Genomic DNA, 48,299 nt, shown 5'->3' with positions numbered 1-48,299 from the left:
ACCCCCGCCGCGGGCCCCCCCCCCGGGGGGGCGCCCCTTCTCACGCTCAACCGAGCGCAGCGCTTACGCGGCGACGACCTCGATGTTGACCTTGGCGGCCACCTCGGGGTGCAGACGCACGGACGCCTCGTGGGCGCCCAGCGACTTGATCGGCGCGCCCAGCTCGATGCGGCGCTTGTCGACCTCGGGGCCACCGGCAACCTTGATCGCGGAAGCGATGTCGGCAGCGGTCACGGCACCGAAGAGGCGGCCGGCGTCGCCGGAGCGGGTCGCCAGACGCACCTTGACGGCCTCGAGCTGGCCCTTGATCTGGTTGGCCTGCTCGATCGTCTGGATCTCGTGGATCTTGCGAGCACGACGGATCTGCTCGACGTCCTTCTCGCCACCCTTGGTCCAGCGGATCGCGAAACCACGCGGGACCAGGTAGTTGCGAGCGTAGCCGTCCTTGACGTCAACGACGTCGCCAGCGGCACCGAGGCCGGAGACCTCGTGGGTGAGGATGATCTTCATGATTCGGTCACCCTTCCCTTATCGCGCGGTGGACGTGTAGGGCAGCAGCGCCATCTCACGGCTGTTCTTGACGGCCGTGGCGACGTCACGCTGGTGCTGCGTGCAGTTGCCGGTCACGCGGCGGGCACGGATCTTGCCGCGGTCGGAAATGAACTTCCGCAGCATGTTCGTGTCCTTGTAGTCCACGTAGACGGTCTTGTCCTTGCAGAATGCGCAGACCTTCTTCTTCGGCTTGCGCACAGGCGGCTTCGCCATGGTGTATCTCCTGTGTGATCAAGAAGTGTGGGTGCGAGCCCGCCCTTAGAAGGGGGGCTCGTCCGAGTAGCCGCCGCCGGAGCCGCCGGAGCTTCCGCCCCAGCCGCCACCGCCGCCGCCCTGCTGGCCGCCGCCAGCCGCCGGCGCACCGGTCGCCCAGGGGTCACCGGCGGGAGCGCCGCCGCCCTGCTGCTGACCGCCACCGGAGCTTCCGCCCCAGTTGCCGCCGCCCTGCTGGCCGCCACCGCCGCCGTAACCACCCTGGCCACCGCGACCGGTGGTCTTGGTGACCTTGGCCGTGGCGTTCTTCAGGCTGGCGCCGACTTCCTCGACGTCCAGTTCGTAGACCGTGCGCTTGACGCCCTCACGGTCCTCGTAGGACCGCTGCTTCAGTCGGCCCTGCACGATGACGCGCATGCCTCGCTGGAGCGACTCCGCGACGTTCTCCGCCGCCTGTCGCCAGACCGAGCAGGTGAGGAAGAGGCTTTCGCCGTCCTTCCACTCATTGGTCTGACGGTCAAAGGTGCGGGGAGTGGACGCGACACGGAACTTCGCGACCGCCGCACCGGAGGGGGTGAAGCGCAGCTCGGGGTCATCGACAAGGTTGCCGACGACCGTGATGACGGTCTCGCCTGCCATGGGGGAACCTCTCGGCGGGTTGCTGCTGGCTGCTTGCTGCTACTCGATTCCCGAACTCCGCTGAGCTGGGAAAGCTCAGTGGGTCTCGGGACGGAGGACCTTGGTCCGGAGGACCGACTCGTTCAGGTTCATCTGGCGGTCGAGCTCCTTGACGACTGCAGGCTCGGCCTGCAGGTCGATGACCGAGTAGATGCCCTCGGGCTTCTTCTTGATCTCGTACGAGAGACGACGACGGCCCCAGGTGTCGACCTTCTCGACCTTTCCGTTGCCCTCACGGACGACGGAGAGGAAGTTCTCGATCAGGGGAGAGACAGCACGCTCTTCCAGATCGGGGTCGAGGATGACCATCACCTCGTAGTGACGCATGTGGAACCCACCTCCTTTGGACTCAGCGGCCACGGTCGTTCCGTGGCAGGAGGGTTGTTATGCGTACGCAACGGTATCGGCCACCACTGACAGTCGACCCTCGCGAGCGAGAGCTGATGCTGTGGCCTGGGCAGACACCGGTGCAGACGGTACAGACTACCCGCATGGCGGCTTCCGGTTGAAATCCGGTGGTCAGAGGACGCAATCTGGACACATCGGGTGTCGATGGCGCTACGATGCGCCTCTTCCGCCAGGAGGTGCCACTGATGGCACACGCAATGCGACCCAACACCGCCTCCCATCTTCTCGCCACAGACGGCAAGCCCCATCCGCTGCAGGACGCGCTGCTCGCCGTGACGCTGGTGCTCGGCGCGACAGCACTGGTCTCGGCGATGTTTCACAGCCTCCACCTGCTCAGCTCCTGGGCGGGCCTCATCGGCATCCTCACGGGCGGCTACGGCCAGTTCATCTCCGCGACGACCCGCGAGCGCTTCGGGCTGATCCTCGGCCTTGGTGCGTCCGCCGTCGGCTTCTATCTCGGCATGGCCCACGGCGGCCTCTTCGGCGGCTTGATCGGCTTCTAGGTTCAGAGGCAGGTCAGGGCCAACCTTGCGGGGGCCCGTCAGGGTGTTCCCCAGGCGCAGTAGGCTTCGGCGCGAGAGCCGGAGCCCCTGCCCCATGGGGACACACCTGCCGAGGAGCCCCCCGCATGAGCCTGACCCTGAGGACCATCAGTCAAGAGCAGCATCTGGCGTACATCCAGAGTCTGCCCTCGGCTAGCCATTGCCAGGTCCCAGCGTGGGCGAACGTCAAGAACGAATGGCGTTCCGAGAGCCTCGGCTGGTTCGACAAGAACGGTGAGTTGGTCGGCGCCGGCCTGGTGCTCTACCGCCAGCTGCCCAAGATCAAGCGCTATCTCGCCTATCTTCCCGAGGGCCCGGTCATCAACTGGCACGCGCCGAACCTCGACGACTGGCTGCAGCCGATGCTGGCGCATCTGAAGCAGCAGGGCGCCTTCTCCGTGAAGATGGGCCCGCCGGTGGTCATCCGCCGCTGGAAGGCCCCGACGATCAAGAAGGGCATCCAGGACCCGGACGTCAAGCGGCTGCGGGACATCGAGGCGGATGTCATCGAGCCGCGCGCCTTCGAGGTGGCCGACCGGCTCCGCAAGATGGGCTGGCAGCAGGGCGAGGACGGCGGGGCCGGCTTCGGCGACGTACAGCCGCGCTATGTGTTCCAGGTACCGCTCGCGGGCCGCGCGCTCGACGACGTCCAAAAGGGCTTCAACCAGCTGTGGCGCCGCAACATCAAGAAGGCCGAGAAGTCCGGCGTAGAGGTCGTCCAGGGCGGCTACGACGACCTTCCGGTCTGGCAGGAGCTGTACGAGGTCACCGCCGAGCGCGACCGGTTCCGGCCGCGTCCCCTCAGCTACTTCCAGCGGCAGTGGACGGCGCTCAACGCCGAGGACCCCAACCGGATGCGGCTGTACATCGCCAAGCACGAGGGCGAGCCACTGGCCGCCGCCACGATGATCACCGTCGGTAGCCATGTCTGGTACTCCTACGGCGCATCGGTCAACCACAAGCGCGAGGTGCGGCCCTCCAACGCCATGCAGTGGCGCATGCTCCGCGATGCCTACGCACTCGGCGCGAGCGTCTACGACCTGCGGGGCATCTCCGACTCGCTGGACGAGACCGACCACCTCTTCGGCCTGATCCAGTTCAAGGTCGGCACCGGCGGCGAGGCCGTCGAGTACGTCGGCGAGTGGGACTTCCCGCTCAACAAGGTGCTGCACAAGGCGCTCGACATCTACATGTCGCGCCGCTGACCCGCCCAGATTCCCTTCCTACCTTCGATACACCGCAGAGACGAGAAAGGTTCCGGGACCGGCCATGGCGCTCACGCTTTACGTCGACACCGCGCGCTGGCGAGCACATCACAAGCATGTGTTCGAACAGTTCCCGGGGATCATCCCCGTCTGCAAGGGCAACGGGTACGGCTTCGGCCACGAGCGGCTGGCCGATGAGGCGACCCGGCTCGGTGCCGACACGCTCGCCGTCGGCACCACGTACGAAGCCGCCCGCATCAAGGACTGGTTCGGCGGCGATCTGCTGGTGCTGACCCCGTTCCGGCGGGGTGAGGAGCCGGTGCCGCTGCCCGACCGCGTGATCCGCTCGGTGTCCTCCGTGGACGGCGTGCACGGTCTGGTCGGCGCGCGGGTGGTCATCGAGGTCATGAGCTCGATGAAGCGGCACGGCGTCAGTGAGCAGGACCTGCCCGAACTGCTGTCGGCCATCGAGGACGTACGCCTGGAGGGCTTCGGCATCCATCTGCCGCTGGACCGGGCCGACGGCTCGGACGCCGTCGAGGAGGTCATCGGCTGGATGGACCGGCTGCGCGCGGCCCGGCTGCCGCTGCACACCATGTTCGTCAGCCACCTCTCCGCCGAGGAACTCGGCCGTCTCCAGCAGCAGTTCCCGCAGACCCGGTTCCGGGTGCGGATCGGTACCCGGCTATGGCTGGGCGACCACGACGCGACCCAGTACCGCGGCTCGGTCCTCGACGTCACCCGTGTCACCAAGGGCGAGCGCTTCGGCTACCGCCAGCAGAAGGTCGCATCCGACGGCTATCTGGTGGTGGTCGCGGGCGGTACGTCGCACGGCGTCGGCCTGGAGGCCCCCAAGGCGCTGCACGGGGTGATGCCGCGGGCCAAGGGCGTGGCCCGGGCGGGCCTGGCGACCGTCAACCGCAATCTGGCGCCGTTCGTCTGGGCCGACAAGCAGCGCTGGTTCGCGGAACCACCGCATATGCAGGTGTCGATCCTCTTCGTACCCTCGGACGCTCCGGAACCGAAGGTCGGCGACGAGCTGGTGGCCCATCTGCGGCACACCACCACCCAGTTCGACCGCCTCGTCGACCACTGAGCCGAGCGGCGCCCGCCGCTCTCTCAGCGTGAGCCGTCGTCCGACGTCCCCCGCTGGACCTCCCCCGTGCCCCACACGACAGGGGGCGCGAGGGAGGTCTGCGCCTCGGCGTAGTCCGGCTGCGGGGTGTGCCTGAGGGTGAAGACATCCTCCGCCCCGTCCAGTGCGCCGCCCGACGGGTCATCGGAGCCGTCCCGTCGCACCGCGTCCCGCTCCGGCATCAGGATGTCGCGCACGACGACGGCGCACAGGTAGAGCGTGCCCAGCAGATGCACCATGATCACCAGGTGGTAGCCCTCCTGCGGCAGGCCCTGGTGCTTGTCCCCGCTCGTCGTGTACCCGAGGTACATCCAGATGCCCAGGAAGTACATGACCTCGCAGGCCTGCCAGATCAGGAAGTCCCGCCAGCGCGGCCTGGCGAGCGCCGCGAGCGGGATCAGCCACAGTACGTACTGCGGTGAGTAGACCTTGTTGGTGAGGATGAAGGCCGCCACAACCAGCAGGGCCAACTGAGCGAAACGCGGCCTGCGCGGGGCGGCCAGCGCGAGCGCTCCGATGCCGAGGCAGGCCAGCAGCATCAGCGCGGTGGCGAGATTGTTCACCGTGTCCGTGGTGAGGGGGGTGTCCATGCGCTGCTGGAGGATGAGCCAGAAGGAGCCGAAGTCGGCCCCGCGTTCCTGGCTGTACACGTAGAACCGCTTCCACCCGTCCGGAGCGAGCGCCATCACCGGCAGGTTCACCACCAGCCAGGCGCCGACCGCGCCGCCCGCGGCGAGCCCGAACTCCCGCCACTTCCCCGCCCTCCAGCACAGCACCAGGAGAGGGCCGAGCAGGAGGACGGGATAGAGCTTGGCCGCGGTCGCCAGTCCGAGCAGCACGCCAAAGGCGAGGGCACGCCCACGCGACCACATCAGCATCGCGGCGGACGTGAGCGCGAGGGCCAGCAGATCCCAGTTGATGGTGGCGGTGAGCGCGAGGGCGGGCGCGAGAGCGACCAGCAGGCCGTCCCAGGGGCGACGACGGTGGGTACGTACGACAGAGACCGCGATGACCACCGCGCAGACCATCAGCATGCCGGAGTTCACCAGCCAGTAGATCTGCTCGCGGTGCTGGATGGTTCCGCCGTCCGGGATGAACCAGGAGGCGACCTCCATGAAGACACCGGTCAGCACCGGGTACTCGAGGTACTGGTGATCGCCGGCCAACTCGTCGAAGTACGGCACCAGGCCATCGGCGAAGCCGCGGCCCGCGAAGAGATGCGGGATGTCGGAGTAGCAGGCGTGCGTGTACTGCGAACCGGCGCCGAAGAACCACGCCCCGTTGTAGCAGGGCAGCTTCTGCACCATGCCAAGGGCGAACATGCCGATGGCTACCAGAGCGATGACGCGTACGGGGGTCCACCAGCTCCTGCCGAGCAGCGCCCGCTTCCCGACCGGTCCACCGATCAGCTCGCTGCCCGCCGCGGCGACCTCGTCCTGCCGCGTCGGCGGCACCGGGTCTGTGTGCGGTGCGCCCGGGCTCGTCCTGCTCGTCGTCATGGGCTCATCCTGCCGCATCCGTCTGAGGACACGGCGAGGGCCGCCGCACCGTGTGGTGCGGCGGCCCTTGTTTCACGTGAAACGCGCAATCGGAGCGCGGCTAGCCCTCTCTGCCTGCGATCCAGCCGCCGCCGTTGCCATTGCCGTTGCCACCGCTGTCCGTGGTCCCACCGTCGTCGGTCCCGCCGTCGGTGGTCCCACCGTCGGTTGTCCCGCCATCGGTGGTCCCACCGTCCGTCGTGCCACCGTCGGTGAACCCGCCGTCGGTGGTCCCGTCCGTCGTCCCGCCGTCGTCAGTCCCGCCGTCCGTGGTCCCACCGTCCGTCGTCCCACCGTCGTTCTGGCACTTCCAGTCGTTCGGCTTGCAGGACTCATTCGGGTCCGGCTTGTCCGAGGGTTCCTCGGTGGGCTCGGTCTCCTCCGGCGTCGCGCTGGGCTCCTCGGTCTCCTCCGGCTCCTCGGTGATGGTCGGCGTCGGGCTGGGGCTCTCCGCGCCACCTCCGTAGACCTTCTTGCCGATCGGCTCAGGCGGCGAGAACCGGAGTACCTTCTCGCCCTTCAGCGCCGTCTCCATGTAGTCCTTCCAGATCTTGGACGGGAAGGAGGCACCGTGGATCTTCTTCTCACCACCAGTCCCGAACATCTCGAGGAACTGCCGGTTCTTGGCCTTCTCGTCGTCGTTGAGCCGGTACATGCTGACGGCCGTGGACAGCTGCGGTGTGTAGCCGACGAACCAGGCCGACTTGTTGCCGTCGGTGGTGCCGGTCTTGCCCGCCACGTCACGGCCCGGAAGCTTGGCGTTGGTACCGGTGCCCGCATCCACGACGTTCTTCAGCACGTCGGTGACGTTGTCCGCCACGGCCGAGTCAAAGGGGCTGCGCGTCTCGGCCTTGTGTGTGTAGACCGGCTTTCCCCCGTGCTTGACCTCTTTGACCGAGTAGGGGTCGTTCTGCTTGCCACTCGCCGCGAAGGTGCCATAGGCGCCGGCCATCCGGATCGCGCTGGGGGAGTCGATACCGAGCGCCACCGACGGCACCTCGCCCTTGGTCAGGCTGTCCTCGTGGAGCCCCGCGTCGGCCGCTGCCTTACGCACCTTGGAGATGCCGACGTCCATGCCGAGCTGCACATACGGCGAGTTCACGGAGTGCTGCATGGCTTCGCGCAGGCTGACGCTCCACGTCGGGGCCTCGCCATACGACTGCTTGCCGTCGTTCTCCTGGCGCCACTGCTCGCCGTTCTCGTCCTGCCAGACCGAGCCGTCGTAGTTCTTGATCTTCAGGTCGTTCTTGCCGCTGTACAGGCTCTTCGGTGAGACCGGGGTCCGCTCGGACTCGGGCTGATCCGCCGCGCCCTCAGGGTCCCGCACGCCGTCCCGCATCGCGGCCGCCAGCACGAAGGGCTTGAAGGTCGAACCGACCTGGGCACCTGTGACGTCGGCGTTGTTGGTGAAGTGCTTGCCGTAGTCCTCGCCACCGTAGGTGGCCACGATCGCACCGGTCCTCGGGTCCACCGAAGCACCGCCGAACTGGACATGGGTGTCCAGATCCGGACGGGCCTTCTCGTCGATGTTCTTCTTGATGACCTTCGACACGGCCTTCTCGAGCTCGTCGACCTTCTTCTTTTCGAAGGTCGTGTGAATCTCGTAGCCGCCCTGCCTCAGTTCGGCTTCAGTAATGCCCGTGTTGTTGATGACGTAGGACTTGGCGAGGTTTACGAGATAGCCGATCTGGCCGCTCAGCTGGGTGTTGCTCCGGCCGTTCTCCACCTTCGGGAACTTCTTGTACTTGTCCCTGTCGGAGGGCGAGAGGTGGCCGTCCTTGACCTGCTCGTCAAGGATCCACTTCCAGCGCTTCTCTGCCCGGGCCTGGTTCTTCTCCCGAGTGGCCTCAGCCGGATCGATCTCCGGGTTGCCGGCGGGATCGAAGTAGGTGGCGCCCTTGAGGACCGCGGCGAGCAGGGCGCACTCGCTCGCGTTCAGCTCGACGGCGGGCTTGTCGAAGTAGGCACGGGAGGCCGCCTGGATACCGTAAGCACCGCGTCCGTAATACGCGGTGTTCAGATATCCGGCCATGATGTCCTTCTTCTCCATCTTCGCGCCGACCTTTATGGAGATGAAGAGCTCCTGGAACTTCCGCGTGAGCGTCTGGTCCTGGGAGAGCCTCGAGTTCTTGACGTACTGCTGGGTGATCGTGGAACCGCCCTGGGTGTTCCCACCCTTTGCCATGTTGTAGACGGCACGGCCGATCCCCATGGGGTCGATGCCCTTGTCCTGCTCGAACGTCTTGTTCTCGGCCGAGATGACGGCGTACCGCATCTCCTTGGGGATCTTGGAGTAGGGGATGATCTGGCGGTTGTATTCACCACCCGTGGCGACCATCTGCTTGCCGTCGGCCCAGTAGAAGACGTTGTTCTGCGCGGTGGCCGTCTCTTGCACCTTCGGAACTTCCACCATCGCGTACCCGATGCCCGCGGCGGCGACCAGCAAGCCGAGGAAGCCGATGACGGTGCCCGTCACCTGCTTCCACGACGGAACGAGCTTGCGCCAGCCGTACTTGCCCGCGCGCGGGTAGTCGATGAACCGCTTCTTCGGCGGTTCAGCGCCTCCGCGTCCTCTGCCGCGCCCGGGCCCGGGCGGCCCACCTCCGCGACGGCCTCCGCCGCCACCCTCGGGCGGACGGCGCCGACCGCCTCCGCCTGTGCTGCGCTGCGCGGCGCGGCGGGCCTCGGCCCGGCCGCCGTACGTGCGGTCATCGCCAGGCGAACCGTACGAGCCGGAGGGCTCATACGAACCGGACGGCGATCCTGTAGCGCTCCGCGGTGCGGCACGTCGGCCGGATGACGCCCCTGGGGCGCCGCGCCTGGCCGCGGCACGTCCGCCGCCCTGCGGCGGCGGCGGTTTGCGACGGTGCTCGCTCATCGAACGACTACTCCTCGGGCAGGCGCAGAAATGCGCGCCTGGAAGCGGCAGGTGGTTTCCGGTCCCCCCGATGTACGCGTGTGCCCTTCCCCTGGCTCACCCGTACGGCATCCCGTACGTCAGCGCACGGCCGCCCTCTGGCGTCACATGGCTCCCGATGGTCTGCATGGAGCACAGACTACGCACGGTCAAAACCCCCCTAGGGTCGAAGGTCACCCCAAAACAGGCAACTTGCCCGCTATGAATCCGTGATGTGACGCCGTTCACCGTGCCCCCTCTTGTCGCAACCGTGACTCGGCTCTATCGTGCTGATGTATCGAGTCGATACATCAGCACGGCATAACGGCCATCGGGACACCGACGCAGAGGGGTGGCGAAGGATGAGCAGACGCTCCGGCATCCTTGAGTTCGCTGTCCTCGGCCTGCTCCGCGAATCTCCGATGCACGGCTATGAGCTGCGGAAACGTCTCAATACATCACTGGGAGTGTTCCGCGCCTTCAGCTACGGGACGCTCTACCCCTGCCTCAAGACACTGGTCGCCAACGGCTGGTTGATCGAGGAACCGAGCAGCACACCAGACGAAGCCCTCGCCACGCCCCTCACCGGCCGCCGCGCCAAGATCGTCTACAGGTTGACGGCGGAAGGTAAGGAGCGTTTCGAGGAGCTGCTCTCGCAGACCGGCCCGGACGCGTACGAGGACGAGCACTTCGCCGCGCGCTTCGCCTTCTTCGGACAGACGTCGCGCGACGTACGGATGCGGGTGCTCGAGGGCCGAAGGAGCCGGCTCGAGGAGCGCCTTGAGAAGATGCGCGCCTCGTTGGCCAGGACCCGGGAGCGTCTGGACGACTACACGCTTGAGCTGCAGCGGCACGGTATGGAGTCCGTGGAGCGCGAAGTGCGCTGGCTGAACGAGCTCATCGAGAGCGAGCGCACCGGGCGGGATCAGCGACAATCCCCCGCCACGGACGCTGCTGAGCAGGACACATCTGCAGACGCGGGCGGCCTGCCCCGGCACCGGGACAACACCCGGCCGGATCCGTCCGACGACACCGCCAAGTGAGGTCCAGCGATCAATGCTGGACCTCGTCGAGAACAAACAGGGAGCAACCGGAATGGGTTCGGTTCGTGTAGCCATCGTCGGCGTGGGCAACTGCGCCGCCTCGCTGGTGCAGGGCGTCGAGTACTACAAGGACGCCGACCCGGACGGCAAGGTCCCGGGCCTCATGCACGTCCAGTTCGGCGACTACCACGTGCGCGACGTCGAGTTCGTCGCTGCCTTCGATGTCGACGCGAAGAAGGTCGGCCTCGACCTCGCGGACGCCATCGGCGCGAGCGAGAACAACACCATCAAGATCTGCGACGTCCCGAACACCGGCGTGCAGGTCCAGCGTGGTCACACTCACGACGGCCTGGGCAAGTACTACCGCCAGACCATCGAGGAGTCCGCCGAGACCCCGGTCGACATCGTCCAGGTCCTCAAGGACAAGCAGGTCGACGTTCTCGTCTGCTACCTGCCGGTCGGCTCCGAGGACGCCGCCAAGTTCTACGCGCAGTGCGCCATCGACGCCAAGGTCGCCTTCGTCAACGCCCTCCCGGTCTTCATCGCCGGCACCAAGGAGTGGGCGGACAAGTTCACCGAGGCGGGCGTCCCGATCGTCGGTGACGACATCAAGTCGCAGGTCGGCGCCACCATCACGCACCGCGTCATGGCGAAGCTGTTCGAGGACCGCGGTGTCCGTCTTGAGCGCACCATGCAGCTGAACGTCGGCGGCAACATGGACTTCAAGAACATGCTCGAGCGCGACCGCCTCGAGTCCAAGAAGATCTCGAAGACGCAGGCCGTCACCTCGCAGATCCCCGACCGCGACCTGGGCGAGAACAACGTCCACATCGGTCCGTCGGACTACGTGGCCTGGCTGGACGACCGCAAGTGGGCGTACGTCCGCCTTGAGGGCCGCGCCTTCGGTGATGTCCCGCTGAACCTGGAGTACAAGCTCGAGGTGTGGGACTCGCCGAACTCCGCGGGTGTCATCATCGACGCGCTGCGCGCCGCGAAGATCGCCAAGGACCGCGGCATCGGCGGCCCGATCCTCTCCGCGTCCTCGTACTTCATGAAGTCCCCGCCGGTCCAGTACTTCGACGACGAGGCCTACGAGAACGTCGAGAAGTTCATCAAGGGCGAGGTCGAGCGCTAAGCGCCGTCACTTCGTGAGCGCGGGCCCCTGGGTAAATGCACCCAGGGGCCCGTGCGTTGTGTGAGGCTTTGCCTCATGCCTGTCGTCCGTGATCTGCGCGTTCTGCTGCGGTTTCGCGACTTCCGGCGGCTGCTCGCGGTCCGGCTGCTGTCCCAGTCGGCGGACGGGGTCTACCAGGTCGCGCTCGCCACGTACGTCGTCTTCTCACCCGAGAAGCAGACCTCGCCCACGGCCATCGCCTCCGCCATGGCCGTACTGCTCCTCCCGTACTCCTTTATCGGCCCCTTCGCGGGCGTTCTCCTCGACCGCTGGCCGCGGCGGCAGGTCTTCCTGTACGGGAATCTGCTGCGGGCGCTGCTCGCGGGCGCGACCGCCCTGCTGATCCTGAGCAACGTGCCGGACTGGCTCTTCTACACCTCGGCCCTGTGTGTCACGGCCGTCAACCGCTTCGTCCTGGCCGGGCTCTCGGCCGCGCTGCCGCGGGTGGTCGACCCGGACCGGCTGGTCATGGCCAACTCCTTGTCGCCGACCGCCGGGACACTGGCCGCGACCGCGGGCGGCGGCCTCGCGTTCGCCGTGCAACTGGTGGCCTCGGGCTCCAACACCGCGGTGGTACTGCTCGGGGCGACGCTCTACCTCTGCTCGGCGCTCGCCTCGCTGCGCATCCCGCGCGGACTGCTCGGCCCGGACCCCGAGTTGATGCAACCCCGGCTGTGGACCGCGGTGGCCTCCACAGCGCAGGGCCTGGCAGCCGGGGTGCGGCACCTCACGGAGCGCCGCCGCGCGGCCCGGGCGCTCGCGGCCATGACGGCGATGCGGTTCTGCTACGGCGCGCTGACGGTCATGGTGCTGATGCTGTGTCGGTACGCCTGGTCATCCACCGAGTCCGAGGGTCTTGCGCTGCTCGGCCTCGCGGTCGGGGTCTCGGGGGCGGGGTTCTTCGCGGCGGCCGTGGTGACGCCCTGGGCGGTCGGGCGGTTCGGGCCCAGCGGGTGGATGGCCGTGTGCGCGGCCGCCGCGGCCGTCCTGGAACCGGCCCTCGGGCTGTCCTTCGCCCCGGCCCCGATGCTGATCGCCGCCTTCGTCCTCGGGCTCGTCACCCAGGGCGCGAAGATCGCCACGGACACGACGGTGCAGTCCGCGATCGACGACGGCTTCCGTGGCCGGATCTTCTCCCTCTACGACGTGCTCTTCAACGTCGCCTTCGTGAGCGCCGCCGCAGTGGCCGCACTGATACTGCCCGCTGACGGACGCTCGGCTCCGCTGGTGGTAGCAGTCGCGGTGCTCTACGCAGCAATTGCTGTCGGTATGGCCCGATCTGACCTGCAGTAAGTGTCACATCAGTGCCACAGAGCCTCTTCTGGCTTCAATGATGCCCCTGAGGGCCGGTAGCTTACGGGCGTCAATTACGCGCCATCGCACCTACGTTCCAGGGGGAACCCAGTGACTACTCCGCCGCCGCAGGGCCAGAACCCGTTCAACCAGCAGGCCCCGCAGGGCGACCCTCAGCAGCCCGGGGGCCCGCAGCAGTCCCCGTACTTCAACCAGGGTGCGCCGGTTCCGCCCCCGGCCGCTCCTGCTCGCGGTGGAGTGAAGAAGTACCTGCGATTCGTCGTTCCCGTCCTCGGCCTGGCCGTCGCTGCCGGCGCCTACTTCTTCGGTGGTGACGACGCCACCAAGCTCAAGGCCGGTGACTGCCTGCAGAACACGGGCTCGGACAGCAACGCCTCCATCGAGAAGCTCGACTGCGCCGACTCGAAGGCAACCCACAAGGTCCTGGAGAAGAAGGACGGCTCCAGCCTGGCGTCACTCGCCTGTCAGTCCGTCGAGGGCACCACCGCTGCCCTCACGTGGAAGGAAGGCTCCGACTCCTTCGTCCTCTGCCTGGCGGAGAACAAGTAGGGCCTGGCAAATAAGACCTGGCAAAGACGGAGGGTCCGGTGTGTTTCACGTGAAACACACCGGACCCTCCGTCTTTGCCAGGTCTTATTTGCCAGGCCCTACTTGTTCTCCGCCAGGCAGAGGACGAAGGAGTCGGAGCCTTCNCAACCCCCCCCCCCACCGCTGCACGGTCAGCTCTGTGCCGCCCACCACTCCTTGAGCGCGGCGACCGCCGCGTCGCGCTCCATCGGACCGTTCTCCAGGCGAAGCTCCAACAGGAACTTGTACGCCTGACCGATCACCGGGCCCGGGCCGACATTGAGCACCTTCATGATCTCGTTGCCGTCCAGGTCGGGGCGGATGGAGTCCAGCTCCTCCTGCTCCTGGAGCCGTTCGATGCGCTCTTCCAGGCCGTCGTAGGCACGTGACAGTGCACCGGCCTTCCGCTTGTTGCGCGTCGTGCAGTCGGAACGGGTGAGCTTGTGCAGCCGGGTCAGCAGCGGGCCCGCGTCACGGACGTAGCGGCGTACCGCGGAGTCCGTCCACTCGCCGGTCCCATAGCCGTGGAAGCGCAGATGGAGTTCGACGAGGCGTGAGACGTCCTTCACGAGCTCGTTGGAGTACTTGAGCGCGAGCATCCGCTTCTTGGTCATCTTGGCGCCCACCACTTCGTGGTGGTGGAAGGAGACCCGGCCGTCCTTCTCGAAGCGTCGTGTCTTCGGCTTGCCGATGTCGTGCAGCAGCGCGGCGAGCCGCAGCGTGAGATCCGGGCCGTCCTCCTCCAGATCGATCGCCTGCTCCAGAACCGTCAACGAGTGCTCGTAGACGTCCTTGTGCCGGTGATGCTCATCGCTCTCCAGGCGCAGCGCCGGAAGCTCCGGCAGCACCCGGTCGGCGAGACCGGTGTCGACGAGCAGAGCGAGGCCCTTACGCGGGTGGGCGGAGAGAACCAGCTTGTTCAGCTCGTCGCGGACCCGCTCGGCCGAGACGATCTCGATGCGCTCCGCCATCGCCTTCATCGCGGCGACAACACCCGGGTCCAGCTCGAAGTCGAGCTGCGCGGCGAACCGCGCGGCCCGCATCATCCGCAGCGGGTCGTCCGAGAAAGACTCCTCAGGAGTGCTGGGCGTCCGCAGCACGCCCGCTTCAAGATCCCCAAGGCCGCCGTGCGGGTCGATGAAGTGCTTCTCCGGAAGTGCCACAGCCATCGCGTTGACGGTGAAGTCCCGGCGGACGAGATCGTCCTCGATCGAGTCGCCATACGACACCTCGGGTTTGCGTGAGGTCCTGTCGTACGCCTCCGAGCGGTACGTCGTGACCTCAAGCAAGTAGCCGTCCTTCTGGCAACCAACCGTGCCGAAGGCAATCCCGACCTCCCACACCGCGTCCGCCCACGGCCGGACGATCTTCAGTACGTCCTCGGGGCGGGCGTCGGTCGTGAAGTCCAGATCGTTGCCGAGCCGGCCGAGCAGCGCGTCCCTGACGGAGCCGCCGACCAGGGCAAGAGTGAACCCGGCCTCCTGGAAGCGGCGGGCAAGATCGTCGGCGACAGGGGACACGCGTAGCAGTTCGCTCACCGCTCGGCGCTGCACCTGACTCAGGGCACTGGGGTTGACTTCGTTGGCGTTCGGCACAACAGAAAAGGGTACGTGCCCGCGACCGCCCGAGCTTCCTCGTTTCCTGGCGGTCATGTGGAGCAGTCCGCGGCACTTCGCCCGAGCGGGGGTCGTTACCATGCGGGGACGCGAAAACAGCGACCACTCACGACGACCACTGACGGCAAGGGACGGGCGAACGCGTGGCCGAGGCGCCAGACTTCCAGGGGATGGCTCCCTCAGCTGCCCGCCGACGGCTGCGGCGCACGGCGACACTGCTCGTCGGAGCACCCTTGCTGGCCGGTCTGATGCAGGCACCGACCGCCCCGTCGGCCCACGCGGCAGGCGCCGTCGCCGCGACCGCCCATGGCAGCGTCGACGTCTCCGTGGACTCGCTCAGCCCCAGCGTCCCCTCGGAGGGCGACACCCTCACCATCTCCGGCCGGATCACCAACGAGGGCAAGCAGGACGTCACCGGCGCCGAGGCCGCCCTGCGAGTGGGGCCGGTCATGACGGCCCCCAGCGACATCGACCAGGCTGCGAAGAACAGCGACTCCCCGCAGCAGGTCACCGGGACGAAGATCGGCGGCAAGTACGCCGAGAAGTTCGACAAGCTCGCCCCCGGCGTCTCGCACACGTTCTCCCTCTCGATCCCCGTCGATGAGCTGGACCTCGGCAGCGACGGCGTCTACCAGCTCGGCGTCGCACTCTCCGGAAAGCCGGCAAACCAGCAGTACGGCCAGGTGCTGGGGATCGAGCGGACCTTCCTGCCGTGGCAGCAGAAGGACGCGAGCGAGAAGACCAGCACCACCTACCTCTGGCCGCTCATCTCCCAGACCCACCTCACCGCGGAGAGCGGCCCCGGAGAACAGCAGGCCCCGGTCTTCGCGGACGACACCCTGCTCAAGGAGATCTCCCCCGGCGGACGGCTCGAGCAGCTGCTCAACCTGGGCCGTGATCTTCCCGTCACCTGGGTCATCGACCCGGACCTGATCGCCTCCGTCGACGCGATGCGGGAGAGCTACCAGGTCATGGGCCCGGACGACACCCCGGTCGCGGGGAAGGGTCAGGCTGTCGCCAAGCGGTGGCTGAACACCCTCGAAGAGGCCGTCCAGGACAAGCAGGTCGTGGCGCTGCCCTTCGCCGACCCCGATCTGGCCTCACTGGCCCACCAGGGCAAGCGGGTCTCGGGCTCACTCAGCCATCTCAAGGACGCCACCGACGCGGCCGAGATCACCATGGAGACGGTGCTGCACGTGAAGCCGAGCACCGACTTCGCCTGGCCGGTGGATGGTGCGGTCGACCCCTCGATCGTCGATGTCGCCACCTCGGCGGGCGCCCACACCGTCATCGCCCGCAGCGACAGCCTGCGCGAGAGAGGCGGCCTGCAGTACACGCCCACGGCCGCCCGGCCGATCGGCGGCGGCACGACGGCCGTGGTCGCCGACGCCCGGCTGTCGACTGCGTTCCAGGGCGATATGACCACGGCCGAGAACTCAGCGCTGGCCGTGCAGAAGTTCCTCGCCCAGAGCCAGATGATCAACCTGCAGGACCCGGAGAAGCAGCGCAGCATCGTCGTCGCCCCCCAGCGCATGCCTTCCGTCAGCCAGGCCCAGACGATGGCCAGGGCCCTGCGCGCACTCGACGACGGCAACTGGTCCGAAGCCGAGGACCTGGTCTCGGCGGCCAAGGCCAAGCCGGACCCCCGCGCCACGACCCGGGTACCGGGCACCCGCTCCTACCCGTCCGGCCTGCGCAAGCAGGAGCTGCCGGAGGACGCCTTCCTCGGCATCCAGCGCACCAAGAAGACCCTCGACAGGTTCAAGGTCATCCTCAGCAAGCCGGAACGTGTGGTCACCCCCTTCGGCCGGGCGATCGACCGCGAGATGTCCACGTCCTGGCGCGGGCGGGCCAAGGAGGCCGGACGGTACCGCTCGGGCGTACAGGACTATCTCGTCGGGCTCACCGAGCAGGTGAAGCTGATCGAGAAGTCGGAGGCGAAGCTCTCCGGCCGCAGCGCGACCATCCCGGTGACGGTGCAGAACAACCTGGTGCAGGGCGTCGAGAACCTGACGCTGCGCCTCACCTCGACCAAGCCGAACCGTCTCAAGATCAGTGGTGCCCCCTACTACGAGCAGCCGATCAAGGTCTCCGGGGAGCACAGCCAGTCGGTGAAGTTCACCACGACGGCCAACGCCAACGGCCCGGTGCCGGTGACCGCCCAGCTCTTCACCGCGGACGGCGAGCCCTACGGTCCCGAGATCCGCTTCGATGTGAATGTCACCGAGGTGACCCTGACGGTCATGCTGGTCATCGCGGGCGGTGTGCTGCTGCTTGTCCTCGCCGGATTCCGGATGTACACCCAGCGCAAGCGCGCGGCGGCCCGTGAGGCCGCTGACGAGGCGGATGGGGACAACGGAGACGAGGGGAACACGACGCCGGACACCACTCCGGAAAACACCGACCCGTCCGGCACGGGTGAGAGAGTGGACCGTTGAGCGACGACATGGCCGGTGGGCCGTGGGACCCGATGAGGTGGGGTAAGCATGAACGCGCCGTACGACGGTGACCGCGGCCAGGGCGCGACCGGTGGCGATCCGGCGGGACAGCAGGTCCCGCCGCAGCAGCCCGCCCCGGATATGTACGTCCAGGACGCCTACGACCAGGACCCGTACCGCGCCCAGGACCTCGCCGCCCAGGACCCGGTGGCCGAGGCCCTCTACGACCGCGCCTCGCACCCGCCTCCGCCCCCGGGCACCTATGCGGAGCCCCGGCCGACGTACGGCCAGCCACCCGCGCCACCGCACGCGCCCGACCCGCGCCTGTGGGCCCAGACCCCGCCGCCCGAGCCCGACGGCCCATCCCGCCACCTGCCGTACGGCGACGACGCCCGCACGACGCAGTTCGTCGGCGTGGACGACCTGGTCACCCAGGCCAGCGAGGAGCGCCACGAGCCGGACGCGTTCGCGCATCTCTTCCGGGACCAGCAGGGCAACGGCACCCGCCCGCCCAGTGAGCCCCCGGTGGTTCCCGCACCGTCCCCGCCACCGCCGCCGCCCGCCTCGAAGAGCTCGGGCGGCCGCGCCTCCAGCCTGCTGAAGTCCAGCGCGGTGATGGCGGCGGGCACGATGGTCTCCCGCCTCACCGGCTTCATCCGCTCCGCGCTGATCGTCGCGGCGCTGGGTCTCGGCCTCCTGGGTGACAGCTTCCAGGTCGCCTACCAGCTACCGACGATGATCTACATCCTGACCGTCGGCGGCGGTCTGAACTCGGTCTTCGTACCGCAGCTCGTACGCGCCATGAAGGAAGACGGCGACGGCGGTCAGGCCTATGCCAACCGGCTGCTGACGGTCGTCATGGTGGTGCTCGGCGCGCTCACAGTGGCGGCGATGTTCGCGGCGCCGCTGCTCGTCCGCATGCTGTCCGTGCCGGTGGCGAACGACGCCGCGGCCAATGAGGTCGCAGTCACCTTCGTCCGCTACTTCCTGCCCTCCATCTTCTTCATGGGCGTCCATGTGGTGATGGGGCAGATCCTCAACGCCCGCGGATCGTTCGGCCCGATGATGTGGACCCCGGTCCTCAACAACATCGTCATCATCTTCACCCTGGGCACGTTCATCTGGGTGTACGGCACCGTCGAGAGCTCGAACCTGACGGCCGGGACCCTGCCGCCGGAGGCCAAACAGCTGCTCGGCATCGGCATCCTGCTCGGCATCGTCGTGCAGGGCCTGGCGATGATCCCGTATCTGCGGGAGTCCGGGTTCAAGATCCGGCTGCGCTTCGACTGGAAGGGCCACGGCCTCGGCAAGGCCGCGAAGCTCGCCAAGTGGACCGTGCTGTTCGTCCTGGCCAACCAGGCGGGCGTCCTCTTCGTCACTCAGCTGTCCACCGCTGCGGGCATCAACTCCGACGTCAAGGGCACCGGCTTCGCCGCCTACGCCAACGCCCAGCTCATCTGGGGTCTGCCACAGGCCATCATCACCGTCTCGCTGATGGCCGCCCTGCTGCCCCGGCTGTCGCGCTCGGCCCACGATGGTGACACCGGCGCCGTCCGCGACGACATCTCGCAGGGACTGCGCAACACGGCCGTCGCCATCGTCCCGATCTCCTTCGGGTTCATCGCACTCGGTATCCCGATGTGCACCCTGATCTTCGGCGGCTCGGGGGCCGACAGCGCCACGAACATGGGCTTCATGCTGATGGCCTTCAGCCTCGGCCTGATCCCGTACTCCGTGCAGTACGTCGTGCTGCGTGCCTTCTACGCGTACGAAGACACCCGCACGCCCTTCTACAACACGGTCATCGTGGCCGCGGTGAACGCCGCGGCCGCCGTGCTCTGCTTCTACCTGCTCCCGGCCCGCTGGGCCGTGGCCGGTATGGCCGCGTCCTACGGTCTCGCCTACGCGATCGGCGTGGGGGTCGCCTGGCGGCGGCTGCGCAAGCGGCTGGACGGCAACCTGGACGGCGCTCATGTCCTGCGTACGTACGCCCGGCTGGGCATCGCCTCGGTCCCCGCAGCGCTCCTCGCCGGCGGTGTCGCGTACGCGATCACCCAGGGGCTCGGCCAGGGGGTCCTCGGCTCTCTCGCCGCGCTGATCGGTGGAGGAATCGTGCTGCTCGGTGTCTTCTTCGTCGCCGCGCGGCGGATGCGGATCGAGGAGATGAACGCCTTGGTCGGAATGGTCCGCGGACGTCTCGGCCGCTGAACAGAGCGGCAGTCCGGCTGAGCCAGTGCAACCATCACCGGCCTCCGCGTGTCGTGCAGACCGGCAGAGTGTGGGCACAATTGGCTTTGGCGTCGTACAGAGCGCAACGGATGGGGAGGCAGGAACGACGGTGGCGGAACGGAGCACGGCTGCCGTCGACGTGGCAGCAGGGAGCAATGGTGAGTCAATGACCGCCAAAGCGGACCAGCCCACGGCCGACGGGGCGCCCCAGAGCCGGGACACGGCAACGGGCCAAGGGGATCAGCAGGCCGATGGCGGCACGGAAACGGGCAGGCCACAGGTACAACCGCCCGAGCTGCACAGCGGGCACAAGCTCGCCAGACGCTATCGGCTCGAAGAGTGCGTCACCCGTCTGGACGGATTCAGCAGCTGGCGCGCGGTAGACGAGAAGCTCCGCCGCGCCGTCGGCGTCCATCTGCTGCCCGCCGACCACCCGCGCGCCCGCTCGGTGCTCTCCGCGGCCCGCTCGTCCGCCCTGCTCGGCGATCCCCGCTTTGTCCAGGTCCTCGACGCCGTCGAGGAGAACGACCTGGTCTACGTGGTGCACGAGTGGCTGCCGGACGCCACCGAACTGACTTCCGTGCTCGCCTCAGGACCGCTTGAGGCGCACGACGCGTATCAGCTCGTCAGCCAGGTCTCGCAGGCCATGGCGGCCGCGCACCGCGAAGGTCTGGCCCATCTGCGACTCACCCCAAGCGCCGTACTGCGCACCTCGTCGGGCCAGTACCGCATCCGTGGCCTGGCCGTGAACGCCGCCCTGCGCGGCATCAGCTCCGACACACCGCAGCGCACCGACACCGAGGCGATCGGCGCGCTGCTGTACGCCTCACTGACCCAGCGCTGGCCCTATCAGGACGATGCGTACGGCATGGCCGGGCTCCCCAAGGACATCGGCCTGATCGCCCCCGACCAGGTGCGTGCGGGGGTCCACCGAGGACTGTCCGAGCTTGCCATGCGCGCGCTGGCCAATGACGGCGCCACCGCCTCCCGGCAGGAGCCGCCGTGCACCACCCCCGAGGAGCTGGCCAGGGCCGTCGGGGAGATGCCCCGAATCCGCCGCCCGGAACCCGCCTTCACGGCCCCGCCCGAGTACCAGCGCACCACGTACCAGCAGGGCACCTACCGGCGGCAGCCGACCTCCGCGGAAATGACCCAGCCGGTGCCTCCCGCCCCGCTCCAGGGCCGTACGGGCAAGGCTCTGAAGTGGGCCGTGTCCGCCCTGCTCATCGCTGCCCTCGGCCTGGGCAGCTGGCAGCTGGCAGACGCCCTCATGGACCGCGACAAGCCCGGCGACGACCCCGGCACCAGCACGCAGCCGAACGAGGCCGAGAACGACAAGCCCGGTGACGGCGAGGGCAAGGGCGACGACAGCCCTCAGCCGCTCACCATCAAGGGCGCCCAGGAGTACGCCCCGGACGGCTCCGCGCAGAACCCCGGGAACGTCGACAAGACCTACGACTCCGACGGCAACACGTACTGGCGCACCAAGAGCTTCGTGGACGGCCCCAAGCTGGCGCCCTACAAGCAGGGGGTCGGTATCGTCTACGACCTCGGCTCCGAACAGGACGTCTCGGCCGCGTCGATAGCGCTCCGCTACGGCGGGGACCGCACCACCGTCTCGCTCTACGCCGTGGACTCGCTGTCGCCGGCAGCGGCGGTGACGTCGATGAAGGCGATCGGGACCGGCACGACCTCCGCGACCACCGTGAAGGTCAACGCCAAGGACGTGGTCGCCACCCGCTATGTGCTGGTCTGGCTCACTGAGGTGCCGCGTTCGCCCAAGGACCAGTACAGCGGTGCGGGATACAAGCAGGCCATCACGGACGTGAAGCTCAAGGGCTGATCGGCGCACTGGGGGAGGGGCGCGGCGGTGGACGACGCCAGAAACGGCGAGAGAAGCGACCAGGACCTCCTGGCCGACCACGTCGCCGGAGACCCGGACGCCTTCGGCGAGCTGGTACGGCGCCACCGCGACCGCCTGTGGGCGGTGGCGCTACGCACCCTGGGAGACCGGGAAGAGGCCGCGGACGCGGTGCAGGACGCGCTCGTCTCCGCGTACCGGGCCGCCCATACCTTCCGTGGGCAGTCCGCCGTCACCACCTGGCTGCACCGGATCACCGTCAACGCCTGTCTTGACCGGGCCCGTAAGGCCGCCTCACGGAAGACCTCGCCGGTCGACGACCCGGAGCGCCTGGAGCAGCTCCTGGAACCGCATGAGTCGGCCTCTGCCCCGGCTGAGCGTCACGATCTGCACCGTGAGCTGATCGAGGCGCTGAGCACCCTGCCCGCCGACCAGCGGGCCGCCCTCGTGCTGGTGGACATGCAGGGCTACCCCGTGGCCGAGGCCGCCCGTGTACTCGACGTGCCCACCGGCACGGTGAAAAGCCGCTGTGCTCGCGGCAGAGCCCGGCTGCTGCCCCTCCTCCGCCACCTGCGTCCGGACGGCGGGGAGAGCAACCGGGGCAGTACTGGCGTAAGCAGATCCGGCACGGGAAGGAACCGGACGCAGGGGACGTCCGTCCCACCCGCAGCAGGCCCACGCGATACCGGGCCACAGGACACCGGACCAAGCGATTCAACTGCCGTGAAGGGCGGAGGTGGGCGAGCGTGACATCCACGCCCGACGCGGCCGAGCACCCCGAGGTATCGGAACTCTCCGACCTCACCGAGGATCTGCTCTCCCCGTCCCGTGCCGTCGATGTACGTCACCATCTCGACGGCTGCGCACTGTGTGCTGATGTCCACAGTTCGCTGGAGGAGATCCGCGGCCTGCTCGGTACGCTTCCCGGCCCGCCCCGGATGCCCGCCGAGATCGCCGGCCGCATCGACGCCGCCCTGGCCGCGGAGGCGCTGCTGGATGCCACCGCGCCAGAGGCCACAGCGCCGGACAGCACACGGAGCACCCAGAAGACCGCGCTCCGTGTTTCACGTGAAACACCGACCGCTCCACCCCGTGCGGCATCGACTGACACTTCCTCGGACGGCCCGCCGAACCGGCCCACGGGACGCCCGCGAGCCGCCACCGGCCCCGGTCGGCAGAGCTCCGGGCCGCGCCGACGCCGCCGCACCGTGGCCACCGCCGTACTCGGCGCTGTCGCTACCGTGGCGGCCATCGGCCTGGGCGCGCTGCTGATCCAGCCCGGCGAGGGCAGTGACGCGCGGGACAGCGCCAGCGCCCGGGCGTCGAAACAGGCGGAGTCGGCATCAGGAGCAGATACCTTCTCCGGAAACGATCTGAGTGATCAGGTGTCGGCTCTGCTCGCCACGGAGATCAACCGGGAAGCAGACTCCGCTCCCTCCACCACATCCGGTCTCGCCACCGAGCCTGGTGCCCGCACCCCGAACTCGCCGATGCGGGAGTCCGGGCCCGAGGTGCCGGAGTGCGTCGAGCGCGGTATCGACAGTGCGGCCCCTCCGCTCGCGGCGAAGCGAGGCACCTACGAGGGCACCAAGGCCTACCTCGTCGTGCTGCCTCATGCGTCCGACGGCTCACGTGTCTCGGCCTATGTCGTCGACGCTTCCTGTGCCGAGCGGGACTCCTCCGTCAAGGGCGAAGTACTGCTGACTCGCTCCTACCCTCGCCGCTGACAGCTCCGGGAATGCACGCCCCGTAGTATCCGTTGGGTGGGGTGAGAGTCCTGAGAGGGGCTCTCCCGAGGCAGTAGGCAGTCCGCAGAGACGAGGAATCAACCCGTGAGCGACGTCCGTAACGTGATCATCATCGGCTCCGGGCCGGCCGGCTACACGGCGGCGCTGTACACCGCGCGCGCGTCGCTGAAGCCGCTGGTGTTCGAGGGTGCCGTGACCGCCGGCGGTGCGCTGATGAACACCACCGACGTGGAGAACTTCCCCGGTTTCCAGGACGGCGTGATGGGCCCCGAGCTCATGGACAACATGCGTGCCCAGGCGGAGCGGTTCGGCGCCGAGCTGATCCCCGACGATGTCGTCACGGTCGACCTGACCGGTGACATCAAGATCGTCACCGACACTGCGGGCACCGTCCACCGTGCCAAGTCCGTGATCGTCACCACCGGCTCGCAGCACCGCAAGCTCGGCCTGCCCAACGAGGACGCGCTCTCCGGACGCGGTGTCTCCTGGTGCGCGACCTGCGACGGGTTCTTCTTCAAGGACCAGGACATCGCTGTGGTCGGCGGCGGTGACACCGCTATGGAGGAGGCCACCTTCCTCTCCCGCTTCGCCAAGTCCGTGACGATCATTCACCGCCGCGACAGCCTGCGCGCGTCCAAAGCGATGCAGGACCGCGCCTTCGCCGACCCGAAGATCAAGTTCGCCTGGGACAGTGAGGTCGCTACGATCCACGGTGAGCAGAAGCTCACAGGGCTGACCCTCCGCAACACCAAGACGAGCGAGACCTCCGAGCTGGCGGTCACCGGTCTGTTCATCGCAGTCGGGCACGACCCGCGTACGGAGCTCTTCAAGGGCCAGCTCGAGCTGGACGACGAGGGCTACCTCCAGGTCGACGCTCCCTCGACCCGGACGAACCTGACAGGTGTCTTCGGCGCAGGCGACGTCGTCGACCACACCTACCGGCAGGCCGTCACCGCGGCCGGCACCGGCTGCTCCGCCGCCCTGGACGCCGAGCGATTCCTCGCTGCCCTGGCCGACAGCGAGACCGCTGCCGCAGCCACTGCCTGACCCCCCGCTCCCCCTGATCCCGTTAATTCATGAAGGAGAAAGCCATGGCCGGTGCCACGATCACCGTGACGGACGCCAACTTCGACGAGCTGGTCCTGAAGAGCGACAAGCCCGTGCTCGTCGACTTCTGGGCCGCCTGGTGCGGACCGTGCCGCCAGATCGCGCCCTCGCTGGAGGCCATCGCGGCCGAGCACGACGAGATCATCGTCGCCAAGCTCAACATCGATGAGAACCCCGGCATCGCCGCGAAGTACGGCGTCATGTCCATCCCGACCCTGAACGTCTACCAGGGTGGCGAGGTCGCCAAGACGATCGTCGGTGCCAAGCCGAAGGCCGCGATCGTCAAGGACCTCGACGGCTTCATCGGCGCCAAGTAAGCACCATGCTCCGCAGGGAGCGGATGCGTTGTTTCACGTGAAACGGGCCTGACCCCACTGAGGGTCAGGCCCGTTTCCCGTGCGTGCGTCCCTTGGCCGCCGCCCACTAGAGGGGCCGCGGCACCGGTTCCTTCTGCACCGCTCCCAGCAACCGGTCGATCGCCAGCTCGACGTCCTCCTTCCAGGAGAGCGCCGTACGCAGCTCAAGCCGCAGCCGCGGATAGACCGGATGCGGGCGGACCGTCTTAAAGCCCACCGCCAACAGATGGTCGGCGGGCAGCACACACGCCGGTTCCTTCCAGCGGGCGTCGCCGAAGGCCTCCATCGCCTTGAAGCCTCGACGCAGCAGATCCTTCGCGACGGTCTGCACCATCACGCGGCCCAGCCCCTGCCCCTGATACTCCGGGTCGATCCACGCCGTCATCAGCTGCACCGCGTCCGGAGCGACCGGGCTGGTGGGAAAGGCGAGGGAGCGCGGCACATACGCCGGAGGCGCGTACAGCACATAGCCGACCGGGACCTCATCGACATAGACGACCCGGCCGCACGACCCCCAGTCCAGCAGCACCGCGGAGATCCAGGCTTCCTTCTCCAGCTCCCGGGTACCCGCCTTTATCGCGGCCTCCCCGCTGACCGGGTCCAGTTCCCAGAAGACGCACGCACGGCAGCGCTGGGGAAGGTCCGGGAGGTTGTCCAGCGTGAGCGGTACGAGCCGACGCCCCATAAAGGCGATTCCTCACTTCCTTCGCCCGCCGCACCGCGGGCGGCGGCCAGCGCGCCCCGTTCCCTGATCAGGCTGCCGACGAATCCCCCGACCGCCCCCAGTCCCAGACCCGCAGTCACCAACCCGGTGCGGCTCACCGATCGCATGGCCCCCGCCTCCCTCTCCTGAGGTGCCGTCAGGTGGATGCGCCATACCCGAACGCATCGTATCCACCATGCGATTCCCTCGATACCGCCAGAAAGCAAAGAGCGGGCTGTTTTCCGGCACACACCGGACACAACCCGCTCTCCACGCCGTTCGCGGCTCAGCTCTCCTGGTCCGCGTCGTCCGCGGCGAGACCCTTGTCCAGGACCGGACCCTCACCGGGTGCCAGGCTGTCCAGAATGCGCTCCAGATCATCCATCGAGGCGAACTCGACGACGATCTTTCCCTTCTTCTGCCCCAGGTCCACCTTCACTCGGGTCTCGAAACGGTCCGAGAGACGAGAGGCCAGATCGGTCAGAGCCGGTGACACCCGCGTGCCAGCGCGGGGCCCCTTGCTCTTCGGGGGGCTCCCCGGACGCGACCCCATCAAGGTCACGATCTCCTCGACCGCCCGCACCGAAAGCCCTTCGGCAACGATGCGGTGTGCGAGACGCTCCTGCTCCTCCGAGTCCTCGACGGAGAGCAGAGCCCGCGCATGTCCGGCCGACAGCACCCCGGCGGCGACCCTTCGCTGGACCGCCGGAGACAGCTTCAGCAGTCGCAGGGTGTTGGAGACCTGCGGGCGGGAACGGCCGATCCGGTCTGCCAGCTGGTCGTGGGTGCAGCTGAAGTCCTTCAGCAACTGATCGTATGCCGCGGCTTCTTCGAGAGGGTTCAGCTGAGCGCGGTGCAGGTTCTCCAGCAGGGCGTCCAGGAGGAGCTTGTCGTCGTCCGTGGCCCGCACGATCGCGGGGATGCGCTCCAGGCCCGCTTCCCGGCACGCCCGCCAGCGGCGTTCGCCCATGATGAGCTCATACCGGGAGGCTCCCAGCTGTCGCACGACGACAGGTTGGAGCAGCCCCACCTCCTTGATGGAGGTGATGAGTTCGGCCAGCGCGTCCTCGTCGAAGACCTCGCGCGGCTGCCGCGGGTTGGGGGTGATGAAGTCCAAAGGCAGTTCGGCGAAGTGTGCCCCGGCAGGGCTCGCCATCGCCTCGCCCGGCGCGGCGGCCTCCCCTGTCGGCTCATCCGTTTCACGTGAAACGGTTCCCGGCCCGAGGTTGGCCACCTTCGCGGCCGCCACACCACGCTCCGCGGTAAGCACCGGCACCGCTGTCGGAGAGGTTGTCGCACCGCCCACCGCGGGCTTCTCTCCGGTCGGGGCCGCGGGAATCAGCGCACCGAGTCCACGCCCCAGCCCTCTACGTCGCTCGCTCACTGAATGCCCTCCGCCATGTTCCGCTGATCGTTCTGGGGCACTGCCGGGGCGTGCTGTGCGTCGTAGCGCACACCGACCCCGCGCAGCGCCATTTCACGCGCCGCCTCGAAGTACGAGAGCGCACCACTGGACCCGGGATCGTAGGTCAGTACGGTCTGCCCGTAGCTGGGAGCCTCCGAGATACGCACCGAGCGGGGAATGCTCGTCCGCAGGACCTCTTCGCCGAAGTGACTCCGCACCTCGTCCGCCACCTGCGAGGCCAGCCGGGTCCGGCCGTCGTACATGGTCAGCAGGATGGTGGACACATGCAGCGCAGGGTTGAGGTGCCCGCGTACCAGGTCGACATTGCGCAGCAGCTGCCCAAGGCCCTCCAGCGCGTAGTACTCGCACTGGATGGGGATCAGTACCTCGGCACCCGCGACCAGCGCGTTGACGGTGAGGAGCCCCAGGGAGGGCGGGCAGTCGATCAGGATGTAGTCGAGGGGCTGGTCATAGGCCTGGATGGCGCGCTGCAGCCTGCTCTCTCGCGCGACCAGAGACACCAGCTCGATCTCCGCACCCGCGAGATCGATGGTGGCGGGCGCACAGAACAGCCCCTCGACATCGGGGACCGGCTGGACGACCTCGGCGAGCGGCCTACTCTCCACCAGCACGTCGTAGATCGAAGGGACCTCGGCGTGATGGTCGATCCCCAGCGCCGTGGAGGCATTGCCCTGGGGGTCAAGGTCGACCACCAGGACGCGCGCACCGTGCAGCGCCAGGGAAGCAGCCAGATTGACCGTGGTCGTGGTCTTGCCGACCCCGCCCTTCTGGTTGGCGACCACCATGATCCGGGTCTGCTCGGGTCGTGGCAGACCCTCACCGGCGCGGCCTAGCGCCTGTACCGCCAGTTGGGCAGCGCGACCGATAGGGGTGTCATCCATCGGGGTCGGTGTTTCACGTGAAACATCCTCCCCCGCCGATTCGGTACGGGGACCGGGGACCGGATCGGTCATCGGCCCCGCGATGTTGGCGTCGGACCGCAAGGGTTCGCCCTCCTCGACTTCAGGCTCGCAATGAACAGAGCCTCCCATGTCTTCGGGGTCGTGAACCAGCGAGGCCCGGTCTTCTGTGGACGAATCCGCCTCTGTGGACAACTCTGTCCCCCTCGTGGGGGATGTGCGATCACGCGGGGCCGCTGCGCGACCGCGGCTGATGATCCCTTGCAGCAGTGAGCGACGTTTCACGTGAAACACGATGCATAGCCGTCGCGGCCACAGCCGTACGACACTCCGGAATGCATACGTTTGACAGCTTGTGTGGCCTACGGCTGGTCATCAGGACGGATCAGCGCCCCCGATTCACCAGCCCGATTCACCAGCCCAGCTCACCAGCCCATTTCAGCGGCCCAGTTCAACTGCGTCGATTCAGCGGCGTCGGCGTGCCCGCCCGGCTCGGGCCGCCTTGGCCCGCTTGGCCGCGAAGCGCACGCCGCCAGGGCTCTCCCCGACCTCGACCCGCACCACGGTCGAGAGCGGGTCCACAACGCCCTCACCGACATGCAGCACGGAGGTCTCCACGGCGCCCAGCTTGCTCAGCGCGGCGGCAGCCGCCTTGACCTCTTCTTCGGCCGTGTCGCCCTTGAGTGCCAGCATCTCCCCGTACGGGCGCAGCAGCGGCACACCCCACCCCGCGAGCCGGTCCAGCGGAGCCACGGCTCGTGCGGTGACCACATGGACCGGCGTCAGCGTGCCCAGGACCTCCTCGGCACGGCCGCGGACGACCGTCACATGGTCCAGGCCGAGCAGCTCGACCACTTCGGTGAGGAAGGTGGTCCGCCTGAGCAGCGGCTCAAGGAGGGTGATCTTCAGGTCGGGGCGGACCAGCGCCAGCGGAATGCCGGGCAGCCCGGCCCCGGAGCCGACATCGCACACCGTCACGCCCTCGGGCACGACCTCGGAGAGCACCGCGCAGTTCAGCAGATGCCGCTCCCAGAGCCGAGGGACCTCACGAGGGCCGATCAGGCCACGCCTGACTCCCGCGTCGGCCAGCAGCTCCGCGTACCGGACCGCGTCCGCGAAGCGCTCACCGAATACCGCTCGGGCCTGTTCCGGCGCCGGGGGGAGCTCTACTGCCTCCGTCACGGGGACCGTCCTTCCGTACCGCACTGAGTGCTGGCTATCAGGCTGACAAAGACCGGCCCCGCCTGCGGACAGACGGGGCCGGGAAGAGTACCTGTCGATCAGGCGGGGAGCACGACGACGAAGCGCTGCGGCTCCTCGCCCTCGGACTCGCTGCGCAGGCCCGCGCTCTTGATCGCGTCGTGCACGACCTTGCGCTCGAAGGGCGTCATCGGCTTGAGCTTCATCGGCTCACCGGAGCTCTTCACCTCGGCCGCGGCCTTGGCACCCAGCTCGGAGAGTTCCTGGCGCTTCTTGGCGCGGTAGCCGGCGATGTCCAGCATCAGTCGGCTGCGGTCACCGGTCTCGCGGTGCACCGCGAGCCGCGTGAGCTCCTGAAGCGCCTCAAGCACCTCGCCGTCGCGTCCGACCAGCTTCTGCAGGTCACGACCGCCCGAGTCGCTGATGATCGAGACAGCTGCCCGGTCTGCCTCGACGTCCATGTCGATGTCGCCGTCCAGGTCGGCGATGTCCAGCAGACCCTCAAGGTAGTCCGCCGCGATCTCACCCTCCTGCTCAAGGCTGGTCAGGGTGTCGCCGGCCTCGGCGGCTGCCGAGGTGGTGGTGCCTTCCGTCACGGGATGGACTCCTTCTTACTTCTTGGACGGGTGCTTGGGCCGCTGCTGGCCCTTGCGCTGTCCGGACTTGGCTTGGCGTGCGGAACCGGAGGCCGACTTGCCGCCCGCCGGCTCACCCTCGGGCTTGGCGTCCTGCGGCTTGTCTCCCGACTTCTCCAGCGAGGTCTTCTCCGACCCGCTCTTGGCGCCAGACTGACCGCCAGACTGGGCGCCGGACTGACCGCCAGGCTGACCGCCGGACTGGGCGCCGCCGGAGTGGCGCCGGGACTTGCTCTGGCGCTTGGGCTGCTGGCGCTTGGGAGTGCCACCGGTCGAGCCGTCGCCCTCGGCTTCGGGCTCGGGCGTCTCGCTCTTCACCACATACCCGTCGGCCTGGGCCGCGAGCCCCGCCTTGCTCAGCGTGGTGATGAACTTCCGCTCGTTGTCGTTGCGGTCACGGCCCTTGGCGACGATCGCCTTGACGTTGTTGCGCTGGCCGCGGCTCAGCCTGCCGCCCTCGTGCCGTACGAGCTTCTCGCCCAGCCGCTCCAGGAACGCGCCCTGCGCCTTGCTGCCCGGGGTGGGGTTCTGGCGGATGACGTACATCTGCTGACCCATGGTCCAGACGTTGGTGGTCAGCCAGTAGACGAGGACACCGACGGGGAAGTTGATGCCGAAGACGGCGAAGATGACCGGGAAGACGTACATCAGCATCTTCTGCTGCTGCATGAACGGCGTCTTCACCGTGGTGTCGACGTTCTTCGTCATCAGCTGACGCTGCGTGTAGAACTGCGAGAACGACATCAGCGCGATCATGACCGCGGTGACGATGCGCACATCGAGCAGAGAAGCGTCGAGACCGTCGAGCTTGGCCTGGGTGTCCATGAACTTCGCGGCCAGCGGGGCGCCGAAGATGTGGGCGCTACGGGCGCTTTCGAGGAGCGGCCCGTCAATGGCGCCGATCTCCTTGCCCGTGGCGATGCTGTTCAGCACGTGGTACAGGGCGAAGAAGAACGGCGACTGCGCCAGGATGGGAAGACACGAGGAGAGCGGGTTGGTGCCCGTCTCCTTGTACAGCTTCATCATCTCTTCGGACTGACGCTGCTTGTCGTTCTTGTAGCGCTCCTGGATCTTCTTCATCTCAGGCTGGAGCGTCTGCATGCCCCGGGTCGCCTTGATCTGCTTCACAAAGAGCGGGATCAGACAGATCCGGATCAGGATCACCAGCGACACGATGGACAGTCCCCAGGCCCAGCCCGTGTCGGCGCCGAAGATCGCGCCGTACAGCGTGTGGAACTGGACGATGATCCAGGAGACGGGTGTGGTGATAAAGCTGAAGAGACTGGCAATCGTGTCCACTAATCAGGCTCCTTGAGCATGGGGCGAGGTCTCGGCGGCCGGGCTGGACTGCTTGTCCTCAGCAGCGGAGTGCCCGCCTTTGTTGCGCCAGGCGTCGCGCAGCATTTCGTGCCACCGCGGACGCTTGCGCGGCGGTACGTGATCGACACCGCCGTGCGACCACGGGTTGCACCGCAGAATGCGCCAGGCGGTGAGCGCCGTTCCCTTGATCGCACCGTGCCGGTCGATGGCCTGGAAGCCGTAGTGGGAACACGACGGGTAGTACTTGCACACCGGCCCCAGCAACGGGCTGATGGTCCACTGATACAGCTTGATCAAAGCCAGCAGCGGGTACTTCATCGCGCGCCCCCTCCCAGCAGCCGCCCCAGGGCGGCATCCAGGTCTCGGGCCAGCTGTGCATGGTCAGCGTCGCCCGCACCGGGCAGCGCTCGTACGACTACCAGGCTACCGGGGGGCAGCAGGGCCAGCCGTTCTCGCATCAAGTGGCGCAGTCTGCGCTTCACCGCGTTGCGTACGACCGCTACGCCAACGGCCTTGCTCACGACGAAACCCGCACGCGTCGGGGGAACGCTCTCCCCAGGCGCGTGCGGGTCCGTTGCACCGCTGCGTAGATGGACAACGAGTAGCGGGCGTCCAGCCCGACGTCCTCGTCGTACCGCGGTCGCGAAGTCTTCGCGCCGCCTCAGCCGGTTCTCGGTAGGCAGCACGACGTCATGACCTGTTTGCGATCAGGCAGACAGGCGGGCGCGACCCTTGCCACGGCGGGACGCCAGGACGGCGCGGCCGGCACGGGTGCGCATGCGCAGCCGGAAGCCGTGGGTCTTCGCGCGACGACGGTTGTTCGGCTGGAAGGTGCGCTTGCTCACTCGGGGGCTCCAGAAATGATGTGTGTGGTGGCGGGACATCGCCTGGCTGTCACCGTGCGCCCACGAGTAGCTCGCAATACGCCCGATTGCACCGCTTCCAGATCCTGAGATCCATGCCCATCGGAGGCAGGCGGCAGCAGCCATCGACAACTCGACCTGGTCACGGTACGCGCGGCTACGCCATCCGGTCAAACCGACCTTACCCGGGGAGACACTGTGCACAGCCTGTGGACAACAACTTGAACCGCAGCGGTCGCCCTGACTACCTTGGCTGAACTCCGATTCGTTCCCTTCCCGCAGCGTCACCCGATTTCCGTTGCGCCCCGTCCCGACCCGTCCCGAGAACCACACCTTCGTGGGACCCATGAGAGAGCGTGCCCTGTGGCTGACGTACCTGCCGATCTTGCCGCAGTGTGGCCACGAGTGCTGGAACAACTCCTCGGTGAGGGGCGCGGCCAGGGGGTCGAGGCGAAGGACGAGCACTGGATCAAGCGCTGCCAGCCGCTGGCCCTGGTCGCCGACACCGCGCTGCTCGCCGTGCCGAACGAATTCGCCAAGGGCGTCCTGGAGGGCCGCCTCGCGCCGATCGTCAGCGACACCCTGAGCCGGGAGTGCGGCCGCCCGATCCGGATCGCCATCACCGTCGACGACTCCGCGGCCGAGCCCGCGGCGCCCGCCCCGCAGCAGTACCAGGACCAGCGGTACGAGGACCCACAGCAGCAGCGCTACGAGGACCAGCAGCAGTACCAGGACCAGCAACAGCAGCGGTACGACGAGCCCGAGCCCGGCCAGGCCCGCGAGTCGTACGACGGCTACGGCCGCCGCGACGACCTGGGACCCGGCCACCCGGAGCAGAACCCGCCCAGCCGCCCCGAGCAGCACCAGGGCGGCCACGACGACCAGCTCCCGACCGCACGCCCCGCCTACCCGGACTACCAGCGGCCGGAGCGCGGCGCCTGGCCCCGGCCGTCACAGGACGAGTACGGCTGGCAGCAGCAGCGCCTCGGCTTCCCTGAGCGGGACCCGTACGCGTCGCCCCCGCAGCAGCACGACTACCGGCAACAGCAGCCGGAGCGCCCGCAGTACGAGCAGCAGCGCCCCGAGCACCGGGAGCGCCCCGAGTCGCCGTCGGGCCGCGGCCCCGGTGTACAGGGCAGGCACGGAGCCCCCAGCGGCCGCCCAGGCCCCGGCAACTACGGCGTGCACGGCGGCGGCCCGGGTGGCTCCGCGCTGCCCGCCTCAAGCGGCGCCCCGGGACCGCTGGCCGCGCAGCCCGCGCCCGCGACCGGCCCCGGTGAGCCGACCGCGCGGCTGAATCCGAAGTACCTCTTCGACACCTTCGTCATCGGTGCGTCGAACCGCTTCGCGCACGCGGCGGCGGTCGCCGTCGCCGAGGCACCGGCGAAGGCGTACAACCCCTTGTTCATCTACGGCGAGTCGGGCCTGGGCAAGACCCACCTGCTGCACGCCATCGGGCACTACGCGCGCAGCCTCTACCCCGGCACGCGGGTGCGCTATGTGAGCTCCGAGGAGTTCACCAACGAGTTCATCAACTCGATCCGCGACGGCAAGGGCGACAGCTTCCGCAAGCGCTACCGCGAGATGGACATCCTGCTCGTCGACGACATCCAGTTCCTGGCGGACAAGGAGTCGACGCAGGAGGAGTTCTTCCACACCTTCAACACGCTCCACAACGCCAACAAGCAGATCGTGCTGTCCTCGGACCGGCCGCCCAAGCAGCTGGTCACCCTGGAGGACCGGCTGCGGAACCGCTTCGAGTGGGGTCTGATCACCGACGTACAGCCGCCCGAGCTGGAGACGCGGATCGCGATCCTCCGCAAGAAGGCGGTGCAGGAGCAGCTCAACGCGCCCCCGGAGGTACTGGAGTTCATCGCATCCCGGATCTCGCGCAACATCCGCGAGCTCGAGGGTGCGCTGATCCGGGTCACGGCCTTCGCGTCGCTCAACAGGCAGCCGGTGGACCTGGGGCTGACCGAGATCGTCCTCAAGGACCTGATCCCCGGCGGCGAGGACGCGGCGCCGGAGATCACCGCGCCCGCCATCATGGCCGCCACCGCCGACTACTTCGGACTCACGGTGGACGACCTGTGCGGGTCCTCGCGCAGCCGGGTGCTGGTGACGGCCCGGCAGATCGCGATGTACCTCTGCCGGGAGCTCACGGATCTCTCGTTGCCCAAGATCGGCGCGCAGTTCGGCGGCCGCGACCATACGACGGTGATGCACGCCGACCGCAAGATCCGTGCGCTGATGGCCGAGCGACGCTCGATCTACAACCAGGTCACCGAGCTCACCAACCGCATCAAGAACGGCTGACAGCGGGGGCCGTACGCGCCCCTCAAGACCCCCACAGGGCTTCCGCAGGGCCCCGTCAAGGCACTCGCAGGCCCCCGCAAGGCCCCCCGCAGAGCCCGGCAAGGTCTCCTGCACGGCCAGGCAATGCCTCCCGAAGGCGCCTCCAGAGCACATCTGGGGGCGCCTTCCGCGTTCCACAGGGCGTGCGCGCTGTTCGAATACCCCCTGGTCACACCCGGTTCTCCACAGATCTGTGGCCAAGTCACCGTCCACACCCTGGGGACTGGAAAGTTGTCCAGACTGTGTCCACAGGGGACGCTGGTGACAAGCCATCAACCCAGCTCAAGGGGCTGTGGATTCGTGGATAAAAGATCTCCACAGCCTGTGGATGAAGAAGTCGCCCACAGACCGCCCACGAGGTTGTCCACCGGCCGCCCACAGGCTGAGGCCGGTTGTCCCCAGCTTTCCCCAGCTTCTCCACATGACTGTCCACTGTTCGGCAACGCAACGCGCGCGCTCACCGAGTCGAGTGAAAGGCGTCACACCAAGAGGCCCGGTTGGCCTGTGGGGAACCTGGGTAAAGCTGGGGACAGACTTGGGGAGAAGTCGCCCTGTCCTGTGCACGGGCTGTGCAGAACTTTCGCGCGTCCACAGATGACCGGGGTTATCCACCGCCTCCGCCCACAGGCGCGGTGGACAAAAAACGGGGCCTGACCTGCGAATACGCGGTTATCCACGGTTTCCACAGCCCCTACTACTACTCCCAGGTAGAGAGACCGGGGGATTTGCCTCGAAGACGGGGCTGTGCACAACTCGCGGTTCGTCGCCACCGGACCGCCGGAGCCGATTTGACCCCGAGCCGCACCGAGTGTCGGTGCCGTGCGTCAGACTGGTCCCCGGCGTTCTCCCCACCCTGGGGAGCAACCAAGCCCACAGACGAAGAGCAAGCAGCGCGAACAGCGCAAGCAGGGCGAGCAGCCAGCAACAGCAGGAGGCGGCGTACGGTGAAGATCCGGGTGGAGCGCGATGTACTCGCGGAGGCAGTGGCCTGGGCGGCTCGCAGCCTTCCGGCACGCCCGCCGGCGCCGGTCCTGGCGGGCCTGCTGCTGAAGGCGGAGGACGGCGCACTGAGCCTCTCCGGCTTCGACTACGAGGTGTCGGCGAGGGTCTCCGTGGAGGCGGAGGTCGAGGACGACGGCAGCGTGCTGGTCTCCGGCCGTCTGCTCGCGGACATCTGCCGGGCCCTCCCCAACCGGCCGGTGGAGATTTCCACAGACGGTGTACGAGCGACCGTGGTCTGCGGCTCCTCGCGGTTCACCCTCCACACCCTGCCTGTGGAGGAGTACCCGGCGCTGCCGCAGATGCCGACCGCCACCGGCACCGTCCCCGGTGAGGTCTTCGCCTCGGCCGCCGCCCAGGTGGCCATCGCCGCCGGGCGCGACGACACCCTGCCGGTGCTGACCGGTGTCCGGGTCGAGATCGAGGGCGACACCGTCACGCTGGCCTCCACCGACCGCTACCGCTTCGCGGTCCGCGAGTTCCTGTGGAAGCCCGAGGTGCCGGACGTCTCCGCCGTCGCGCTGGTCCCCGCGAAGACCCTGCTCGACACGGCCAAGTCGCTGACCAGCGGTGACAGCGTGACGATCGCGCTGTCCAGCTCGGGTGCGGGCGAGGGCCTGATCGGTTTCGAGGGCGCCGGGCGGCGTACCACCACGCGGCTGCTCGAGGGCGATCTGCCGAAGTACCGCACGCTCTTCCCCACCGAGTTCAACTCGGTGGCCGTGATCGAGACCGCGCCGTTCGTCGAGGCCGTCAAGCGCGTGGCCCTGGTGGCCGAGCGGAACACCCCGGTCCGGCTGAGCTTCGAGCAGGGCGTCCTGATCCTGGAGGCCGGTTCCAGCGACGACGCACAGGCTGTGGAAAGGGTCGACGCCCAGCTGGAGGGCGACGACATCTCGATCGCCTTCAACCCGACGTTCCTGCTCGACGGCCTGAGCGCGATCGACTCCCCGGCCGCGCAGCTGTCCTTCACGACCTCGACCAAGCCGGCGCTGCTCAGCGGCAAGCCCGCTGTGGACGCCGAGGCGGACGACGCGTACAAGTACCTGATCATGCCGGTCCGCCTCAGCGGCTGATCCGCAAGCGGCAGGTGCCGGGCGCCGGGCCTCCTCTCGCGGGGGCCCGGGGAGGCCCACAGGCCGGTGCGAAGGTCCCGGCGTAGGCTCGGACGCGGGTACGACCGCCCCACAGGTCTCGCGGCCCGTGGGGCTCGCCCCGCAGCAACCCGGCCTCACCGCCTCACCAAGCACGAAGGAACAGCACAGATGGAGCTCGGTCTCGTCGGCCTCGGCAAGATGGGCGGCAACATGCGCGAGCGCATTCGCCGCGCAGGCCACACCGTCATCGGATACGACCGCAACCCGGACCTCGCGGATGTCCACAGCCTGCGGGAGCTTGTGGGCAAGCTGAAGGGCCCGCGGGTCGTCTGGGTCATGGTCCCGGCCGGCGAAGCCACCCAGGCGACCATCGACGAGCTGGCCGGACTCCTGGAGCCCGGCGACGTCGTCGTGGACGGCGGGAACTCGCGCTGGACGGACGATGAGAAGCACGCCGCGGAGCTGGCGGCCAAGGGCATCGGCTTCGTCGACTGCGGAGTCTCCGGCGGCGTCTGGGGCCTGGAGAACGGCTACGCGCTGATGTACGGCGGCGACAAGGAGCACGTGGCCCGGGTGCAGCCGGTCTTCGACGCCCTGAAGCCGGCGGGCGACTTCGGCTCCGTACACGCGGGCAAGGTCGGCGCCGGGCACTTCGCCAAGATGGTCCACAACGGCATCGAGTACGCGATGATGCAGGCGTACGCCGAGGGCTGGGAGCTGCTTGAGGCGGCCGACTCGGTCACCGACGTCCGCGAGGTGTTCCGCAGCTGGCAGGAGGGCACGGTCATCCGCTCCTGGCTGCTCGACCTTGCGGTCAACGCCCTGGACGACGACGAGCACCTGGACCAGCTGCGCGGTTACGCACAGGACTCCGGCGAGGGCCGCTGGACGGTGGAGGCCGCGATCGACCACGCGGTGCCGCTGCCCGCGATCACCGCGTCGCTCTTCGCGCGCTTCGCGTCCCGCCAGGACGACTCGCCGCAGATGAAGATGATCGCGGCGCTCCGCAACCAGTTCGGCGGCCACGCGGTCGAGAAGAAGTAGCCGCCGAGAACGAAGCAGCAGAAACAGAAGAAGCAGCCGGGGGAGGTCGGCGTCATCCATGCATGTCACGCATCTGTCGCTGGCCGACTTCCGCTCGTACGCCCGGGTCGAGGTCCCGCTCGACCCGGGCGTCACCGCGTTCGTGGGGCCGAACGGCCAGGGCAAGACGAACCTGGTCGAGGCCGTCGGCTATCTCGCGACCCTCGGCAGCCACCGGGTCTCGTCGGACGCCCCGCTGGTCCGGATGGGAGCCGACCGCGCGATCATCAGGGCCGCCGTCCGCCAGGGCGAGCGCCAGCAGCTGATCGAGCTCGAGCTCAATCCGGGCCGCGCCAACCGCGCCCGCATCAACCGCTCCTCGCAGGTCAAGCCGCGGGACGTGCTCGGCATCGTCCGTACGGTCCTGTTCGCGCCCGAGGACCTCGCCCTGGTCAAGGGCGACCCCGGTGAGCGGCGCCGCTTCCTCGACGAGCTGATCACCGCACGCACCCCGCGGATGGCGGGCGTGCGCTCCGACTACGAGCGCGTGCTCAAGCAGCGCAACACCCTGCTGAAGTCCGCCGCGATGGCCCGCAGGCACGGCGGCCGGTCGATGGACATGTCCACGCTCGACGTCTGGGACCAGCATCTGGCCCGCGCGGGCGCCGAGCTGCTCGCCCAGCGCGTCGACCTGATCGCGACACTGCGGCCGCTGGCCGACAAGGCGTACGAGCAGCTGGCACCCGGCGGCGGCCCGCTGGCCCTGGAGTACCGGCCGTCCGCGCCGGGCCAGGGCCAGACCCGCGAGGAGCTGTACGAGCAGCTGATGGCGGCACTCGCCGACGCCCGCAAGCAGGAGATCGAGCGGGGCGTGACCTTGGTCGGTCCGCACCGCGACGACCTGCGGCTGCTGCTCGGGCAGCTGCCCGCCAAGGGGTACGCCAGCCACGGCGAGTCCTGGTCGTACGCGCTGGCCCTGCGCCTGGCCTCGTACGACCTGCTCAAGGCCGAGGGCAACGAACCGGTACTGGTACTGGACGACGTCTTCGCCGAGCTGGACACCCGGCGCAGGGAGCGCCTCGCGGAGCTGGTGGCCGGGGGCGAGCAGGTCCTGGTGACCGCGGCGGTGGAGGACGACGTACCGGAGGTGCTGCACGGCACGCGGTACGCGGTGGCCGAGGGCGAGGTGACCCGGACATGACCGAGCCCCCAGCAGAACCCCCCGCCGGTCAGCCTGGCCAGCCCGGGCAGCCTGCCCAGCCCGAGAAGAAGGCCCCCGAGCCCACCGGAGTGGACCTCGCCCGCGTGGCCCTGCGCGCCGCCAAGGAACAGGCACGCGCGCGTGGCGACGCTGCCCAGCAGAAGAAGCAGGCCAAACGCGGCGGCCTGCGCTCCGGCGCCCGCGCCGACGGCCGTGACCCGCTGCCGCTCGGCGCCGCCATCAACCGCCTGATCACCGAGCGCGGCTGGGAGACCCCGGCCGCGGTGGGCGGTGTGATGGGCCGCTGGCCGCAGATCGTCGGCGACGACCTGGCCAAGCACTGCGTCCCGCAGAAGTACGACGAGGACGACCGGGTACTGACCGTGCAGTGCGATTCCACGGCCTGGGCGACCCAGCTGCGGCTGCTCGCCCCGCAGCTGGTGGCACGGCTCAACCAGGACCTCGGCCACGGCACCGTGCGCCTCATCAAGGTCCATGGCCCCGGCGGGCCCGCCCGCCGCTTCGGCCCGCTGCGCGCGCCCGGCAGCACCGGCCCAGGCGACACGTACGGATAAGTGCGTCTCGGACCGTAGCGGTTGGTTGACAGCCCGAAGCGCTGAGTGCCGCTGTGAGCCCTCTGGAGCCCGGGTCTGCATATCGGGACTCGGGCGAGTCCGGTTCAGGGCGGCACATGCGGACTCAGGTACCGGCAAACCCCCATCACTGTCAGTGCTACCGGTAGACTGGAAGCTAATCTCGCCCCATCCGTGGGAGCGCTGATTGAGACACGGCTTACCGCACCGATTACCGCTGATCGATCGTCGACCAACACTGAACGACGCAGCCGCTCCGGACCCCACCGGAGCTGGGCTTGTGCTGTGCCAGAAAGGGCGCTTCGTGGCCGATTCCGGCAACCCCAACGAGAACATCCCGTCCACCGTCGCTGGCGAGAACGGCGAGGCCACAGCCTCGTACGACGCCACCGCCATCACCGTCCTCGAGGGTCTGGACGCGGTTCGCAAGCGACCCGGTATGTACATCGGCTCGACCGGTGAGCGTGGCCTGCACCACATGGTGCAGGAGGTCGTCGACAACTCCGTCGACGAGGCCATGGCCGGGCATGCGGACACCATCGACGTCACGATCCTTCCCGACGGCGGCGTCCGCGTGGTCGACAACGGCCGTGGCATCCCCGTAGGCATCGTCGCATCCGAGGGGAAGCCGGCCGTCGAGGTCGTGCTGACCGTGCTGCACGCGGGCGGCAAGTTCGGCGGCGGCGGTTACGCCGTCTCCGGCGGTCTGCACGGCGTCGGTGTCTCCGTCGTGAACGCGCTGTCCACGAAGGTCTCGGTCGAGATCAAGACGGACGGGCACCGCTGGACGCAGGACTACAAGATGGGCGTTCCCACGGCGCCTCTCGTCCAGCACGAAGCTACCCAGGAGACCGGCACCACGGTCACCTTCTGGGCCGACGGCGACATCTTCGAGACCACGGAGTACTCCTTCGAGACGCTCTCGCGGCGTTTCCAGGAGATGGCCTTCCTCAACAAGGGCCTGACGATCAAGCTCACGGACGAGCGTGAGTCGGCCAAGGCCACGACCGGCGCGGAGACCGCCGACCCGACCGAGGACGAGACGGCACGTACGGTCACGTACCACTACGAAGACGGCATCGTCGACTTCGTGAAGTACCTCAACTCCCGCAAGGGCGAGGTCATTCACCCGACGGTGATCGACATCGAGACCGAGGACAAGGAGCGGATGCTCTCGGTCGAGGTCGCGATGCAGTGGAACACGCAGTACACCGAGGGTGTGTACTCGTTCGCCAACGGCATCCACACCCACGAGGGCGGTACGCACGAAGAGGGCTTCCGCTCCGCGCTCACGGGTCTGATCAACCGCTACGCGCGCGACAAGAAGCTCCTTCGCGAGAAGGACGACAACCTCACCGGTGACGACATCCGCGAGGGTCTGACCGCGATCATCTCGGTCAAGCTGGGCGAGCCGCAGTTCGAGGGCCAGACCAAGACCAAGCTGGGCAACACCGAGGCGAAGACCTTCGTCCAGAAGGTCGTGCACGAGCACCTCACCGACTGGCTGGACCGCAACCCCAACGAGGCCGCGGACATCATCCGCAAGTCGATCCAGGCGGCCACCGCGCGCGTGGCGGCCCGCAAGGCGCGCGACCTGACACGCCGCAAGGGCCTGCTGGAGTCCGCCTCGCTGCCCGGCAAGCTGAGCGACTGCCAGTCCAACGACCCGACGAAGTGCGAGATCTTCATCGTCGAGGGCGACTCCGCCGGCGGCTCGGCGAAGTCCGGCCGTAACCCGCAGTACCAGGCGATCCTGCCCATCCGAGGCAAGATCCTCAACGTCGAGAAGGCCAGGATCGACAAGATCCTGCAGAACACCGAGGTCCAGGCGCTGATCTCGGCCTTCGGCACCGGAGTCCACGAGGACTTCGACATCGAGAAGCTCCGCTATCACAAGATCATCCTGATGGCGGACGCCGACGTCGACGGCCAGCACATCAACACCCTGCTGCTGACGTTCCTGTTCCGCTTCATGCGCCCGCTGGTCGAGGCCGGACATGTCTTCCTGTCCCGGCCGCCGCTGTACAAGATCAAGTGGGGCCGCGAGGACTTCGAGTACGCGTACTCGGACCGCGAGCGCGACGCCCTGATCGAGCTGGGCAAGCAGAACGGCAAGCGCATCCGCGAGGACTCCGTCCAGCGCTTCAAGGGTCTCGGCGAGATGAACGCCGAGGAACTGCGCATCACCACGATGGACGTCGAGCACCGGGTACTCGGCCAGGTCACCCTGGACGACGCCGCCCAGGCCGACGACCTCTTCTCGGTGCTGATGGGCGAGGACGTCGAGGCGCGCCGTTCGTTCATCCAGCGCAATGCCAAGGACGTCCGCTTCCTCGACATCTGAGTCGGTCTCAGCTGACCGCACGAAAGGACTGAAGACCAGCAATGGCCGACGAGATCACCCCCGTTCCCCCCCTCACGCCCGAAGAGGCCGAGGCGGCCGAGGACCAGACGCTGCGCATCGAGCCCGTCGGGCTCGAGACGGAGATGCAGCGCTCGTACCTCGACTACGCGATGTCCGTCATCGTGTCGCGCGCGCTGCCCGACGTACGGGACGGCCTCAAGCCCGTACACCGCCGTGTGCTGTACGCGATGTACGACGGCGGCTACCGGCCCGAGAAGGGCTTCTACAAGTGCGCCCGCGTCGTCGGCGACGTCATGGGCAACTACCACCCGCACGGCGACTCCTCGATCTACGACGCGCTGGTCCGCCTGGCGCAGCCGTGGTCGATGCGGATGCCGCTGGTGGACTCCAACGGAAACTTCGGCTCTCCGGGCAACGACCCCGCGGCCGCCATGCGCTACACCGAGTGCAAGATGGCGCCGCTGTCCATGGAGATGGTCCGGGACATCGACGAGGAGACCGTCGACTTCACGGACAACTACGACGGCCGCTCCCAGGAGCCGACCGTCCTGCCGGCCCGCTTCCCGAACCTGCTGATCAACGGCTCCGCGGGTATCGCGGTCGGCATGGCCACCAACATCCCGCCGCACAACCTGCGCGAGGTCGCCTCGGGTGCCCAGTGGTACCTGGAGAACCCCGAGGCCTCGCACGAGGAGCTGCTGGACGCGCTGATCGAGCGCATCAAGGGCCCGGACTTCCCGACCGGCGCCCTGGTGGTCGGCCGCAAGGGGATCGAGGAGGCGTACCGCACCGGGCGCGGCTCCATCACCATGCGCGCGGTCGTCGAGGTCGAGGAGATCCAGAACCGCCAGTGCCTGGTGGTCACCGAACTCCCGTACCAGGTCAACCCGGACAACCTCGCGCAGAAGATCGCCGACCTGGTGAAGGACGGCAAGGTCGGCGGCATCGCCGACGTCCGCGACGAGACCTCGTCGCGCACCGGCCAGCGCCTGGTCATCGTCCTCAAGCGGGACGCGGTCGCCAAGGTCGTCCTCAACAACCTCTACAAGCACACCGATCTGCAGACGAACTTCGGCGCCAACATGCTGGCGCTCGTCGATGGCGTGCCGCGCACCCTCTCGCTGGACGCGTTCATCCGCCACTGGGTGAACCACCAGGTCGAGGTCATCGTCCGGCGTACGAAGTTCCGGCTGCGCAAGGCCGAGGAGCGCGCCCACATCCTGCGTGGCCTGCTCAAGGCGCTGAACGCGATCGACGAGGTCATCGCGCTCATCCGGGCCAGCCAGACGGTCGAGATCGCGCGCGAGGGCCTGATGGGCCTGCTGGAGATCGACGAGATCCAGGCCAACGCCATCCTCGAGATGCAGCTGCGCCGACTGGCCGCCCTGGAGCACCAGAAGATCACCGCCGAGCACGACGAACTCCAGGCGAAGATCAACGAGTACAACGCGATCCTGGCCTCGCCGGAGCGGCAGCGGGCCATCATCAGCGAGGAACTGGCGGCGATCGTCGACAAGTTCGGCGACGACCGGCGCTCCAAGCTGGTGCCCTTCGACGGGGACATGTCCATCGAGGACCTGATCGCCGAAGAGGACATCGTCGTCACAATCACCCGTGGCGGCTACGTCAAGCGCACCAAGACGGACGACTACCGCTCGCAGAAGCGCGGCGGCAAGGGCGTACGCGGCACGAAGCTCAAGGAAGACGACATCGTCGACCACTTCTTCGTGTCGACGACGCACCACTGGCTGCTGTTCTTCACCAACAAGGGCCGGGTATACCGCGCGAAGGCGTACGAACTGCCCGATGCCGGACGTGACGCCCGCGGTCAGCACGTGGCGAATCTGCTGGCCTTCCAGCCGGACGAGAAGATCGCCGAGATCCTCGCGATCCGCGACTACGAAGCGGTGCCCTACCTGGTGCTCGCCACCAAGGCCGGGCTGGTCAAGAAGACGCCGCTGAAGGACTACGACTCGCCCCGCTCGGGCGGTGTCATCGCGATCAACCTCCGTGAGACGGACGACGGTTCGGACGACGAGCTGATCGGCGCCGAACTGGTCTCGGCCGAGGACGATCTGATCCTCGTCAGCAAGAAGGCTCAGTCGATCAGGTTCACCGCGACGGACGAGGCACTGCGCCCGATGGGCCGTGCGACCTCGGGCGTCAAGGGCATGAGCTTCCGCGAGGGCGACGAACTGCTCTCGATGAATGTCGTCAGGCCGGGTACGTTCGTGTTCACCGCAACCGACGGCGGGTACGCGAAGCGGACTCCCGTCGACGAGTACCGCGTCCAGGGTCGCGGTGGCCTCGGTATCAAGGCCGCCAAGATCGTGGAGGATCGGGGTTCACTCGTCGGTGCGTTGGTGGTCGAGGAGGACGACGAGATCCTCGCCATCACCCTCGGGGGCGGTGTAATTCGTACGCGCGTCAGCGGTGTCCGGGAGACAGGCCGTGACACCATGGGCGTTCAACTGATCAACCTGGGCAAGCGCGATGCCGTGGTCGGTATCGCTCGTAACGCCGAGGCCGGTCGCGAAGCCGAGGAAGTCGACGGAGACATCGACGAACCGGCCGAGGGCGAGGCGGCGGTCGGCACGGACGAGGGCACAGAGCCCGCGGCCGAGTAGCGCGAGGAGTGTAGGTCGTGAGTGGAGCCACGGGCGCCGGAGCAAGCAAGACCGGAGCGGACGGCGGCCGTGGCCCCGGGGGGGACCCACAGGGTGCAGCACAGGGGGGAACGGTGACGGATACCCGAGGGCCGCAGGCCAAGACGCACCCGAACGGAGACGAGTACGCGGCCGGGCCGCTGCCGGGTGAGCGCAGGCCGGCGGATCAGTCGGCTCAGCCGTACCACCCGCCGCAGGCGTACCCGGAGCCGACACAGGGCGGCGGCACGGCCCGCAAGCCTCGTACGGGGGCGCGCACGGCGCCGCGCACGCGCAAGGCGCGGCTGCGGGTGGCCAAGGCCGACCCGTGGTCGGTGATGAAGGTCAGCTTCCTGCTCTCCATCGCGCTCGGCATCTGCACGATCGTGGCGGCCGCGGTGCTCTGGATGGTCATGGACGCCATGGGTGTCTTCTCCACGGTCGGCGGCACGATCTCCGAGGCCACCGGCTCGAACGAGTCCAACGGCTTCGATCTCCAGTCGTTCCTGTCACTGCCCCGGGTCCTGACCTTCACCTCGATCATCGCGGTGATCGATGTGGTCCTGGCCACGGCTCTGGCCACGCTGGGGGCCTTCATCTACAACCTCTCGGCCGGATTCGTGGGCGGCATCGAGCTCACGCTCGCCGAGGACGAGTGACGCCGGGACTATCGATTTTGGGACTGGCCGCGTCGTGCGCTAATCTTCAGTGGTCAGCGCGCGAGCGCGAGGGGCTATAGCTCAGTTGGTTAGAGCGCATCCCTGATAAGGATGAGGCCACAGGTTCAAATCCTGTTAGCCCCACGTTTGACGTACACGTCGAGAGGGCGTCTCCCCAGGTGGGAGGCGCCCTTTTGGCATGTCTGTACGATGCGGCGGGTTTGACGGTACGGCGGGTGTGCCGTCTGCGGCCGTGGCGCCGCCGGGGGAGGGAGAGCGAGCCCATGGACGCGCTGACGTTGGGGTCCGCGGTGGTGGCCCTGGCCAGTGCCTCGGTGGCGGCCGTGCTGGGTTACTGGCAGCAGCGGCGGCTGCGCGCGATGGAGCAGCGCAACCTGATGGACGCGTACGGGGCCTCGCTCGCGTGGGCCGCCTTCGACCTGCAGAGCAGGCTGTTCAACATTCTGGACGGCCATGTCATCGACCAGCTGCCCCGGCTTCCCGAGCACGGGAAGGGGTTCCTGACCGCGTTTCTGACCGAGGGAACCGCGGACGAGCGCGCGTATGCGCGGCGCAGCACGGTCTTCGTGCTGGCCGAGTACCTCGGGTGGGTGGAGATCCTGCGCCGGGACGTCCAGTTCCTGGACATCGGCCGGTCTCGTACCAACCGGGAAGTCATGGTGAAGATCTCCGAGATCGGTTCGGCTCTCAACCGTACGTCGAAGGACGGCAACGAGCTGCGACTCTTCCGCGCTCAGCAGCGGGCGATCGGCGAGCTCATGGTCCATCCGGAGGGAGAGCCGGGGCGGCGGCGGTGCCTTGGGTACACGGAGTTCTCCGCGAAGCTTGATACGGACGACGGCTTCAGCCGTTGGTTCGAGCCGCTGCTGGCGGACATCGACCGGTTGGCCTCGGACGCGGACTCCGCGGGCCCCGCGCTTGCCCGTCTCGAGGTCGTCCAGCGGCGGTTGATCGATCTCATCGACCTGCTGGACCCGAAGGCCGAGCGGTTTCCGCAGTTCCGGTATGCCTTCGACCGTGAGCGGCAGATGAGGTTTCCCCGGGGGTGAGGGCGGGGTGCGAGGCCGCTCACTGCCGCGTGCCCGTCAGCCAGGGGGACGGCGCCGGCACGTTCTCGGTGGCCTCGAGGTTCACCTGGGCGGTGTCGTGGGAGTCGCCGACCGTGGTGCCGCGGACGCTGGGGGAGCTGCCGTGGGCCTCGGCGTGGATGCGCTGCTTCATCGTGGGGGGCTTGGACGGTGCGTACGGCCTCGGGGCGGTCGCCGGAGCGCTGATGGCGGTGGAGACCGTCGTGAGGTCCGTGCGGTTGCGGGTGGTGTCCTGCTGCGGTACCGCGGGGGCGGCGGTGGCGGTGGTGATGAGGCCCAGGGTGGTGAAGAACGCCAGGAGGGCGGTGACGAGGACGGACCACACGCGGGTGACCTTGTTGGCAGCCACGATGTTCTCCCTTTCGGGTCGGACGATTTGCGTACTTTCCTCATGATGTGTACGGGTGCCGGGATGTGCGGGAGCCGCCGCCGCGATTCGCGGATCTTCAGATGAACACCACTCGGATGGCGGCACGTGCCCGAGGGCGTCGAAGATCACAGCCTGCGCAGGTGGCTGGTGGTGCCGGGGAGGTGATCCGATTGTGGTGCTCCGGGCGGCAGTTGGGTCGGGAGCCGGGTCGGGCGCAGGTCACTGATCGGTATCGAACGGTGTGTATAGTCGGGCGCCAGAAGGTCCCCTACGTCAAGGAAAGACGAGGTAGCGCGGTGAAGAAGCTTCTCCTGGTCGCACTGGCCGCCATCGGCGGGCTCCTCGTGTACCGCCAGATCCAGGCGGATCGCGCCGAGCAGGATCTGTGGACGGAGGCGACTGACTCCGTGCCCACAGGTTCGTGAGCATCGACAGTCCTTTCACTGGCCCCGGTCGCTTGTAGCGGCCGGGGCTTTGTGCTGCCTTTCGCGTATGTGAAGTATTGAGTTGCGTGCGCAAATTGTTGCGGGTGGTCAGGAGCGGTCAGGAGGTGCGGTGGCAGTGCGGCGCGGCAGAGCGCGGGTGTCGACGGTCGTGGCGGCGGCGATGTGCGTGGTGGCGGCGCTGCCCGGGTGGGTGTCGGCGGCCGAGCCGAACCCCTACGAGTTCGCCCAGGGCGCGCGGCAGGTCAAGGGCGCGCCGAGCAGCACCGAAGCGACGACCGTGCTTCAGGCGGGTGCGACGTACCGCAGCTCGATCGGGCCGGACGACGACAAGCTCTACTACCGCGTCTCGCTCGACGCGGAGTCCGCCGCGTATGTCTCCGCCGTCGTCGTTCCCCAGCTCGGTACGAAGGTGGCGTACGGCGACGGGCTCTCGGCACGGCTGCTGGACGACAGAGGGCGCAACTGCGGCCGGGGCTCCGGTACGGCGGGATTCCGTAGCGCCGACTATCCGCGGCCGATCGTCGCGTCCGCCGAGCGGCTGGTGCGGTCGGGCGGCACGTGGTGCCAGGAGGCCGGGACGTACGACTTCGTCATCGAGCGCAAGGGCGCGGCCGACTCCGGCGGCGAACCCTGGGAGCTGGAGCTGACCTTCGCCGAGGAGCCTCCGCTGAAGTCCGGCGGGGAGGCGACTCGGGCGCCGGAGACCTGGAACTCCGCACCTGCCGAGCCGCCCGTCGGCACGGCGCGGGAGCGGGCGGGCGGGACGAGCTTCCATACCGCCGCGGACCTGGCGAGTGGGGTGTGGAAGGACCGCGTCAAGCCTGGTCAGACGCGCTTTTACCGGGTCCCGGTGGACTGGGGGCAGCGGCTGTCAGCCGAGGCGACGCTGGCCGGCACGACGGGCGGTAGCGGCTCGGTGTCCAGCGCGCTCCATCTGACGCTGCACAACCCTGCCAGGAGCGAGGTGACCTCGGATGGCACCTTGTTCCGGGGCGATCCCGCGCCCGCCGTGTTGGACCCGCTGCCGTCGGTGGCGTACGAGAACCGGTACGGCTCCCTCGGCCGGGTCCGCGAGATGCGCTCCCCCGGTTGGTACTACCTGAAGGTGAGCCTCAACCCGGCACTGCGGGAGCGCTACGGCGACCAGGGACTCGGCGTGACCCTGCGGGTCGGCGTCGATGGCCAGGCGAAGAGCGGTATCGAGTACGCCGGTGACCCGGGGGTCTTCCAGGTCGGCGCGGGGGGCCGGGCCGGGCCGGGCGGCACGTCCGGCCCGGCGTACGACCGCGGCACGATGCGGGTCGTCGCGGTCGCGGGGATCGGTACGGGCAGCGCGCTGGTGCTCGGGCTCGGGGTGTGGACGCTGGTGGCGCGGCGGCGGGCGGGGGACGGGCCACCCAGGGCCTGGTAGTCCAGGGCCTGGTGGTCTGGAGCCTGGTAGTCCAGGGCCTGGTGGTCTGGAGCTTGGTTGTCCGGGGTCTGGTGGTCGGGGCCCTCGTGGTCCGGGGCGGGCGCGCGGGTCAGGTCTGTGCCAGCGCCCAGAAGCCCACAGCGAAGCAGGCCAGCGCGAGCAGCAGCACCGGGACCGTCACCTTCGGGGGCGGCCCCGGCCGTTTCCTGCGCCGGGAGGGCCGCGCGATCGCCGATGCCGGACGGGGAACCTGGGCGTGCTGAGCGGTGTATTGACGCGTAGCGGCGTACGGATGCGGCTGATGCCGAGCCGCGGCGGTCGGGGCCTGATCCAGGGCGGCGGCGGTGGCGGCGGTGGCGG

42 protein-coding genes, 1 tRNA gene and 1 pseudogene are annotated in these 48,299 nt (G+C 68.3%); 26 read left to right on the top strand and 18 right to left on the bottom strand.

Features of this window, described 5'->3' with window-relative positions; genetic code table 11:
* Window positions 1-63: 63 nt before the first annotated feature.
* The 4 genes from rplI to rpsF all read right to left on the bottom strand — a co-directional run bounded on the left by rplI (window position 64) and on the right by rpsF (window position 1,770).
* The gene (gene rplI, locus U9R90_RS17570; RefSeq protein WP_411057394.1) at window positions 64-510 is read right to left on the bottom strand and encodes a 50S ribosomal protein L9; all 447 of its coding nucleotides are present in this window, start codon (window positions 508-510) and stop codon (window positions 64-66) included.
* An 18-nt stretch (window positions 511-528) separates the two neighbouring features.
* Window positions 529-765 carry a 30S ribosomal protein S18 gene (rpsR, locus tag U9R90_RS17565; protein ID WP_003956534.1) on the bottom strand — a complete coding sequence of 79 codons (237 nt, stop codon included), beginning with the start codon at window positions 763-765 and terminating at the stop codon, window positions 529-531.
* A gap of 45 nt (window positions 766-810) precedes the next feature.
* On the bottom strand, window positions 811-1,404 hold the full coding sequence (locus U9R90_RS17560; protein ID WP_411057393.1) for a single-stranded DNA-binding protein: 594 nt from the start codon (window positions 1,402-1,404) through the stop codon (window positions 811-813).
* A gap of 75 nt (window positions 1,405-1,479) precedes the next feature.
* Complete coding sequence (rpsF, locus tag U9R90_RS17555; protein WP_006604399.1) at window positions 1,480-1,770, bottom strand: 30S ribosomal protein S6; 291 nt, start codon at window positions 1,768-1,770, stop codon at window positions 1,480-1,482.
* Between the two features lie 266 nt (window positions 1,771-2,036).
* Here rpsF and U9R90_RS17550 point away from each other — a divergent pair, with 266 nt between their 5' ends.
* The 3 genes from U9R90_RS17550 to U9R90_RS17540 all read left to right on the top strand — a co-directional run bounded on the left by U9R90_RS17550 (window position 2,037) and on the right by U9R90_RS17540 (window position 4,694).
* Window positions 2,037-2,354 (top strand): hypothetical protein, encoded by a 318-nt coding sequence (locus U9R90_RS17550; protein WP_411057392.1) that lies wholly within the window; start codon window positions 2,037-2,039, stop codon window positions 2,352-2,354.
* A 125-nt stretch (window positions 2,355-2,479) separates the two neighbouring features.
* Window positions 2,480-3,598, top strand: coding sequence for a lipid II:glycine glycyltransferase FemX (locus U9R90_RS17545; RefSeq protein WP_411057391.1), 1,119 nt, complete (start codon window positions 2,480-2,482; stop codon window positions 3,596-3,598).
* Between the two features lie 64 nt (window positions 3,599-3,662).
* Window positions 3,663-4,694, top strand: a complete 1,032-nt coding sequence (locus U9R90_RS17540) for an alanine racemase (protein WP_411057390.1) — start codon at window positions 3,663-3,665, stop codon at window positions 4,692-4,694.
* Window positions 4,695-4,717: 23 nt separating this feature from the next.
* Here the strand turns inward: U9R90_RS17540 and U9R90_RS17535 are convergent, their stop codons facing one another.
* Together U9R90_RS17535 and U9R90_RS17530 are read right to left on the bottom strand one after the other, a co-directional pair.
* Window positions 4,718-6,232 (bottom strand): glycosyltransferase family 87 protein, encoded by a 1,515-nt coding sequence (locus U9R90_RS17535; protein ID WP_411057389.1) that lies wholly within the window; start codon window positions 6,230-6,232, stop codon window positions 4,718-4,720.
* Between the two features lie 100 nt (window positions 6,233-6,332).
* Entirely contained in the window at window positions 6,333-9,149 is a 2,817-nt protein-coding gene (locus tag U9R90_RS17530; protein WP_411057388.1) for a transglycosylase domain-containing protein, read from the bottom strand.
* Between the two features lie 380 nt (window positions 9,150-9,529).
* On the opposite strand from U9R90_RS17530, the gene U9R90_RS17525 reads away from it, so the two are divergent.
* The 4 genes from U9R90_RS17525 to U9R90_RS17510 all read left to right on the top strand — a co-directional run bounded on the left by U9R90_RS17525 (window position 9,530) and on the right by U9R90_RS17510 (window position 13,247).
* Complete coding sequence (locus U9R90_RS17525) at window positions 9,530-10,210, top strand: helix-turn-helix transcriptional regulator (RefSeq protein ID WP_411057387.1); 681 nt, start codon at window positions 9,530-9,532, stop codon at window positions 10,208-10,210.
* 52 nt (window positions 10,211-10,262) lie between these two features.
* Complete coding sequence (locus tag U9R90_RS17520; protein ID WP_411057386.1) at window positions 10,263-11,345, top strand: inositol-3-phosphate synthase; 1,083 nt, start codon at window positions 10,263-10,265, stop codon at window positions 11,343-11,345.
* A gap of 75 nt (window positions 11,346-11,420) precedes the next feature.
* Window positions 11,421-12,677, top strand: a complete 1,257-nt coding sequence (locus U9R90_RS17515; RefSeq protein ID WP_411057385.1) for an MFS transporter — start codon at window positions 11,421-11,423, stop codon at window positions 12,675-12,677.
* 111 nt (window positions 12,678-12,788) lie between these two features.
* Window positions 12,789-13,247: a hypothetical protein gene (locus tag U9R90_RS17510; protein WP_411057384.1), complete on the top strand. Its 459-nt coding sequence runs from the start codon at window positions 12,789-12,791 to the stop codon at window positions 13,245-13,247.
* Between the two features lie 170 nt (window positions 13,248-13,417).
* Here the strand turns inward: U9R90_RS17510 and U9R90_RS17505 are convergent, their stop codons facing one another.
* Complete coding sequence (locus tag U9R90_RS17505) at window positions 13,418-14,860, bottom strand: CCA tRNA nucleotidyltransferase (RefSeq protein WP_411057383.1); 1,443 nt, start codon at window positions 14,858-14,860, stop codon at window positions 13,418-13,420.
* A 164-nt stretch (window positions 14,861-15,024) separates the two neighbouring features.
* On the opposite strand from U9R90_RS17505, the gene U9R90_RS17500 reads away from it, so the two are divergent.
* From U9R90_RS17500 to trxA, 7 genes are all read left to right on the top strand, one after another.
* A complete protein-coding gene (locus U9R90_RS17500) occupies window positions 15,025-17,319 on the top strand; it encodes a DUF6049 family protein (protein WP_411057382.1) in 2,295 nt (764 codons plus the stop codon).
* A gap of 48 nt (window positions 17,320-17,367) precedes the next feature.
* Window positions 17,368-19,527 carry a murein biosynthesis integral membrane protein MurJ gene (murJ, locus tag U9R90_RS17495; protein WP_411057381.1) on the top strand — a complete coding sequence of 720 codons (2,160 nt, stop codon included), beginning with the start codon at window positions 17,368-17,370 and terminating at the stop codon, window positions 19,525-19,527.
* A gap of 130 nt (window positions 19,528-19,657) precedes the next feature.
* Window positions 19,658-21,391, top strand: coding sequence for a protein kinase family protein (locus U9R90_RS17490; protein WP_411057380.1), 1,734 nt, complete (start codon window positions 19,658-19,660; stop codon window positions 21,389-21,391).
* A 27-nt stretch (window positions 21,392-21,418) separates the two neighbouring features.
* Window positions 21,419-22,159 (top strand): RNA polymerase sigma factor SigM, encoded by a 741-nt coding sequence (gene sigM / locus U9R90_RS17485; protein WP_411057379.1) that lies wholly within the window; start codon window positions 21,419-21,421, stop codon window positions 22,157-22,159.
* Window positions 22,156-23,136, top strand: a complete 981-nt coding sequence (locus tag U9R90_RS17480) for a hypothetical protein (RefSeq protein ID WP_411057378.1) — start codon at window positions 22,156-22,158, stop codon at window positions 23,134-23,136. The genes sigM and U9R90_RS17480 overlap by 4 nt, the downstream gene beginning before the upstream one ends.
* 105 nt (window positions 23,137-23,241) lie before the next feature.
* Entirely contained in the window at window positions 23,242-24,204 is a 963-nt protein-coding gene (gene trxB, locus U9R90_RS17475) for a thioredoxin-disulfide reductase (RefSeq protein WP_411057377.1), read from the top strand.
* A 44-nt stretch (window positions 24,205-24,248) separates the two neighbouring features.
* Complete coding sequence (trxA, locus tag U9R90_RS17470) at window positions 24,249-24,581, top strand: thioredoxin (RefSeq protein ID WP_411057376.1); 333 nt, start codon at window positions 24,249-24,251, stop codon at window positions 24,579-24,581.
* 106 nt (window positions 24,582-24,687) lie between these two features.
* On the opposite strand, the gene U9R90_RS17465 is transcribed toward trxA, so the two are convergent.
* From U9R90_RS17465 to rpmH, 9 genes are all read right to left on the bottom strand, one after another.
* Window positions 24,688-25,305: a GNAT family N-acetyltransferase gene (locus tag U9R90_RS17465; RefSeq protein WP_411057375.1), complete on the bottom strand. Its 618-nt coding sequence runs from the start codon at window positions 25,303-25,305 to the stop codon at window positions 24,688-24,690.
* Between the two features lie 304 nt (window positions 25,306-25,609).
* Window positions 25,610-26,707, bottom strand: a complete 1,098-nt coding sequence (locus tag U9R90_RS17460) for a ParB/RepB/Spo0J family partition protein (protein WP_411057374.1) — start codon at window positions 26,705-26,707, stop codon at window positions 25,610-25,612.
* On the bottom strand, window positions 26,704-27,780 hold the full coding sequence (locus U9R90_RS17455; RefSeq protein ID WP_411057771.1) for a ParA family protein: 1,077 nt from the start codon (window positions 27,778-27,780) through the stop codon (window positions 26,704-26,706). The genes U9R90_RS17460 and U9R90_RS17455 overlap by 4 nt, the downstream gene beginning before the upstream one ends.
* A gap of 333 nt (window positions 27,781-28,113) precedes the next feature.
* Window positions 28,114-28,830, bottom strand: a complete 717-nt coding sequence (gene rsmG / locus U9R90_RS17450) for a 16S rRNA (guanine(527)-N(7))-methyltransferase RsmG (protein ID WP_411057373.1) — start codon at window positions 28,828-28,830, stop codon at window positions 28,114-28,116.
* 98 nt (window positions 28,831-28,928) lie between these two features.
* Window positions 28,929-29,444 carry a protein jag gene (locus U9R90_RS17445; protein ID WP_411057372.1) on the bottom strand — a complete coding sequence of 172 codons (516 nt, stop codon included), beginning with the start codon at window positions 29,442-29,444 and terminating at the stop codon, window positions 28,929-28,931.
* Between the two features lie 15 nt (window positions 29,445-29,459).
* Window positions 29,460-30,782 carry a membrane protein insertase YidC gene (gene yidC / locus U9R90_RS17440; RefSeq protein WP_411057371.1) on the bottom strand — a complete coding sequence of 441 codons (1,323 nt, stop codon included), beginning with the start codon at window positions 30,780-30,782 and terminating at the stop codon, window positions 29,460-29,462.
* Between the two features lie 3 nt (window positions 30,783-30,785).
* A complete protein-coding gene (gene yidD, locus U9R90_RS17435) occupies window positions 30,786-31,121 on the bottom strand; it encodes a membrane protein insertion efficiency factor YidD (RefSeq protein WP_156727805.1) in 336 nt (111 codons plus the stop codon).
* Window positions 31,118-31,489, bottom strand: a complete 372-nt coding sequence (gene rnpA, locus U9R90_RS17430; protein WP_411057370.1) for a ribonuclease P protein component — start codon at window positions 31,487-31,489, stop codon at window positions 31,118-31,120. The genes yidD and rnpA overlap by 4 nt, the downstream gene beginning before the upstream one ends.
* Before the next feature lie 21 nt (window positions 31,490-31,510).
* Window positions 31,511-31,648, bottom strand: coding sequence for a 50S ribosomal protein L34 (gene rpmH, locus U9R90_RS17425; RefSeq protein ID WP_052578310.1), 138 nt, complete (start codon window positions 31,646-31,648; stop codon window positions 31,511-31,513).
* Window positions 31,649-32,029: 381 nt separating this feature from the next.
* Between rpmH and dnaA the strand changes: the two genes are divergently transcribed.
* The 10 genes from dnaA to U9R90_RS17375 all read left to right on the top strand — a co-directional run bounded on the left by dnaA (window position 32,030) and on the right by U9R90_RS17375 (window position 45,673).
* On the top strand, window positions 32,030-33,982 hold the full coding sequence (dnaA, locus tag U9R90_RS17420) for a chromosomal replication initiator protein DnaA (protein ID WP_411057369.1): 1,953 nt from the start codon (window positions 32,030-32,032) through the stop codon (window positions 33,980-33,982).
* Window positions 33,983-34,965: 983 nt separating this feature from the next.
* Window positions 34,966-36,096: a DNA polymerase III subunit beta gene (gene dnaN, locus U9R90_RS17415; RefSeq protein WP_411057368.1), complete on the top strand. Its 1,131-nt coding sequence runs from the start codon at window positions 34,966-34,968 to the stop codon at window positions 36,094-36,096.
* A 66-nt stretch (window positions 36,097-36,162) separates the two neighbouring features.
* Window positions 36,163-37,161 carry a phosphogluconate dehydrogenase (NAD(+)-dependent, decarboxylating) gene (gnd, locus tag U9R90_RS17410; RefSeq protein ID WP_411057367.1) on the top strand — a complete coding sequence of 333 codons (999 nt, stop codon included), beginning with the start codon at window positions 36,163-36,165 and terminating at the stop codon, window positions 37,159-37,161.
* A 58-nt stretch (window positions 37,162-37,219) separates the two neighbouring features.
* Window positions 37,220-38,341 carry a DNA replication/repair protein RecF gene (gene recF / locus U9R90_RS17405; RefSeq protein WP_411057366.1) on the top strand — a complete coding sequence of 374 codons (1,122 nt, stop codon included), beginning with the start codon at window positions 37,220-37,222 and terminating at the stop codon, window positions 38,339-38,341.
* Window positions 38,338-38,916 (top strand): DUF721 domain-containing protein, encoded by a 579-nt coding sequence (locus U9R90_RS17400; RefSeq protein WP_411057365.1) that lies wholly within the window; start codon window positions 38,338-38,340, stop codon window positions 38,914-38,916. The genes recF and U9R90_RS17400 overlap by 4 nt, the downstream gene beginning before the upstream one ends.
* A 298-nt stretch (window positions 38,917-39,214) precedes the next feature.
* Complete coding sequence (gene gyrB / locus U9R90_RS17395; protein WP_411057364.1) at window positions 39,215-41,278, top strand: DNA topoisomerase (ATP-hydrolyzing) subunit B; 2,064 nt, start codon at window positions 39,215-39,217, stop codon at window positions 41,276-41,278.
* A 41-nt stretch (window positions 41,279-41,319) separates the two neighbouring features.
* Entirely contained in the window at window positions 41,320-43,926 is a 2,607-nt protein-coding gene (gyrA, locus tag U9R90_RS17390; RefSeq protein WP_411057363.1) for a DNA gyrase subunit A, read from the top strand.
* A gap of 17 nt (window positions 43,927-43,943) precedes the next feature.
* Window positions 43,944-44,603 (top strand): DUF3566 domain-containing protein, encoded by a 660-nt coding sequence (locus U9R90_RS17385; protein WP_411057362.1) that lies wholly within the window; start codon window positions 43,944-43,946, stop codon window positions 44,601-44,603.
* Between the two features lie 70 nt (window positions 44,604-44,673).
* Window positions 44,674-44,747: transfer RNA gene (locus U9R90_RS17380), tRNA-Ile, on the top strand.
* A gap of 140 nt (window positions 44,748-44,887) precedes the next feature.
* Window positions 44,888-45,673 (top strand): hypothetical protein, encoded by a 786-nt coding sequence (locus U9R90_RS17375; protein ID WP_411057361.1) that lies wholly within the window; start codon window positions 44,888-44,890, stop codon window positions 45,671-45,673.
* 19 nt (window positions 45,674-45,692) lie between these two features.
* On the opposite strand, the gene U9R90_RS17370 is transcribed toward U9R90_RS17375, so the two are convergent.
* Complete coding sequence (locus U9R90_RS17370; protein WP_411057360.1) at window positions 45,693-46,061, bottom strand: DUF6344 domain-containing protein; 369 nt, start codon at window positions 46,059-46,061, stop codon at window positions 45,693-45,695.
* Between the two features lie 317 nt (window positions 46,062-46,378).
* Between U9R90_RS17370 and U9R90_RS17365 the strand changes: the two genes are divergently transcribed.
* The gene (locus U9R90_RS17365) at window positions 46,379-46,507 is read left to right on the top strand and encodes a DLW-39 family protein (protein WP_003999697.1); all 129 of its coding nucleotides are present in this window, start codon (window positions 46,379-46,381) and stop codon (window positions 46,505-46,507) included.
* A gap of 130 nt (window positions 46,508-46,637) precedes the next feature.
* Window positions 46,638-47,939 (top strand): hypothetical protein, encoded by a 1,302-nt coding sequence (locus U9R90_RS17360; protein WP_411057359.1) that lies wholly within the window; start codon window positions 46,638-46,640, stop codon window positions 47,937-47,939.
* 109 nt (window positions 47,940-48,048) lie between these two features.
* Here U9R90_RS17360 and U9R90_RS17355 read toward each other — a convergent pair.
* Window positions 48,049-48,299, bottom strand: a pseudogene (locus U9R90_RS17355) (serine/threonine protein kinase); the annotation flags it as partial.

The organism is Streptomyces sp. E11-3, from assembly GCF_046540415.1.
Classification (GTDB): Bacteria; Actinomycetota; Actinomycetes; order Streptomycetales; family Streptomycetaceae; genus Streptomyces.
This window is presented reverse-complemented; position numbering and strand designations above follow the sequence as displayed.

What these genes read in the sequence shown, in the direction of transcription:
- U9R90_RS17375 (WP_411057361.1), top strand. Translation starts at nt 44,888, where the DNA reads ATGGACGCGCTGACGTTGGGGTCCGCGGTGGTGGCCCTGGCCAGTGCC.
- U9R90_RS17455 (WP_411057771.1), bottom strand. Translation starts at nt 27,780, where the DNA reads ATGGGAGGCTCTGTTCATTGCGAGCCTGAAGTCGAGGAGGGCGAACCC.
- U9R90_RS17535 (WP_411057389.1), bottom strand. Translation starts at nt 6,232, where the DNA reads ATGACGACGAGCAGGACGAGCCCGGGCGCACCGCACACAGACCCGGTG.
- recF (WP_411057366.1), top strand. Translation starts at nt 37,220, where the DNA reads ATGCATGTCACGCATCTGTCGCTGGCCGACTTCCGCTCGTACGCCCGG.
- trxA (WP_411057376.1), top strand. Translation starts at nt 24,249, where the DNA reads ATGGCCGGTGCCACGATCACCGTGACGGACGCCAACTTCGACGAGCTG.
- U9R90_RS17560 (WP_411057393.1), bottom strand. Translation starts at nt 1,404, where the DNA reads ATGGCAGGCGAGACCGTCATCACGGTCGTCGGCAACCTTGTCGATGAC.
- rpsR (WP_003956534.1), bottom strand. Translation starts at nt 765, where the DNA reads ATGGCGAAGCCGCCTGTGCGCAAGCCGAAGAAGAAGGTCTGCGCATTC.
- U9R90_RS17515 (WP_411057385.1), top strand. Translation starts at nt 11,421, where the DNA reads ATGCCTGTCGTCCGTGATCTGCGCGTTCTGCTGCGGTTTCGCGACTTC.
- rpsF (WP_006604399.1), bottom strand. Translation starts at nt 1,770, where the DNA reads ATGCGTCACTACGAGGTGATGGTCATCCTCGACCCCGATCTGGAAGAG.
- U9R90_RS17400 (WP_411057365.1), top strand. Translation starts at nt 38,338, where the DNA reads ATGACCGAGCCCCCAGCAGAACCCCCCGCCGGTCAGCCTGGCCAGCCC.
- U9R90_RS17550 (WP_411057392.1), top strand. Translation starts at nt 2,037, where the DNA reads ATGGCACACGCAATGCGACCCAACACCGCCTCCCATCTTCTCGCCACA.
- U9R90_RS17530 (WP_411057388.1), bottom strand. Translation starts at nt 9,149, where the DNA reads ATGAGCGAGCACCGTCGCAAACCGCCGCCGCCGCAGGGCGGCGGACGT.
- U9R90_RS17525 (WP_411057387.1), top strand. Translation starts at nt 9,530, where the DNA reads ATGAGCAGACGCTCCGGCATCCTTGAGTTCGCTGTCCTCGGCCTGCTC.
- U9R90_RS17540 (WP_411057390.1), top strand. Translation starts at nt 3,663, where the DNA reads ATGGCGCTCACGCTTTACGTCGACACCGCGCGCTGGCGAGCACATCAC.
- rplI (WP_411057394.1), bottom strand. Translation starts at nt 510, where the DNA reads ATGAAGATCATCCTCACCCACGAGGTCTCCGGCCTCGGTGCCGCTGGC.
- U9R90_RS17520 (WP_411057386.1), top strand. Translation starts at nt 10,263, where the DNA reads ATGGGTTCGGTTCGTGTAGCCATCGTCGGCGTGGGCAACTGCGCCGCC.
- U9R90_RS17465 (WP_411057375.1), bottom strand. Translation starts at nt 25,305, where the DNA reads ATGGGGCGTCGGCTCGTACCGCTCACGCTGGACAACCTCCCGGACCTT.
- yidD (WP_156727805.1), bottom strand. Translation starts at nt 31,121, where the DNA reads ATGAAGTACCCGCTGCTGGCTTTGATCAAGCTGTATCAGTGGACCATC.
- murJ (WP_411057381.1), top strand. Translation starts at nt 17,368, where the DNA reads ATGAACGCGCCGTACGACGGTGACCGCGGCCAGGGCGCGACCGGTGGC.
- gyrA (WP_411057363.1), top strand. Translation starts at nt 41,320, where the DNA reads ATGGCCGACGAGATCACCCCCGTTCCCCCCCTCACGCCCGAAGAGGCC.
- U9R90_RS17545 (WP_411057391.1), top strand. Translation starts at nt 2,480, where the DNA reads ATGAGCCTGACCCTGAGGACCATCAGTCAAGAGCAGCATCTGGCGTAC.